Genomic DNA, 42,664 nt, shown 5'->3' with positions numbered 1-42,664 from the left:
CCACCACCACACGTCGAGCCCCCGCCCCGTACCACCTCTTCTCGCCCGGAAGGCCGCGCCTCTGCCCCCAATTTGCGCAGCCGCGCGGCACCGATCGCCGCGCCCGAGCCGATCGTTCTCTTCCCCCCGCCGCCGCCACCCGTGATCGCCGCTCCCAAACCATATGTCGCGAACGACAACATGTCCGGGTCGGCTGACATCCGCGGCCCGGGAACCGGTGCGGGCGGTGTGGGTGACGGCTTCGGAAGCGGCGGCGCCGGCGACGGTGACGGCGGTGGTTATGGCGAGGAGACAGGCCCTACCTTTCTGCGCGGCCGCATGAGCACCTCTGATCTGCCCGAAGCGCTATTCGCCACCGGGTTCGTCGGCACCGTTGGCGTACGTTACCTCGTCGCGACAAACGGTCGGGTGCCGGAATGCGTGGTCACCCGATCGAGCGGGAACCGCCAGGTCGATGCTGTCACTTGCCGTCTGATCCGCGAGCGCTTCCGCTTTCGCCCCTCGCGTGACGGCCGTGGACGCCCGGTGAGCGCCTGGATCGTCGAGAACCACAGCTGGGAGGTGGAGGCCGACACTAACGAAATCACGGAAACCACTCGGCGCCGGCGTACAAGGCTTTGGTGATCCTTGCGTTTCTGAAGAAGAAAGCGTGAACCGTGCGCAACCGGCCGCCCTACGCCTCAGGCCCTCACCACATCCCAAACCCTTGAAGTCCCGCCACGTGCTCCGCGATCCGCCGCCGCGTGGCCGGCGTCGTGCCCTCCGGCAGGCCATCGGAGGCAAACCAGCCCGCGACATAGTAGTGCCGAACCAACGCGATACGTCCCTCGGGATCGCACAACAGGGCGCGCACGCCAAACGTGCGCGGCCGCATGACCTTCGCGTACAGCCGCATGGCGCGCCCGGCAATCCGGTAGCGCCATGCGACCATTTCAGGCGGTGATCGAGACGCTCAGGAAGGCCGGAACCGGGCCGTTCCAGCCATCGTCGGGGCCGTCGTCGATCGGGTCGCGCCGCCGGCGACGATCGTCGTGGCCGCGGTCCTGATCCCGCTCACGCCAGCGCCGGGGTGCTCGCTCTTCCGCCTCAGGCTTAGCGCGCTGCGGCCGTTCCGGCTTGGGCGCGGATTCGACCTTCACCTCGCGGCGATCGATCTTTTGTCCGGTAAGCTTTTCGATGTTCTCGATATTCTCGGCATCGTCGGGCGCCACCAGGGTATAGGCGATGCCCGTCGCGCCGCCGCGGCCGGTGCGGCCGATGCGATGGACGTAATCGTCGGGGTGCCAGGGCGCATCGAAGTTAAAGACGTGGCTCACGCCCTTGATGTCGAGGCCGCGGGCAGCAACGTCGGAGGCGACGAGGATGTTGATGTCGCCCTTCTTGAACCGGTCAAGCTCGGCGATACGTGCCGATTGCTCCATGTCGCCATGGATTTCACCGGCAGCAAAGCCGTGCTTTTTCAAGCTTTTGTTGAGCTCACGCACCGCTGTCTTGCGGTTGCAAAAGATGATCGCTGTGCTCACCGCCTCCTCGCGCAGCAGGTGCCGCAGCACCTCGCGCTTCTCGAACGCAGGCCCCTTCACCGGCACCACCCATTGAGCGATGTTGATGTTGGTCGATGCGGGCCGTGCGACCTCAATCGTCTTGGGATTTTCGAGAAACTTATCCGCCAGTTTCTTGATCGGGGGCGGCATTGTGGCAGAGAACAGCAAAGTCTGGCGTTGCTTGGGCAGCTTTTGGCAGATTTCCTCAATGTCGGGGATAAACCCCATGTCGAGCATGCGATCTGCCTCGTCGATAACGAGCATGCTGCAGCCGTTGAGCAGGATCTTGCCACGTCCGAACAGGTCCATCAGCCGGCCCGGCGTGGCAATCAGCACGTCGACGCCTTTCTCCAGCGCCTTGACCTGATCGCCCATCTGCACGCCGCCGATCAGCAGCGCCATCGAGAGTTTGTGGTACTTGCCGTAGATCTCGAAATTTTCGGCAACCTGCGCCGCGAGTTCTCGCGTCGGCTCCAGGATCAGGCTGCGGGGCATCAGCGCGCGAGCACGGCCATGGGCCAGAATGTCGATCATCGGCAGCACGAACGACGCGGTCTTGCCCGTGCCGGTCTGCGCGACGCCGATGATGTCGCGCATCATCAGCACGCTTGGAATTGCCGAAGCTTGGATCGGCGTCGGTTCCGTATAGCCCGTGTCATCCACGGCGCGGAGGAGTTCTGCTGACAGGCCGAGGTCGGCGAAGTTCATGGCGTTCCTGAAAAGAAGGCGTGTCGATGGCGCCCTTTTATGGTCTGCGCGAGACGCGATCGGGCCCGAAATGTCAAGAAAAACGCACGCGGAACGCTGCCGAGAGCCTATTTCTTCTGCTCAAGGGTGCGGAACCGGCTAATCTCGCAACGCCCTCCGGACCGCGTCTGCAACATGTCCCGGCGCGCGCAGACCTTCCCGTCCTTCGCCCGCTTAAGGTAGAAGCCCCCGTAAAAGTTTAGGTTCGGACAATCATCGTCCAGCTTCGCGCGTAACCGTCGCCCGTCCGTTACGATCAGATCAACATCGCCGTCCGGCGAGACGGCCGCGCTGGCCAACGTTCGCGCATCGACACAGCGCGGCCCTTTCTTCTCCTTCCAGTCGATAGCCGATGGGCGATGGCCGCGCGCGAACACTGGCAGGCGCGGGATACGGATCACGATCCGCTCGCGATAGGAAAGTTGGGCATAATGCACGCTGACCGGCTCGCTTGCGGAAACCGCTAACGGGGCAGCAAGCAGGAGCGGCAAGATGGGGCGGCGGATGCTGGTCATGGGCGACAAGCCCCCGCGTGCCGCGAACAATTTGAACATCTGATGAATTGCGGCGATCATGTGGCCATGACCCCGCAGCAAATTCGTCTTCTCGAATCGCTTTCCCCTGTTCTGCCGGCACGTGCTGTCGTCACCGACCCCGCCATGATCGCGCCTTGGGAAATCGACTGGCGCAAGCGCTGGCAGGGCCATGCGCCGATCCTTCTCCAGCCCGGCAGCGTAACCGAGGTGCAGACGATCGTGGCAGCCGCCAATCGCGAGCGCGTGCCGCTGGTGCCGCAGGGCGGGAATACGTCAATGGTCGGTGGCGCGACGCCTCTCCCGGACGGCAGCGCGGTAATCCTGTCGCTGCGCCGGCTCAACCAGGTGCGATCACTTGACGCCGAAGCGGGGTTGGCGATCGCGGAAGCCGGCGTGATCCTTGCCGACTTTCATGCCGCGGCGGCGAAAGCCGAGCGCCGTTTCCCGCTGACGCTTGGGGCGCGCGGCTCCGCGACGATCGGCGGTCTCGTATCCACCAATGCCGGTGGCACGCAGGTGCTGCGCTGGGGCACGATGCGCGGGCTGGTCGCGGGCGTCGAGGCGGTGCTGGCCGATGGCAGCCTGTTTGAGGGTTTGTCGGCGCTGAAGAAGGACAATCGCGGCTACGACATCAACCAGTTGCTGGTCGGGGCGGAGGGCACGCTCGGCATCGTCACCGCCGCCACCTTGCGGCTCGCCCCTGCCATCGCGGCGCGCGCGGTCGCCTGGGTAGGAGTTGAGACCCCAGACGCTGCGCTGCGCTTGCTACGGCGGTTCGAGGCGGCAGGCGATGCTGTCGAGAGTTTCGAACTGTTACCTGCGGAATCGCTCGCCGCCGTGTTGACGCATGTATCCGGCACCCGCGCGCCGCTGCCGAGCGGGCATCCCTGGCACGTCCTGGTAGAGGCGGTAACGAGCGATCCGGACGCATCGAATCCGACGGCTTTTGTCGAACGCGTGCTCGCCGCCGCGCTCTCCGACGGCATCGCCACGGATGCGACCATCGCCGCCAGCGAAGCGCAGGCGGAGGCGTTCTGGCGTATCCGCGACTCGATCTCCGATGCTGAACGCGCCACAGGACCAGCGGCGCAGCACGACATCTCGGTCCCGATCGAGGCGATGCCACGCTTTCTGATCGACGCAGCCAAGGCGTGCGACGCGCGCTTCCCCGGCACGCGCGCCAGCGGCTTTGGCCATCTGGGAGATGGCAACGTCCACTTCCACGTTCGAGCGCCCGCCGGCGCCAATCGCGTGACCTGGCTGGCGGAGGAAGCGCCGAGCGTCACCCGCTTCGTCGACGATCTGGTGGTCGCAGCGGGGGGCTCGATCTCCGCCGAACATGGCATCGGTCAGATGAAGCTAGCTGAACTGGAGCGGCTGTCCTCCCCGTCGCGCATGGCGACGTTGCGCGCCATCAAGCAGGCGATGGATCCGGAAGGCATCCTCAATCCGGGCAAGCTTCTGGCGCTTGCGCCACAGGCGATGGGCGAATAGGGCGCGCGGGTTCGGGCGGCCGGCGCCGCTCCACATCCCTATCTGGAGAGATTTGATGGCCAGCGCGCCGCAGCAGCTTCCGCTTTTCTACAATGGCCTCGAGCCGCTCTCGAGCGATCTGCACGCCGATTACAAGATCCGCCCCGCGGAAACGGCGCCGTTTCTCGCAACGCAGCACGCGATCCCGGTAACGATCGACGAATTTGCGCTGATCCAGCGTTATATGCCGATCGTGTTTTCCGCCGGGGAGGATTCAATCCCGATCGCGCTGATGGGCCTGAACGAGGGCGTCAACGTGTTCGTCGACGCGGACGGCAAGCTGGTCGACAGCACCTTCTACGTGCCCGCCTATATCCGCCGCTACCCCTATTTGCTCGCCCGCCTTCGCCCGGATGCGCAGGAGCTGTCGCTGTGCTTCGATCCGACATCGGACACGATCGGCAAGTTCGAGGACGGCCAGGCGCTATTCGAAAACGGCGAGCCGAGCGAAGTGACCAAGAACATCCTCTCCTTCAACGAACAGTTCGAGCAGGCCGGCGCTCGCACCGGCCAGTTCATGAACGAACTGCGTGAGAGCGAGCTGCTGATGGACGGCGAAGTTTCGATCCAACAGGAAGGCTTTGATCAACCGTTCGTGTATCGCGGCTTCCAGATGATCAACGAGGAAAAGTTGCAGGATCTGCGCGGCGACCAGCTGCGGAAGATGACCAAAAGCGGCATGCTGCCGCTGCTGTACGCGCACCTCTTCTCGCTGTCGCTGATGCGCGAAGTGTTCGCGCGTCAGGTGCAGATGGGCAAGATGCCGCAGCCGAACATGGCAGGCTGAGAGCGACTGCGCTTCCCGGCGTCACCCGGGCTTGGCCTGAGGCGTCGCGGATCGAGTCCGTGCGAGCTAGAGCCTTGACGGGAAGCAGGGCCGCACCGGGCAAAGAGTTGAGCGCTTTCGGTCGTGCCTCTTGAAACCAATTGCTGGGTGATTATTTTAGTCAGGTACGGTTTCCGTGTCCCCCCTTTCGCGGAACCGTATGGCACGCCTTTGGGTGTGTCTCCTCCCTGAACCTAGGCCACCTCGGGCATCCGCCCGGGGTGGTTTTTTATTCAGCGGCCAGCACGGCGGGCATGTCGATCGCTTCATCTGTCAGCGCATCGATGATGCTTCTGACCAGCGCCACTACGTGATCGAAGCCAGGACCTGGCTGATCGAGGCGTGCGTCGAGATATAGAGAGCGATCGATTTCGAGCTGGACCGCATGGATCTGGCCCTTGGGATCTCCGTGACGTTCCAGAATGTGCCCGCCGGCGTAAGGCGCGTTCAGCGCCTGCTCCAACCCTGCAGTTGCGACGGCGGCCTCGATCCGGGCAACGAAGCGATTCGCCGCCGACCGGCCGAAACGATCGCCGATCACGATCCGGGCTCGCCCTCCGTTGATTGGCGGCATGGAATGAATGTCCAGAAGGACCGCGACGCCGAACCGCGCGCGCGCAGCCGCTAGCGTGGCAGACAGCGCCGCGTGATACGGCCGATGTGCCATGGCGATCCGCGCCGCTACCTCGTCTGCGCCCAAGCGCCGGCGCCATAGCTCGCCGGCACTCGACGTGCGCCGGGGCACAAGGCCAAGACCGCTGCGCACCTTGGCACTGAGATGCCCGGCCGGTGCGCCATCGTCGAGCCGGGGATCGCGATCGTGCTCGGCCCGATTAAGATCGATCCAGGCGCGCGCGGCGCGCTGCACGATCGTCGTCTCCACTCCGCGGGCGGCAAGCGCCACCTCATCGACGAAGCGGTCCTCCAGCGCCATCAAGGCGATGAAAGGTGCACGAAGTGCATCATGAAGGACGGGGGGATAGTCGCGTCCGGCATGCGGGACCGACAATATGACGGGGCTCGCTGGTGGCGCGTCGCCGGTCAGATCAAAGCACGACTCCATCGCGGACGCAGCCTATGGAGGAAGTCCGTCTGTCGCAATGCGAGACAGCAAAGCGCGGCGCCGTCTGGAAAATCTTAAGTGATCTCCGCATAATCTCGGCGCTGATCGCAGGGACCCACGAATGATCCGAATCTTGTTAGCCGAGGACGACGATGTGATGCGCGAGTATCTCGCGCGCGCGCTGGAAAAGTCTGGCTATGCGGTGACCGCCGTTGATCGCGGCACCGCGGCGCTGCCACTGATCGAAGCGGAGGAGTTCGACCTCCTGCTTACCGACATCGTCATGCCCGAGATGGACGGGATCGAACTGGCGCAGAAGGCGGGCGAAGTTCGTCCGGATCTGCGGGTGATGTTCATCACTGGCTTCGCCGCCGTGACGCTGAAGGCTGGCAAGGCGATGCCGCAGGCGCGCGTTCTGTCGAAGCCGTTCCACCTGCGCGATTTGGTGATGGAAGTGGATCGGATGTTCGAGGTGGGAGAATTTGCCGGCCTGAATTGATCAGGGGCTTGCGCACCGGGGAAGGCCCGGCTAATGGCGCCGCTCCCCGTGTGGGCGTGTAGCTCAGTGGTAGAGCACTGTGTTGACATCGCAGGGGTCGCAAGTTCAATCCTTGCCACGCCCACCACCTTTGAAAACCCCGCCTTCTCGGATGAGACGGCGGGGTTTTTCACGTCATGGGGCCTGCACGAGTCCCTGGCGGACTCCGGCCTCGAGCTGCGCGCGCAGGTTGGCTAGGGCGGTATCTGGAACACGCGGACGCTCCGCGGCGCGCTTGCCCTTTCGCAGGCGGGCGCGATCTTCTTCCGGCGGATCGACGCGGCGAACGCGGACGGCCGCTACCCCGGAGCGATGCACGCCGAGCTGTTCTGCCGCGCCGCGCGAGAGATCGATGATTCGGCCACGCGCGAACGGCCCGCGATCGTTGACACGCACCAGGATGGTGCGGCCCGTTTCCAGCGCGGTGACCTCGACATAGGTCGGCAGCGGCAAGGTAGTGTGCGCGGCAGTGACCCATTGCGGGCGGAAGCGTTCACCTAGCGCGACTTGGTTGCCGCTCTCAGAGCCGTACCAGCTGGCGTAGCCGAGCACGTCGAACATGGGATCGGCGGCGGGCGTATAGGTGGTGCCGCCCACGGTATAGGGCTTGCCGAGCCGGACGGGTGTGTCGCTGACGGGTCGGTACCGCGTCGTGCCGCAGCCCGCCAGCGCCAGCGATGCCGTGACGGCCAGAAGCGTTGGCCAGCGGCTTGTTCTTCCCCCGTACATGCCGCGCCTTCTAAGCGAGGGGCGGCGTGGGGGGCAATGAGGCGGGTGGAGATCAGGGGGGGGTCTTGTGCACGTGAAGTGCGCGTAATCTGCGCCATTTTGGCGCCGCAGAGTGCCGTGACGCGCGCGCATGGGGCGGAGTTTACGCGAGTTGCTGCATCAATGGTGCAACCGGCCCTTCACGAACGCAGCCGCACTCTTCTCCCTTGCTGGTGCTTGCTCACCACCTGGAAAGGGAGCGGAACATGTCGGACACGGCGGAGCCGGTGCCCAAGCAGCGGACCGACGTTTATCACCGCGAACGCGCGATCATGGAGCGCCGGGCGGCGACCAAGGCGCATGACGTGCGCGCACGGGCGGCGCATCTGGAACTCGCCTATCAGCACGATCTGGCGCAAGCGATCGCCTGGCATCGCGCCGACCTAACCTTTGATCCCGCCGCGACGCTTCGGGTCGGCACCGGCGCGGATCAGACGCCGAGCCAGGCGAGCGGCGGCGGCAGGTCCACGGACGCGAAATCCACCTGAAGCACGCGGTGATGCGCGTGCCGCTTGGCGGTCGCGGAGGCGTGGACGATTGCAGTGGCATAGACCCAGACATCACCTGCCGTGGCGAGACAGGAGCGGATGCCGCAGCGCCTCACGACTGTTTCGATCTCCTGCTCCGGTAGGCGGCCGAGCCGGTGCGAACCCGGTGCGACCCGCAAGGGAGCATTATCCGCCGGCACATCATCGAGATGGATACGAAGCGTCAGCATCGCCTCGATCAGCGCAAAGGGCGGCTCGACATGCTGGAGGCCTGCCTTGCGGCTCCACGGACCGTATCCGGGCATGTCGTCGCGCGCTCGGACGACGATCGTCCGGTCCTGATGCCAGCCCAGGCTCCAGTTGGTGGCGGGTGACTTGTCGAACAGGATGGCGCGTACCGGCCGGTAGGCGGTCGTGCCGTCGTGGTGGGCGAGCACGTTTCGGATCGCGTCGCTGGCGAGAATCGCGCGCAAGGCTGGGTTGCCGTGGAGGCGGATGCCGGCCCGTTCCTGCGGCAAGCTGCCGGCGAGCGACAGGAGGTCTGGAAGAATCGAAAGAGCGGCGCCCGAGTGGTGCGCCGCTCCTTCGGTTTCGAAGCGGGAGGCCAACGCGGGAGTGAAACCCGCGTTGCCGGACGCCGCTGTGGCGGCGCCAGCCGGCCGTGGTTGTGTGAGCTCGCTTCGCTTGAACACCGGCCTGGAGCTACGCTCCATGCCTCACAGCTTTTCGGTCAGCTCCGGCACCACCTTGAACAGGTCGCCTACCAGGCCGAGGTCGGCGACCTGGAAGATCGGGGCGTCCTCGTCCTTGTTGATGGCGATGATGGTCTTAGAATCCTTCATGCCGGCCAAGTGCTGAATCGCGCCGGAGATACCGACCGCGATATAGACTTCCGGGGCGACGATCTTGCCGGTCTGGCCCACCTGATAGTCGTTGGGCACGAAACCAGCGTCCACCGCCGCGCGGCTGGCACCGACGCCGGCACCGAGCTTGTCGGCGAGCGGCTCGATCAGCTTGGTAAAGTTCTCGCCATTCTGCAGCGCGCGGCCGCCCGAGACGATGATCTTCGCGCTGGCGAGTTCCGGACGTGCGCTCTTGGCGATTTCCGAACTCTCATAGGTCGACAGGCCCTTGTCGCCGGTGGAGGCGACCGCCTCGACCGCGCCCGAGCCGCCTTCCGCTGCCGCCTTCTCGAAGGCGGTGGTGCGAACCGTGAGCACCTTCTTGGCGTCCGACGTCTGCACCGTGGCGATGGCGTTGCCGGCGTAGATCGGGCGCGTGAACGTATCCTCGCCCTCGACCGACAGCACTTCGGAAATCTGCATCACGTCGAGCAGCGCAGCGACGCGCGGCGCGATGTTCTTGGCCGAGGTGGTGGCCGGCGCGACGAACGCGTCGTGATGGCCCATCAGTTCGACGATCAGCGGCGCGACATTCTCGGCCAGCGTATGCGCGAAGGCATCGTCGTCGGCGACATGGACTTTGCCGACGCCTGCGATCTTGGCGGCTTCCTGCGCCACTGCATCGACGCCCTTGCCGGCGACGAGCAGGTGAACTTCGCCCAGCTTCGACGCGGCGGTTACCGCAGCGAGCGTGGCGTCCTTGACGGCCGATCCGTCATGTTCGACCCAAACCAGAGTCTTCATCTTGAACCTCTCTCGGGGCCCGTGCCCCTTTCAGCCGATCATCCCGAACTTTCCGAAGTTTGCGCACAGAGCACAATCTTCGCCGTGTCCGGGGTGAGCGGGATTATGGTGCGTGCCGCTTACTTGGCGATGCCCATCGCCTTGAGCTTCATCACCAGCTCATCGACATCGGCGACCTTGACGCCCGCCTGACGCTTGCCCGGCTCGACGACCTTGAGCGTCTTGACGCGCGGCGCGACATCGACGCCGTAGTCGGCGGCGGTCTTGGTCGCGAGCGGCTTCGACTTTGCCTTCATGATGTTGGGCAGCGAGGCGTAGCGCGGCTCGTTCAAACGAAGATCGGTGGTGACGATCGCCGGCAGCTTGAACTTGTCCGTCTCCAGACCGCCGTCCACTTCGCGCGTGACGGTGACGCTGTCGCCCGACACCTCGACCTTGGACGCGAACGTGCCCTGGCCCCAGCCGAGCAGGCCGGCGAGCATCTGGCCGGTCTGGTTGTTGTCGTCGTCGATCGCCTGCTTGCCGAGGATCACGAGCTGCGGCTGTTCCTCGTCGGCAATCGCCTTGAGGATCTTGGCGACACCCAAAGGCTCGACGCGGTCTTCCGCGGTAACCAGGATCGCACGATCGGCGCCCATGGCGAGCGCGGTGCGCAGCGTTTCCTGCGCCTTCTGCTCGCCGATCGAGACCACGACGATCTCGGTTGCCACGCCCTTTTCCTTCAGGCGGATGGCTTCCTCGACCGCGATCTCGTCGAACGGGTTCATCGACATCTTGACGTTGGCCAGATCGACCCCCGTCCCGTCAGCCTTCACGCGGGGCTTCACGTTATAGTCAAGCACACGCTTGACCGGCACCAGCACCTTCATCTGCTGTCCTCTCTTATGTCGTCGTCACCCCGGCGAACGCCGGGGTCTCCCAATGGTGTCGCGCTCCATGTCGGGGAGATGCCGGCTTGCGCCGGCATGACGATGGAGCGCGATGAAACTTGTAGTTACGCCGCCTTCTTCACCTCGGCGACGATCTTCTGCGCAGCGTCACCCAGGTCGTTGGCCGGCACAATGGCGAGACCCGAATTGGCGAGGATTTCCTTGCCCTTCTCGACATTGGTGCCTTCGAGGCGAACCACAAGCGGCACCGACAGATTAACTTCCTTCGCCGCGGCGACGATGCCCTCGGCGATGATGTCGCACTTCATGATGCCGCCGAAGATGTTGACCAGAATGCCCTTCACGTTCGGATCGGCAAGGATGATCTTGAACGCCGCGGTCACCTTCTCCTTCGAGGCGCCGCCGCCGACGTCGAGGAAGTTGGCTGGGAACATGCCGTTCAGCTTGATGATGTCCATCGTCGCCATGGCGAGGCCGGCGCCGTTGACCATGCAGCCGATGTCGCCATCGAGCTTGATGTAAGCGAGGTCGTACTTGGAGGCTTCCAGCTCGGCGGGATCCTCTTCGGTCTCGTCGCGCAGCTCCATCAGATCCTTGTGGCGGAACATGGCGTTGCCGTCGAAGCCGACCTTGGCGTCGAGCACCATCAGCTTGCCGTCCTCGGTGACGGCAAGCGGGTTGATCTCGATCTGCTCGGCATCGGTGCCGAGGAACGCGTCGTACAGCTTCGACGCGGTCGAGGCGGCCTGCTTGGCAAGATCGCCGGTCAGGCCGAGCGCGGCAGCGACGGCGCGGCCGTGGTGCGGCTGGAAGCCGGTGGCGGGATCGATGTCGATCGAGTGGATCTTCTCGGGCGTGTCATGCGCAACCGTTTCGATGTCCATGCCGCCCTCGGTCGAAACGACCATCGAGATGCGGCTGGTCGCGCGGTTGACGAGCAGCGCAAGGTAGAATTCCTTGGCGATGTCGACGCCGTCGGTGACGTACAGGCGGTTGACCTGCTTGCCGGCCTCGCCGGTCTGGATCGTCACCAGCGTGTTGCCGAGCATCTCGGTCGCGGCGTGGCGAACCTCTTCCTCGGTCTTGGCGAGGCGGACGCCGCCCTTGGCTTCGGCCGGCAGTTCGACGAACTTGCCCTTGCCGCGGCCACCGGCGTGGATCTGCGCCTTCACAACATACAGCGGCCCAGGCAGCTTCTTCGACGCTTCCACCGCTTCCTCGACGCTGAGCGCCGCAAAGCCTGCGGGGACCGGGACGCCGAACTTCGCCAGCAGTTCCTTGGCCTGATATTCGTGAATGTTCATGCCTGGGCTCGCCTTACCATAACCGAAAACATGGAGCCTTAAGCACAGGGGGGCCGGGGAATCCAGCCTTGATCGGGTGGGCAGGTGTATTCAGCAGCGGGATCATGGAGCAAGTGGTTCGCAATAGCGTTAGTTGAAGTTTCTGGGGATTGCGGGGGGCGGCCGTCGGAGACAAGAACGGCAAGCTGTCCAGATCTAGCGATGGCGCCTGTACCTAATCTTCCGTCATGCTGAACCTGTTTCAGCATCCACCGCGCCACCAACGCCGGACCGGTGCGCGGAGAAGTGGACCCTGAAACAAGTTCAGGGTGACGGCGCTCTGAGGATCGACTCGCGCGCCCGGAATGATCGCCTTTGCGTTTCCGCACCCTAGCCCCGGTTGCCGCTTTGTTCTAATGGATCACTCGTGCCGCTTCCCTACCCCGCCCTGCACGCCAGCCACACCGGCATCTGGATCGCGCGCGATGGCGAGACTCGCGCGGTGTCGCGCGGCGAGGCGATCCGGGCGGCGGCGGACACGCCGATGATCCTGATGAACGCGCCGCTGATTGGGCAGCGGCTGGGCTATGCCGATTTGTCCGGGCTCGACTTGCTCGAGCTCTACGCCTTCCTCCGTCCGGCGCGCTTCATGGTGCCGACGCCCAAGGGGCTCGCCACCGTCACCGGGCTCGACCTACCGGCGGATGATGCCGCGATCGCGCCCTTCCTCCTTGCCGCTGCCGAAGGCCTGCTGGCGACGCCCGAGGGCGACTGGCCCGAGCGCGAGGGGGCGTGGACGGCAGCGCAATCGCTGTTCCGGCTACGCTGGGCGTGGGGGCCCGTGCTGGCCGACCGGCTGAAGAAGCCGGCGCAGAACGAACGCTGGCTGTTCTCCAAGCTGCCCGAGTGGGACGAAGCCGCCCCCCGGCCCGCTCCGCGCACGGTGTCTATCGATCCAGCCGAAACACAGGCCCAACTCGCGCACCTCGTCGGCGACGCGGCCGAGGCGCGGCCGGGGCAGCGCGCCTATGCCGCCGCTGCCGCGGACGCCTTCGCGCCGCGCGCGGGCCGGGAGATGCCGAATCTGGTGCTGGCGGAGGCAGGCACGGGCATTGGCAAGACACTGGGCTATCTCGCCCCGGCCAGCCTCTGGTCGCACGCGGCAGGCGGGCCGGTGTGGGTCTCGACCTACACCAAGGCGCTGCAACGCCAGCTTGGGCACGAGACGCGGCGTGTCTATCCCGATGAAGCGGTGCGGCGCGAGAAGGTGGTGACGCGCAAGGGGCGCGAAAATTACCTTTGCCTGCTCAACCTCGAGGATGCGCTGCAAGGCGGATTCGCCGGGCGTGCCGCGGTGCTGGCGCAGCTGGTAGCGCGCTGGGCGGCCTATACCGCCGACGGCGACATGGTCGGTGGCGACCTGCCGGGCTGGCTGCCGACCCTGTTCCGGCGCAACGGCTCGACCGCGCTGACCGACCGGCGCGGCGAGTGCGTCTATGCGGGGTGCCCGCATTACCGCAAATGCTTCATCGAGCGCGCGGCGCGGGCATCGGCGGAGGCGGACATCGTCATTGCCAATCATGCGCTGGTGATGGTGAATGCGGCGCGCGGGCGCGAGCTCAGCACGCGGCCGACGCGCTATGTGTTCGACGAGGGGCATCACCTGTTCGATGCCGCCGATTCGATGTTCGCCACCGCGCTGACCGGGCAGGAGACGATCGAGCTCAGGCGCTGGATCGTCGGGCCGGAGGCGGGCAGTCGCGGGCGGCGGCGGGGCCTGGCGGCACGCCTGTCGGACGTGGCGAGCTATGACGAGGGCGGTGCTCAGGCCATTGCAGACGCGGTGAAGGCCGCGCAGGGGCTGGCCGCCGATGGGTGGCTGCAGCGAGTCGCTGAAGGCGCGCCGTTCGGGCCGATCGAGACGTTGCTCGCCAATGTGCGCGGCCTCACCTACGCGCGCGCCGAGGGGGCGGAGGACGCCGGCTACGGGCTGGAGACCGAACTCGCCGAGCCTTCGCCCGAGCTGATCGAGGCCGCCGCGCCGGCCGCCGAGGCGCTCGATTCGCTGTATCGGCCGCTTGTGGCGCTGGGGAAGCGGCTGGAAGCGGTGCTGATCGATGGGCCCGACTGGCTCGACGGGGCGGCGCGCGCGCGGGTGGAAGGCGCGATCGCCTCGATCGGCTGGCGCGCCGAGACGGTGGCGGCGTGGCTGTCGCTCATCGCGCGGGTCGGGGGGCCGGCGAGCGCGGACTTCGTCGACTGGCTGGCGGTAGACCGCGTCGAGGGGCGCGAGTTCGACATCGGGCTGCATCGCCACTGGCTCGATCCGACGCAGCCGTTTGCGGAGATCGTGCTCAAGCCGGCGCATGGCGCGCTGGTCACCTCGGCCACGCTGACCGCGGGCGGCACATGGGAGACGGCGGAGGCGCGGGTCGGTGCGCCGCACCTCGCCCGGCCGGCAGTGCGCTTCCAGGCGGAAAGCCCGTTCGATTACGCCGCCCGCGCGGAAGTGCTGGTCGTCACCGATGTGAAGCGCGGCGACATTCCGGCGCTCAGCAATGCTTATGGCCGGCTGATCGAGGCGGCGGGCGGCGGCACGCTCGGGCTGTTCACCGCGATCCGGCGGCTGCGCGGGGTGCATGCGCGCATCGCCGACCGGCTGGCCCGCGCCGGGCTGCCGCTGATGGCGCAGCATGTCGATCCGATCGACACGGGGACGTTGGTCGATATATTTCGCGACGATCCGCATGCGTCGCTGCTCGGCACCGATGCGCTGCGCGACGGCGTGGACGTGCCGGGCCATTCGCTGCGGCTCGTCGTGATGGAGGGCGTGCCCTGGCCCAAGCCGACCGTGCTCCACGCCGCGCGGCGGCTAGCAGGCGGGGGCAGCGCCTATGATGACCGGATCGTCCGGGCGCGCATGGCGCAGGCGTTCGGGCGGCTGATCCGATCCGCCGACGATCGCGGCGTGTTCGTGCTGCTGTCCGCCGCCACGCCCTCGCGCTTGCTCGACGCCTTTCCCGCCGGCGTGCCGATCGCGCGCGTGCCGCTGGACGAAGCGATCGCGCGCGTTGCATCGCGGCTTTCCTCGCGCGCGGCATTGGGGCATGAGGCAGCGCCTGCCACCTAGGGGAGTTTTCGGCTTGAAGACGCTGACGCTGCTGCGCCATGCCAAATCGGGCTGGGACGATCCCGTCGCACGCGATTTCGATCGTCCGCTCAATGCCAAGGGTCGTAAGGCTGCGGAAGTGGTGGGCCGGCACCTGAAGGGTCTGGAGCTCGGCTTCGACCATATCGTCGCCTCGCCCGCACGCCGCGTGGTGGAAACGATCGCGGAGGTTGCGGCGGGCTATGGCGCCGCGATTGATCCGGCGTGGGACAAACGGCTGTACCTCGCCTCCGCCGTAACGCTGCTCGACGTCGCGCGCGAGACGCCCCGAGATGCCGATCGGCTGCTGATGATCGGACATAATCCGGGGCTGGAGGATTTTGTGCTCATGCTGATGGCCGGCGGCGATCCGACGCTAGTCGCGGCGGCCGAGGCAAAATATCCGACCGCGACGGTGGCGGAGCTGACCTTCGCCGTCGATCATTGGGCGGATGTGGCGGCGGCGGCGGGAACGCTGACCCGCTTTATCCGCCCGCGTGACCTTGATCCGGCGTTGGGGCCGGGGGAGGAATAAGGCGGGCCACGTTCCCTGCCGTCATCCCGGCGGAGGCGGGGTTCCATAAACGCTCCGGGTGCGGCTCGATCGGCCAGCCAGTATGGATTCCCGCCCTTCGCAGGAATGACGAGTGGTCGCTACCGGCCCTGCGCCCGCCACTTCTGGATGGTGCGCTGGATGATCTCATCCTCGTGTCCGACGTCGCGCCACAATTGCGAAAAGACCGGATCAGCCGAGGCCGGGCGCTTCACCTCTTCCAGCTTGTCGAACGACACGCGGATCGGGATGGCTACGCCTTCGCCGCAGATGATGCATTCCTGGTTGCGCAGCGCGGGGATCGAGTCGAGGAAGCCGCGCGCGCCCTCCGGCATCGCCGCGCGGACGAACGCCTGGTCGCGATCGTTGTTGAGGCGCATGGCGATGATCGTGCCGCATTGCGACAGCACGCCTTCCGCCAAATCCGACGGGCGCTGCGTGATCAGGCCGAGCGAAACGCCGTATTTGCGGCCCTCCTTGGCGATCCGCCCGAGGATGCGGCCGACCGACGATCCGTCATCTTCGCGCGGGATGTAGCGATGCGCTTCCTCGCAGACGAGCAGGATCGGCCGCTGCGGCTCGTTGCGCGACCAGATCGCGAAGTCGAACACCATGCGGCTCAGCACCGCGACAACCACCGACGTGATCTCGCTCGGCACACCCGACACGTCGATGATCGAGATCGGCCGCCCGTCGCCGGGCAGACGGAAGATGCGCTTGATGAAGTCGCTCATCGTGTCGGCGACGAGCATCCCGGAGAACATGAAGCTGTAGCGCGGATCGGCCTTGATCTCGTCGATCTTGGACTTGAGGCGCAGATAGGGCGCGGTGTTGGTTGCCTTGTCCATCTTGCCCATTTCGAGCTGGATGGCGGTGGTCAGGTCGCTGAGCAAATAGGGCACCGGCGCATCGACGGTGAGCTTGGGCATTTCGCTGCCCACCCGGCTCTTGGCGCGGGCGGTGAGCAGGCATTTGGCGAGAATATCGGCGTCCACCTGACGCTCGGCGCCATCGGTGGTGAGGAACACTTCGCAATGTTCCTCGAAGTTCATCAGCCAATAGGGCATCTGAAGGTTCGAGACATCATAGAGCGCGCCATTGCCGCGAAAGGCGGCGGAATATTCGCCGTGCGGGTCGATCATCACGATATGGCCCTGCGGCGCGAGCTCGCAGATACGGTGCAGGATCAGCGCGGCGGAGGTCGATTTGCCGGTGCCGGTGGAGCCCAGCAGCGCAAAATGCTTGCCGAGCATCGCATCGACATACAGCGCGGCGCGAATGTCGCTGGTGGGATAGACATTGCCGATCTGAACATGCGCGCGGCCCTCGGCGGCATAGACCTGCCGCAGATCGGCGGTGGAGATCGGATACACGTCCGCGCCCGGCGCCGGATAGCGCGTGACGCCGCGGCGGAACTGATAAAGCTTTCCGGTCAGTTTCTCCTCGTCACCCTCGCCGAGGAAATCGACGTAAGCGGTGATGCGGCCGGTTTCATAATCGTCGAGGCGCAGTGAACGGATGTTGGCGATCAGCCAGGAATGGCCAACGCGCACCTTGATCTGGCCGCCGACCTGCCCGCCCGAAGCGATTACCGGATCGAGGTGACCGCCAAGCGCAGCGATTGCGGCCGGATCAAACACGACCTGGCTCGATGAGCCGGCAATTTCCGTCACGAAGCCGATCGGTTCGAGATCGCCAGGCCTGCGTGCATCGGCAGCGGCAATCGCCGACGCGAACGCATGTTGCGTCGGCATTTCACTCATCGGAGTTTCCCGCGCCTTGTTCCATGCTCAAACCAGCTAAACCCAAGGGGTAAACAGAGCGTGAGCAATGATTTCAATTCGGTAGGAGGAGTTTCACACGCGCTGCGCGATGCGCCCCGCACCCCAGCCAAGGAGCACCGACAGCGCCACAACCAACAAGCCATAAGGCAGCGCATGGCGATCGGCGGCTTGCGCGACATAGCGCTCAAACCCCGCTTTCTGAACGGTGATGTCGCGCACCGCGGCCGCAAGCACCTTGCCATCGCGGATCAGAAAGGTTTCGGCGGTAAACTGGCCGACCGGCACGCGCGCCGGGATGCTGACGCGGGCGCGGTACAACACGCCTTCGGTGATCTCCACCGCGCCGGGCGCCTCATAATAAAGGCCAGCGCGGCTGCGCAGATCGACGAGGCCGCGCGCGAAACGATCCTGGACCGGGGGGGCGGCGGACGAAGCGGGCGAGAGCTGGAGACTGTCGAGCCCCAGTTCGTAGATCGCGCGGGTGCGATCGTCGACAATGCGGTCGATCGGCCGTGACGAGGCGATGGCGTAAAAGCTCGGCGCCGAACGATATCGCAGCGCCTCCGCATTGACCCACACGCCGGCGAGCTTTTCCTTTTCGCGCACCGTGATCGATTGAACCGGGCCCTTCACCACCACGACCAGATCGGTGCGATGCTCATCGTTCGGCAGCTTGCCGCCGGGATAAAGGATCGCGCCGAACAGCAGCAGTTCCGCGCCGGTGAAGGAATAAGCGATGCGGATCTCACGCTGCGACACATCGGGCACGAGAACCGGCTTGGCCTGCGCAAGCAGCAAGGGGCTGAGCAAGGCAAGCGCCAGCCGCTTCACGACAATTCCACCGAGTAGATTTCATCGGGGCGCCAGCCGAGGCCGATCGCGATCCGCCCCGCGACAAGCAGCACCATCAGCGCCAGGGCGAGACGCAGATATTCCGGCCGCGCCCTGGCGGCGAACCGCGCGCCGACTTGCGCGCCCACCACCGAACCGACCAGCAGCAGGCCGGCGAGCACGATATCCACCGCCTTGGTCGTCATCGCATGGACCATCGTGGCCGCGGCCGTGACAAACAGGATCTGGAACAGCGACGTGCCCACCACGACCTGGGTCGCCATGCCGAGCAGATAGATCATCGCCGGCACCAGAACAAAGCCGCCGCCGACGCCCAGCAGGATCGTCAGGATACCGGTACCAAAGCCGATCAGCAGCGGCGCAAGCGGCGAGATGTACAGCCCGGATCGGTAGAAGCGCATCCGGAAGGGCAAGGAGGCGACCAGCGGATGGTGCCGTCGGCGGCGCGGCGGCGCGGCGCGGCGACCGCGAGTGACGGCGATCGCCTCCAGCGATTCCTTCAGCATCAGCCCGCCAATCGAGACGAGCAGCACGACATAAGTGATGGCAATCGCGGTATCGATCTGCCCGGTCGCCTGAAGCAGGCGAAACAGCCAGGCGCCGAACAGAGACCCAAGGACACCGCCGGCGACCAGGACGCCGCCCATCTTTACGTCAACGCCGCCGCGCCGGAAATAGGCCGAGACGCCCGACACGCTGGCGCCGGTTACCTGGCTTGCCGCCGATGCCGCAGCGACGGTTGGCGGAATGCCGTACACGATCAGCAGCGGCGTGGTGAGAAATCCGCCGCCCACGCCGAACATCCCCGACAGGAGCCCGACCCCACCGCCAAGCGCGATGATCACGAGCGCGTTGACCGACAGGTTCGCGATCGGGAGGTAGAGATCCATGCTGCCAGCCGATATGCCGTTCGGGCGTGCGGCGGAAGCGCTTTGCGGTCAGAAATCGGTGCCGATCGACAGCGCGGGGCCGGACGCTGGTGTCGCCCGGCCGGCGAGCCGCTGACGCCATTCGAGCGACAGGCGGAACGATCTGCCGGCGATCGGCACGATCGCGGCGGCGGCCGGCCCGGCATCGAGCCGCGCGGCCCCGCGCTGCGCCGCGCCCCACGCGCCGAGGCCAAGTTCGAGCCGGGTGCGGCCGACCGTCAGGAGCGGATATGACAGGCGAAGCGCGCCATCAGCATAGCCTTCCACGCCATCGCGCACGATCGCCCCGCCCTGTCCGTAGCCGTCGAGCTGCCACCGCCCGATCAGCGGCGTGGGCCCAAACCCGCCGACCAGGCCAAGCGACGGGCCGCCGCGCGCACGATCGATGCCGATGCGCTGTTCGGCGATGACATGAACCGGCAGCGCGGTCGGCTTCCAGTCCAGGCCGATCGCGGCTTCGGTTTGCCGGCTGGCGAGCGCGGTGGAGATTCGGCCCGCGAGCGACAGTCGGCGCGCGGGATCGAGCGCATAGGTCAGCCGCGCACCGGCCTGACTGCCGCCAAGCTGCGGCGCGAACGGCACCGCGCCGCCGCGCCGCGCGATCAGCCAACCGCTGCCGGCGAAGCGCGACGGCGTTGGTGCCGGAGAGGGGAGCGGCACGCCGGGCGGCGGGCTGGCTTGGGGTCCCGGCGCGATGGCGGAGCGCGCCTGCACGGCGGAATCGACGAGTGACGCTTGTTTCCGCGAACCCGGCGCGGGTGGCAGCGAATATGCACGTGGGGAGACAAGCGACTGCGGTGAAGAACGGTTCGCCCGACTCCCGCCGCCGCCCCGGCCTGGGCTGGGATACAGTTTGGAAACCGCCATGCGCCGCACCCTGTCCACTGCGCCGGCTTTCACAACGAGGTTCCCGCCTTCGCCGGGGAGGCGGCCAGAGGTGGCCCCATGGGTTGTCGAAGGGATTGGCACATCGTCACGCTTCATGGCGGCAGGCCGCGAAGCGGCGCGATCAGCGCGGCGGATTGCCACAGGCATGGCAATGGCGTCGCGAGCAACCGGCAGCGTCCCCACCACCGCCGCCAGCATCGGCGCGACTGGGGTGTCAGCCTCGGCGGCAATGGCGTCATCGGCTGGCCAGAGCATCAGGATACGCGCGCCCACCCACAGCCCGATCAGGCCGACCATGAAGCGCAGCGGGCGGCCTGCGCCCTTCATGATGCTGCCAGTTCGTCGGGGAAGACGTGCGCCGTCTTGTCCCAGCGTGGTGGTGCGCCCGCGAGGATGCGCAGATATTGGCCGACCGCCCGGATGGCGGCGAGCATCGCGATGATATTGGCGACGATGGCGCGCGGCACCGACCACAGCCCCTCGCGCCAGCCATAGGTGCGTTGAGTCGCGACAAACCGACAGACCAGTCGCCACGCCAAGAGCCCGGCATTGACCGTCAGCACCAGCCGCAGCCCCGGGCCCACCGGCGGCGCGGCGATGCCGGTGGCGACATGGGCCACCGCCGCCAGCCCCCAGCCGAGGATCGCAAGGTAAGCGGCGGCAAGCGCCACCACCGCCAGCGGGCCGCGACGATCGCGCATCCGCATCCAGTGATCGGCCACCTGTGGCGCACGCGCCCAGCCGATCCGATCCCAACCCGCGAGCGCAATGCCCGTCATCCAGCGCCCCTTCTGGCGCACCGCCGCCTCCAGCGTGGCGGGGAAGAAGGCGCGCACCGCGATCAGCCGGCCGTTGGCATCCTCGACGCGCGCGAAACAGGCGCTGAAGCCGAGCGCGCCGGCACGCAGCCCAAGTTCATAATCCTCCGTCAGGCTGGTCTGGTCGAAGGGCGTGCCATGGCGTTCCTCCAGCGACGCCAGCAGCTCGGTGGAGATCGCACAGCCGACGCCCGACAGTGGCAGCCCAGCGCCCAGGGCCGCGCGCAAAACCATCTGGCGGCTGTGCGATTCGGCGAATTCATCGGCGTAATGACCGGAGATCAGCCGCGCGGCTGGGTCGATCAACGGCAGCACCGGGATCTGCACCAGCGGATAGCGGTCGATCAGCGCGTCGAAGACGACAAGCTCAAAGGGATGAACCACGTCCTCCGCGTCGTGCAGCACCACCGCGCGGGTCGCCACACCAGCCGCGGCATCATCGTCCCGCAGCGCGCGCCACATGGCGTTGAGATTGTCAGCCTTGGTCGTGGGGCCGGGCTTGTCGCCGATCACCGGCCGGACGCGCGAGTCGTGCTCGGCCACCGCCGCCACCGCGTCCAGCGTGGCGCCATCGTTCGGGTAGCAGCCGACATACAGGCGAAAGTTCGAATGCTCGAACCGCGCCAGCGCGGTGCGCAGCATCGCGCCGATCACCGGCGCCTCGTCCCACGCGGGCACGAACACCGCCAACCGGCCCGGCACTCGCGGATGCCGCAGATCACGCAGCGGCCGCCGCGTGGTGCCCTGGCGCAGCCGGTGCGACAACCACGTCAGATCGATCAACAAATCATCGATACCGCCGATCAGAAAACCGACGGCCGCAAACAACGTGAGCTCGCGCACCAATGCGTCGAGCCCCGCAAGCACGAGCTCCCCCATCGCCAACCAGCCCCCCATCCGATTCGCGATGGTTAACGTTCAGCATTGCGGCGGCGCACGCAAGAGCCAGTCATTTATTTCGAAGTGGCGCCAAATAGTGTGAGCCGGGCCGAACCAAAGCGCGACACGCGCGTTCCGCCGCTTAGTCCCACCCCCCTTTCGGGACTAGTGCCGGACCCAAGCCAGGCACCGGCCGCGTTCGCAGCATAGCTGCGGGCGCGGCCGTTCGGGGCAACGGATACGAAACGGGCCAGACGATCCCTCGTCTGGCCCGCTTTGTTCGCCGCGCTTTTCGCTTACCAGTAGAAGTTGCGAATGCGGTCGAGCACGATCCCGCGCCGATAATCAACCAGGATCACGTCGTTGTAATGGCGCACCCAGCGCGAGTTGGCGCGCACCGGCGGCAAGCGATAGCGCCACGGATCGTTGATCCAGTAACGCTGGCCGTAATAGACCGGGGCGATCCGCACGCCGGGCCGCCAATCGTTGTAGCGGAAGGGCGCCCGCCAGTTTCCGCGGGCATAAAGCGCCCGGTTCTGGTTGCGGTACGCGGACCAATCATTACGGCTCCAGCGACGATCACGATCGCGCAGATCTTCCCGATACTCGCGGCGCGCGTCTTGCAGATCACGGCGGGCATCACGCACGTCGCGCCGATCGCCCCAGCGCTGGGCATCGCGCAGATCGCGGCGCTGTTCACGGATTTCCTGCCGGTCGCGGCGCAATTCGCCAGGCGATTGCGCGCTGGCCATGCCGGGCATCACACTCGCCGCCATCAGCGCAGAAACGATCAAGATACGCATGATCTGAACCTCCATCCATGTAACCGGCCACCGAAGTGGCTGCCGGCCATGAAGGGAGATATGACGCGATTCCACTGAACGGCCGGCGAATGAATCAGTCATCCGCCAGCAAGGATCGTAACGTAGCCGTTACCGACCAGCCGGCCCGCCACCGCCCGACCCGCCAGCCGCACCAACGGTGCCGATGTTGCCAAACAGATCGGCAAAGAAGCCACGATCGCGGCCCAGAGTAGGCGTGGTGCGCTTGGCCGGGCTGATCGAAGCGGTCTGCTCCGCGCCAGCCTTGCGGATAGCGGACACGTTGCCATTCTGATCGAAGCTGATCTGAACCGTCAGCTGCTCGCGCACCTTGGGGGTGTTGAAGGCATAATTCCGGCTGTCGCGCGAAATATAATACCAGTCGCCCTGATCGAACTGCGCGGCAAAGCTGGGATGGCCCAGCGTCGCAAGCACCGACTGGCGATTGTCCACGCCCGGCTGAACCGAGTTCAGCAGGTCCGCATCGACGACATAGCCCTGGTGCGAACGAAGCGGGGCACAGCCGCTGGCGGCAATCGCGGCGACGGCAGCGAGCAGGAGGGGAAAACGCATGGTCACTCCGCAAAAAGCGTAAGCCGCATGGCGCGCCGTTGCGCCGCCGGCCAATCCCCTCAATATGCCTGGGCGACAAATGACACAAGCACGGGCAGGCACGACGATCTTGGCACTTCTTGAACGGTTCCGGCGGCGCGACCGCGAAGCGGCAGCCCCGCTCTACGCCGCGGTTGTGGCGAAAGCGCGCGAGCCCCATTGGTATATCGAGGGGGGCGCACCCGACACGCTGGACGGGCGATTCGACATGGTCGCGGCGGTGCTCGCCATGGTGATGCTCCGGATCGAGGCCGAACCGGCGGGCGACACGGGCGCCGCGACACTGTCGACCGACATCACCGAACGATTCGTCGACGACATGGACGCGCAGGTGCGACAGATCGGCTTTGGCGATATCGTCGTCGGCAAGCATGTCGGGCGGATGATGGGCATGCTGGGCGGCCGGCTTGGCGCCTATCGCACCGCAATTGCCGCCGGTGACCTGCGCGAGCCGCTGATCCGCAACCTGTGGCGGGGCGAAGCGCCGGCCGACGACGCAGCGACTTATGTCAGCGATGGGCTGCAGGCGTTTCACCGGTCCCTGGCAACGGTGCCGCTTGCCGCCTTGCGCGAGGGACGATTGGCATGACCCCGGAATTCTCACGCCCCGTGCGTATCGACACGATTGGAGAGGGCGAGCGCAACGAATCGGTCGAGGCCGGCGAGGCGGAACGCGCGGCGTTGGCAGGGCGGTTCGGCCTGCTTGCCGTCGAACGACTGGTGGGTAACTTCACCCTGCGCCGCGAGACCAGCGGGATTCGAGTCGTCGGCAAGGTAGCCGCCGAGGCGACGCAAAGCTGTTCGATCACCGGCGAGCCCCTCCCCGCGCGTATCGACGAGCAGACCGAGCTTCGTTTCGTCGACGATCTCGCGCCGGGCGAGGAAATGGAGCTCGACGACGACGCGATCGACGTGCTGCCGCTGGAAGGCGCCACGATCGACTTGGGCGAGATTGCGGCGGAAACGCTGGCGCTGGCGCTTGATCCTTTTCCACGCGGGCCGAATGCCGAAGCGGCGCTGAAGGAGGCGGGTGTGTTGTCCGAAGGCGAGGCCGGGCCGTTCGGCGCGCTGGCGGGGCTGAAGGACAAGCTCGCCAAGAAGTGATCGCTTGTTGTTCCTGCGAAAGAGGGCGTTGATGGGGGTGGGCCAATGTTCCGCACACTCCCAAGCCGGAGTTCGCGGGCCGGTGGGTGACGGGACAAGCCCGGCATGGCGGTTCGTGCGCGGTAAGTGTCTTCGCCGACGCAGCCGTCATCCCGGCCTAGAGCCGGGGTCCCCGCTCCCGCGCTACGTCGGAGAAAAAGGGAACCCCGGATCAGGCCCGAGGCAAAGGGGACCTACTCCGCGACCCGGACGACCAGCTTCCCGATCGCTCCACGACCAGCCATCTTGGCGATCGCATCGCCGCCTTTCTCGAACGGAAATACCTCGGTCACCCTGGGCGCGATCTTGCCCTCGCGCCAAAGGTCAAACAGCTGCTTGATGTTGGCGCGGTTCTTCACCGGCTCGCGCGCCGCATAGGCGCCCCAGAACACCCCGCGGATGTCACAGCTTTTCAGCAGGGTCAGGTTAAGCGCGATCTTGGGAATGCCGGCCGGGAAGCCGATTACGAGGTAACGCCCCTCCCAAGCCATCGATCGAAGCGCCGGTTCGGCATAATCCCCGCCGACGGCATCATAGACGAGGTCGAAGCCGTTCTTGCCTGCCTTTTCCTTGAACGTATCGGCCAGCGTCTTGCTATCGTCCTTGGAGAACGGCGCGCGGCCGTAGATGATGACGTCGTCGGCGCCAGCGTCGCGCACCGCCTGCGCCTTTTCCTCGCTCGACACCGCGCCGACCACGCGCGCGCCGAGTGCCTTGCCGAGCTCAACCGCGGCAAGGCCGACACCGCCGGCGGCGCCGAGCACCAGCAAGGTCTCGCCTTCCTTGATGTTGCCGCGATCGACAAGCGCGTGAATGGTTGTGCCATAGGTCAGCAGCATCGCCGCGCCTTCCTCGAACGAGCGCTCGTCGGGAATGGCGTAGATATTGTCAGCCTTGACCGCCAGCTTCTCGACCAGCGCGCCATTGCCGGTGTTGCCCATCACCCGGTCGCCCGGCTTCCACGCCGTCACGCCCTCGCCGACGCTTTCGACCACGCCCGACATCTCGCCGCCTGGCGCGAACGGCCTGGGCGGCTTGAACTGGTACTTGTCCTGGATGATGAGCACGTCGGGATAGTTGATCGCGCAGGCCTTCACGGCGACGATCACTTCACCGGGCTTGGCGACGGGATCCGGAAGCTCCCCGATCTCCAGCGTTTCAGGTCCGCCCGGCGCCCTCGACAACAGTCCTCGCATTGCTCTCTCCCGCGATCCACGGGCGATGCTCGTCCAGCATCGCCTCGTATTTCGAAATCGCGGTATCCCTTGCCAGCGTCAGCCCGACCTCGTCCAGCCCCTCCATCAGGCATTGCCGGCGGAACGGGTCGAGCGAGAAGGGGAAGCGATCCTGGAAGGGTGTGGTAACCGTCATCGTCTCGAGATCGACGGAGACCTCATCGGTCTTGGCAACCTCGACCAGCCGGTCGACCGCTTCCTGCGGCAGAACGACGGGTACGATTCCGTTCTTGAACGCATTGCCCGAGAAAATGTCCGAGAAGCTCGGCGCGATCACCGCCTTGATGCCCATGTCGCCGAGCGCCCAGGCGGCATGTTCGCGGCTCGATCCGCAGCCGAAATTGTCGCCCGCGATCAGGATCGGGCTGCCGGCATAATCGGGGTCGTCGAACACGTTGCCAGGCTGCGCGCGCACCGTTTCGAACGCGCCGCGGCCGAGGCCGGCGCGCGTGATCGTCTTGAGCCAATGCGCGGGGATGATGACGTCGGTGTCGACGTTCTTGGCGCCCCAGGGATAGGCCTTGCCCGAGACGGTGCGGACCGGCTCCATCAGCGCTGGCGAGCCTTCACCAGCGCGGCGGGCTTGGCGATGGCGGCATAAGCGGCAACGCCGCTCAACAGCGACCCCGCGATCAGCAGCACGAATACCTTCTTCATCACGCGTCCTTCTTACTCTTCTGCTGTTCCCCGGCGAAGGCCGGGGCGCAGCCGGGAAGGCGGATGTAACTGTCCGCAGCACCCATCACGATCGTTCCCCAACTGGGCCCCGGCCTTCGCCGGGGTGCAGCGAGGATGAAGTCACCCCATCAACTCGCGAACATCCGCCAAGTGCCCGGTCACCGCCGCCGCGGCCGCCATCGCAGGAGAAAGCAGGTGCGTACGTGCACCCGGCCCCTGCCGGCCGACGAAATTGCGGTTGGACGTAGAGGCGCAGCGTTCACCGGGCGGCACCTTGTCCGGGTTCATGGCCAGGCACATCGAACAACCCGGCTCGCGCCACTCGAACCCGGCGGTGACGAAGATGCGGTCGAGCCCCTCGGCCTCAGCCTGCCGCTTCACCAAACCCGATCCGGGCACGACCATCGCCCGCACGCCATCAGCGACATGGCGACCGTCCGCCACCGCGGCGGCGGCGCGTAAATCCTCGATCCGGCTGTTGGTGCACGATCCGATGAAGACGTGCTGGACGGGCACGTCCTGCAGCCGAGTTCCCGGCGTCAGCCCCATGTAATCGAGCGACTTCTGCGCCGCTTCCCGCTTCGAGGCGTCGGCGAAGCTGTCGGGCGCGGGGACGGTGCCGGTGATCGAGACAACGTCCTCAGGGCTGGTGCCCCAGGTGAGCGCAGGGGCGATCTCGGCGGCGTCGATGATGACGGTGCGGTCGTAGGTCGCGCCCGGATCGCTCGCGAGGCTGCGCCACCACGCGACCGCCTTGTCCCAATCCGCGCCCTTCGGCGCCATGGGCCGGCCCTTGATGTACGCGAAAGTAGTATCGTCCGGCGCGATCATGCCTGCGCGCGCGCCCGCCTCGATCGACATGTTGGCGACGGTCAGCCGCCCTTCGACGGACATTTCGCGGATCACGTTGCCGGTATATTCAATAACATAGCCGGTTCCGCCCGCCGCCCCGATGCGGCCGATGATCGCGAGGATTACGTCCTTCGGGCTGACGCCGAAGCCGAGCTTGCCCTCGACACGCACTTCCATCGTCTTGGACGGGCTGAGCAGCAACGTCTGCGTGGCAAGGACATGTTCGACCTCGCTGGTGCCGATGCCGAAGGCGAGCGCGCCTAGCGCGCCATGCGCCGACGTATGGCTGTCGCCGCAGACCACCGTCGTACCGGGAAGCGTGAAGCCCTGTTCCGGCCCGACCACGTGGACGATGCCCTGTTCGGCGGCAAGCGCGTCGATATAGGGCACGTCGAACTCGGAGACGTTGTGGCGCAGCGCGCTCAGCTGTGTCGCGCTTTCGGCATCGGCGATCGGCAGTTCGCGGCCTTCGGCATCGACCCGAGCGGTCGTCGGAAGGTTGTGATCCGGAACCGCGAGCGTCAGGTCGGGACGGCGCACACGGCGGCCGGCGGCGCGGAGCCCCTCGAAGGCCTGCGGGCTGGTGACTTCGTGGACGAGGTGACGATCGATATAGATCAGGCACGTGCCATCGTCGCGGCGTTCGACGACGTGCGCGGCCCAGACTTTCTCGTACAAGGTGAGGGGACGACTGGCCATGATGCGGCGCCCTTAACCGAGATCGCGCAACTAATGGAAGAGTAGATGCTTCCGACGGGAACAAAGATTGCGCGCGTGCAGCGGCGGGCGAATCAGAACACCCCGTGCTCGACCCCCAGCGCATCCGCCAAATCGTCCAGCGCCTGAGCCTCCCCCGTCACCTTGATCGCGTGGATGCCCAGCGCGGCGGCCGGCTTGCAGTTGATGCCGAGGTCATCGAGGTACACGCAATTCGCCGCCGGCTTGCCCAGCGTGTCCAGCATCATCTGATAGATGCGCGGATCGGGCTTGCGGATGCCGACCTTGCTCGATTCGATCACATGGTCAAACCGCGCCATGATCTCGGCAACCTTGGCGGCCTTTTCGGCCGTGCGCGACATGCCCGCACCTTCGCCCGCCGGCACGTTGTTGGTGATGCAGCCGATGTGATAGCCGCCGCGCTTCAACCAATCCAGCGCGTGAACCATGCGCGGGCGGATGTCGCCGGACAGCAGCGAAAGCACATCCTCGCCGCGTAGTTCGTGGCCGAGCACGCGCGCTTCCTCCGCGAACTTGGCGTCGAAGCCCGCCGCGTCGATCTCCGCTCGCTCGAACAAGGCCCAGGCATTGTCGTCCGGGTCGGTCGCGTTGATGCGGCGGATCAGGTCATGCGGCAACCCGCGCTCGCGCTCCAGCCGGTTGAACGCCTCAAAGGGAGATGAGGTGATCACCCCGCCGAAATCGAAAATCACGGTATCGCGCATGCAGTTTCCTTAACGGGGTGAGGGGGGAAGGCAAACGTGCGTCATGCCGGGCTCGTCCCGGCATCCACCCATCACCGCACTCCACAGACGTAGGATGTGCGGACCGGTGGATGCCGGGACGAGCCCGGCATGACGAGGAAAAAGCTCAATATTGCAGCTTCAGCCCCGGCCGGTTCCACCGCGTCTTCACCAGCCGGCCGGTGCCTGACAGCGTCAGATACGCATCGCGCATGTCCTCGCCGCCAAAGCAGATGTTGGTGGTGAACACATCGTCGGTTGACACAAACTCGACCAGCTCACCCTCGGGCGAGATCACGCTGATGCCGCTTTCGCCGATCGTCGCGACGCACACGTTGCCCGACGCCTCCACCGCAAGCGAATCGAAGAACTTCCACCCCGCCGGGCGATAGACGGGGATGCCGGGGCCGCCGACACCGGCGCTCGCATCCACCTTGCCTGGTGCGGTCACAGCGAACTTCATCAGCCGGCAGGTGTAGGTCTCGGCTGCATAGAGCCATTTGCCGTCGGGCGAGAGGCCGCAGCCATTGGGGTTGTTGGAGGGAAAGACGACTTCCTCCAAATGGCTGCCATCCGCCTTGGCGTAGAAGATGCCGACCACGTCGTGGATGCGCTTCTTGTGGTCCATCTTGCCATGATCGGTGAACCAGAAGCCGCCATGCGCGTCGAACACGATGTCGTTGGGCCCGCGCAGCACGCAGCCGAAATCGCCGGACTTGTAGAGCACCTCCACCGCGCCGGTCGCGGGATCGATCCGCTCGATCCGCCCGCCCGAATAATTGGATGCGATGCCGCCGGGCGCGAGCATGCCGTTATTCTCGTGCCAGTCGAACCCGCCGTTGTTGCAGCAATAGAGCATGCCGTCCGGCCCGAGCGCCAGGCCGTTGGGGCCGCCGCCGGGCTCCGCCACCGTTTCCTTGCTGCCATCCGGTTGCACGCGGGTAATACGGCCGGGCTCGATCTCGACCAGTACGATGCTGCCGTCAGGCATCATCACCGGGCCTTCGGGAAAACGCAGTCCGTCCGTCACCAGCTCGAAATCGGCCATGATCCTCTCCTCCTGTTTTGCGCGGAAGGATTGTCTAAGGCGATCGGCTTAGCAAGTCATATGCTCGCGCCGTGCCGCTTCGGACTGAACCGGAGTCCGGTTTGCCTTGCCGCCGAGTCGTTCTACACTCGCCCGCATGGAGACCATCACACGCACCGGCGGCCGCATTCTGGTCGATCAGCTCGTCGCGCAGGGCTGCGACCGGATCTTCACCGTGCCGGGGGAAAGCTTCCTCGCCGTGCTCGATGCGTTGGTCGATACCCCGCAGATCGAGGTTGTCACTTGCCGGCAGGAGGGTGGAGTCGCGTTCATGGCCTGTGCCGATGGCACGCTGACGCACCGCCCCGGCATCGCCTTCGTCACCCGCGGGCCGGGTGCCACGAATGCGTCGATCGGCGTCCATGTGGCTTGCCAAGATTCGCAGCCGATGATCCTGTTCATTGGTGACGTTGATCGCGGGACGCGCGATCGCGAGGCGTTTCAGGAGATCGACTTTGCCGCCATGTTCGCGCCGATCGCCAAATGGGCGGCGCGGATCGACGACGCGCGCCGAATCCCCGAATATGTCGCCCGCGCTTATGCGGTGGCGATGAACGGCCGCCCCGGTCCGGTGGTGCTCGCGCTGCCCGAGGACATGCTGCTCGACCAGGTGGAGGCGATCGATCGTCCACGCGTCGAACGGGTCGGCCAGGCGCCCGATCCCGACGCCATGGAGCAACTCGCCGACCTTCTCGCCACGGCCGAGCGGCCGGTGGCGATCATCGGCGGCGCCGGCTGGGACGCACCGGCCGGACAGGACATCGCCGCTTGGGCCGATCGCACTGGCGTGCCGCTGGCGGCCGCCTTCCGCCGTCAGGATGCCGTGCCCAACAGCTGCCCCGCTTATGCCGGCAACCTGGGCTATGGCCCCAACCCTGCGCTGGTCGCGCGGGTAAAGGCGGCGGACCTGTTGGTGGTGATCGGCGCGCGGCTCGGGGAGGCGACGACGGATGGCTACACGCTGATCACACCCGAACATCCCGGCCAGCGGCTCGTTCACGTCCATCCCGATGCCAATGAGCTTGGCATGACCTATCGCACCGATCTCGCGATCTGCGCCACCATGGCAGAGTTCGGCGAGGCGCTGGCACTGGTGGATGGCCCCGCGCACCCGCATGATCTGGAGGCGCATGACGCGTATCACGCCTGGTCGACGCCGCGGGAGCGGGAGGGGGTGGCGCTCGATCTCGGCCCCTGTGTCGCGGCGATGCGAGCGGCGCTGCCGGCGGACACAATCATCTGCAACGGTGCGGGGAATTTCTCCGGATGGTGGCATCGCTACTGGCCCTATGCGGGGCCGGGCACGCAGCTCGCCCCAACCGCCGGTGCGATGGGCTATGGGGTACCGGCGGCAGTTGCGGCGGCGTTGCGCCGGCCCGACAGGGTCGTGGTTGCGCTGGCCGGCGATGGCGATTTCCTGATGAACGGGCAGGAGCTGGCGACTGCGGTCCAGCACGGCGTGGACTTGCTGGTGATCGTGGTCGACAACGGCGCTTACGGCACGATCCGCATGCACCAGGAGCGCGAATTCCCCGGTCGTCAGTCGGCAACGCGGCTGATGAATCCGGATTTTATGCTGCTTGCCCGGGCCTATGGCGCCTGGGCGGAGACGGTGGAGCGTACCGAGGATTTCGCGCCAGCCTTGGCACGGGCGATGGCGGAGAAAGGCGTGCGGCTGCTGCACCTCAAAACCGATGTAGAGCAGATTACCGCTGGCACGACGCTGAGCGCCGTACGAGGCGGGCGATAAAGCGCGTCGCTAACGGCGCGTGCCACGCCCAACTTGTCCTAGCAGCCGCCGGCGCTCCGCACACCCGGAGCTTTCGCGTTCGCCGACGAGGGACTCGGCCCGAGGCCCGGCTGACTCAGCGTTGAGTGGCGGTCGAAGCAACTAAATGGCCCCGCCCCCAAAAAGGGAGGGACCAAGATCACCGCACCAACAGCATCCGCGCCTGGTTCGCCACCTGCGCCAGCATCGCCGCGCTGGGGCTCGCCGCCTGGCGGGCACGGGCAACCACCGCGACAAATCGCGCCACCTGCGCCTGATGCTCCGTCAACCACGCAGCGACGGCCGAATCGGGATCGCGCTGGGCCTCGCGATCGAGGAAGTCGAGCCGCATTTGCTCGAAGTCGCGCACCAGCCCCGCTACCAGCAGCCGCTCCCATGGATCCGACGGAGACAGTCGCGCCGCCGCCGCCTGTGCCCAATCGAGCCCCAGCGCCTCGCCGAGCCGCGTATAGGCGCGGGTCAGCGCGGTTTCATCGGTCTTCGACTTGGCACTGAGATCGACGAGGCCGATCGCCCCGTCCATCTCATGCAAGCGCACGACCCGCGCGGCCAACCCATCGGGCGCGCCCGCGGCAGCCAACGACTCCGCCATACGCGCGCTCTCGGCCCGCGCTTCCTGGAGCAGCAAGTCGCTGGTCTGCCCTTCCAGCTTGGCGACGCCCGCGCCGATCCGCCCCAGTACCTCGCCCGGGAGCGTGCCCGGCGCCACGACGCGGAGCAAATCCGCCACCTGCGAACGCACCGCGCGCGCCACGCCCTCGAACAGTGCCAGGCGACCGTCCTCGGACATGTTGGTGGTCTCGATATCGCGCCACAGGGTGCCGAGATCGAACAGCCGCTCGACGACGACGAACATTGCCGCGACATCGCCCAGTGCGGCACCTTCTTCCTCCGCCAGCTCGAACGGACTGAGCAGCCCGATGCGGTTGACGATGCGATTGGCGAGCTTGGTCGCGATGATTTCGCCGCGCAGCTGATGCTGCTGGATCGCCGTGCCGAATTGCTCCTGCATCGCCGCCGGGAAGGCTGCCTGGAGATCGGGATCGAGCAACGAATCGGCGCCCAGCCCGGCGGTCTCGATCGCGTCCTGCAACGCGAGCTTGGCGGTCGACAGCAGCACCGCGAGCTCGGGCCGGGTGAGCCCCCTGCCCTCCGCCGAACGGCGCAGCAGATCCTCGTTGCCCGCCAGTCCCTCGACCCGGCGGTCGAGCCGCCCGGCTGCCTCGAAGATCTCGATCGCGCGAACATAGCTCGGCACGCCGCGCGGCCCCGCCCGCTCGGCGATCGACAGCGCCAGTGTCTGGAGCCGGTTATCCTCTAGCACGAGATGCGCGACATCGTCGGTCATCGCACCGAGCAGCGCATTGCGATCGTCGAAGCCGAGCCGCCCTTCCGCCATCTCGCGGTTGAGCGCGATCTTGATGTTAACCTCATTGTCCGAACAATCGACGCCCGCCGAATTGTCGATGAAGTCGGTATTGATCCGCCCGCCCCGGCCCGCAAAGGCAATGCGCGCAGCCTGCGTGACCCCCAAATTGGCGCCCTCGCCGACCGCAGTGGCCCGCAAATCCTCCGCATCCACGCGCAGCCGATCGTTGGCGGGATCGCCGACCGCGGCGTTGTTCTCGCTCGCAGCCTTCACATAGGTGCCGATGCCCCCGAACCAGATCAGGTCCACCGGTGCCTTCAGGATCGCCGAGATCAGCGCCGCTGGCTCCAGTTCTGCCGCGGAAACACCCAGCGCGGCCTGCACCTCGGGCGTCAGCCGGATCGTCTTGGCACTACGCGGGAAGACGCCGCCGCCGGCCGAAATCAGGCTCTTGTCATAATCTTCCCAGCTCGACCGCGGCAGCGCGAACAGCCGCGCCCGCTCCGCCCAGCTCGCTGCGGGGTCGGGATTGGGATCGAGGAAGATGTGGCGGTGATCGAAGGCCGCGACGATCTTGAGCGTCTGCGACAGCAGCATGCCGTTGCCGAACACGTCGCCCGACATGTCGCCGCAGCCGACGACGCGGATCAAGTCACTCTGAACGTTCACCCCGCGCTCGGCGAAATGGCGCTGCACCGAGATCCAGGCGCCCTTGGCGGTGATGCCCATCGCCTTGTGATCATAGCCCTGGCTGCCGCCGCTCGCGAAGGCATCGCCTAGCCAGAAGCCACGTTCCAGCGCGATGGCATTGGCGACATCGCTGAACGTCGCAGTGCCCTTGTCGGCGGCGACGACGAAATAGGGATCCTCGCCATCATGGACCCGCACGCCTTCGGGATGCACCACCTTGCCGGCGACGATATTGTCGGTGATGGACAGAAGCGTGCGGATGAAGATGCGATAGCTTTCCGTCCCCTCGGCGAACCAGGCGTCGCGATCGGTGGCCGGATTGGGCAGTTGCTTGGCGTAGAAGCCGCCCTTCGCGCCGGTCGGCACGATGACGGCGTTCTTGACGCGCTGCGCCTTCATCAGCCCGAGGATCTCGGTGCGGAAATCGTCGCGCCGGTCGGACCAGCGCAGGCCGCCGCGCGCGACCGGGCCGGCGCGCAGGTGGATGCCCTCGACGCGGGGGCTGTACACCCACACTTCGCGCCACGGCAGCGGCGCGGGCAGGCCCGGAATCCGGCTGCTGTCGAGCTTGAACGCCAGCGCCTCGGCGGCGGCGGGCGCAAAGGCGTTGGTGCGCAGCGTCGCGTTGATGACGGCCTTGAACGCGCGCAGGATGCGATCGTCGTCGATCGCATTGACGGCGTCGAGCCCCGCGGCGATCTCTGCATCGATCGTGGCGACATCGCCCTTCGCCACCGGATCGTGCGCCAGCGTGAAGCGATCGATCAGCGCCTTGGCGAGCGCCGGCGCTCGGCCGAGCGCATCGGCGACGGTGGACAGACCATAGGTCAGCCCCGCCTGACGCAAGTATCGGAACCAGGCGCGGTACAGCAGCACCGCGGACGGGGTCAGCCCCGCGACCAGCATCAGCCGGTTGAACGAATCATTCTCCGCCGCGCCCTTCAGCACCGCGGTGATCGCATTCTCCAGCACGTCGCGATCGATGTTCGCCACGTCGCCCTGCGGCTGGACGATGAAATCATGGACGAAGCTGTCGCTATCGTCGCGCAGCCGCGTCGGCAGCTCGCCGATTACGCGATAGCCGAAATTCTCCAGCACCGGCACCGCTTCGGACAAAGCGAGCGCACCATGCGACTTGTAGATCTTCAGCCGGTGATCGCCGCCCGGCGCGGGCGGATAGATGTGCACCGCACGGTCGCTGGCGTCCGCCAGTTCAGACACGCGCAGAACGTCCTCCGCCGCTTCCTCGGGCGTCGATACATTGCGGTAGTTGAGTGGAAATGTCCCCGCCCAGCGGATCGCGAGCCGCGCCGCGCGCGCCGGCGCGATGCGGTCGGCCAGCGCCGCCTCCACGCCGCGGTCCCAGCCGCGCACCATCTTCTCGAGCCTGGCGTCCAGCGAGCCGACATCGGGCATCACCCCGGCCTGGCGCAGGTCGATGGTGTAGCGCAGCAGCGCGACGTGCCCGTCCTCCAGCGCGATCGACCAGTTGAGGATCGAGCCGTTCGCGGCCTCCGCCAACATGTCGCCGATCGCTACGCGGCGCGTGGTCGCCACATCGTCACGCGGCAGCCAGACAAAGGCGAACAGATGGCGCCCCAGCGCGGATCGCACCAGCACCAGCTTGGGTCGCGGCCGATCGGCGAGGCTCATCGCGGTGAGCGCCAGATCCTCCACGCCCTCCGCCGACATCGCCGTGACCAGATCATGCGGCAGCGTCGCCAGAGCATGCGTCAGCGCCTTGCCGGTATGGCCGATCGGGTCGAAGCCGAGCTTCACCTCCAAGTCCGCGAGCCTTTGGCGCAACACCGGCACGCTTCGCGGCGGCGCGTTGAGCGCGGCGGAGGTCCACAGGCCGGCGTGGATCGACAGGCCCGCGATCGTCGACCCGCGGCGGATCGGCACGACGACGAGGTCCAGCGGCACGCGGCGGTGGACGGGCGAGAGCAGGCTCGATTTCAGCAGCAGCGGCGCGGGCTTTCCGCTGTTGAAATAATCGACCGCCAGTCGCCGCGAGCGCTCTGCGAGCAGCGGCGGCTCATGTGCGTTGCGCGCGATGCCCAGTGGTTCGCCGTCGATCGTGCCGTCGGTCAGCCAGCGCTCGTGGCTCAGTAGCGTGAAATGCCGGTCGAGGAACCAGCGCAGCAGCGCGGCGCCATCGTGATCGCCGCCGGTATCTTCGATGCTGGCCGCGTCCGCGGCGAGCGTCGCCTGCATGCGCCGCCAGTCGGCCACCGCCACGCGCACGTCGGCGAGATCGGCGGTAAGATCGTCGATCAGGCCGCGCCGATCGCGCGCATCGGCGCGATCGGTTTCGATATAGATCATTGATTCGCGCGCACCCGCCTCGTCGACGCCCTCCAGCGCGCCCTCGGCATCGCGCCGGACCGGGACGATCGGGTGAATGATGCGGTTGATCGCGATGTCATGCGCGGCAATCGCACCGGCGATCGAATCGACCAGGAAGGGCATGTCGTCATTGACGATCGCCAGCCGCATGCGCCGCTGGCCGCCGTCACCCGGCAACGGCTCCAGCGCGATCGCCACGCTGCCGGGCGCGCGCGTCTGCGCCGTGGCGGCAAGGAAGGCAGCAGCCTCCAGCTGCTCCTCCGGGCCGAAGCCGTCCAATTCTCCAGGAAGGGCGCCCTTGGTGAGCCGATCGGCGAGCGCTTGCGTGAGCGCCTTCATCGAAGCTTTCGACATGCCACAGCCTATGCGCCTGCCGGGCGCGCGGCTCAACCCCGGTTACCGATGTTACCATCGCGGCGGCCTGAACTCGGCCCGGCTCCGACCTCAGTCGAGCGCTGAATCCACCCGTGCGACAAGGCCGTCATCATCGACGATCCCGCCAAGCACGTCGAACATGCCGTCGCCGCGCGCCTTTGCCAGCAGCACGACCAACTGGTCCGCCACCGCCGGCATGTCGAGCGCCAGCGTTGCAAGCGACGTACGGCCGACGTGCGCGGCGTCATCGCGCAGCGCACTCGGGCCGTCCGCCCAAACAGCCGGCGACGCCTCGACGCGGGGCGCGCTGCGCACCGCGGCCGCAAGCTCGGCATCGAGTTGGGCCTGCACCGTCGCTCCGACGATCTCCTTCCAGTTGATCACGCCGTAAACAAAGTCGATCGCCTCGCCGTTTGACGTGAATGGCATCAGGATGCCGCGATACAGCGTGTTATGCCCGCGGGTGCCGACGAACTCCGCCTCGAACCCGATGGGCGCACGATTGGCGATGATCTGAAGGTAATGATCCGTCAGCCGCGACAGCAGCGAGCGAGCCGGCACCTCACCGATGCGGGTAATCGCCCGATCGACCCCCGACTCCTCCCGAAGCGCCTCCCCCAGGAAGCTGATCGCCGGATCGTCCTCGCCATCCGTGAAGTCCAGCAAGACGCCGTGGCCGCTGAAGTCCATGCCGCCGGCCGGATCAAGGTCGGTGATCGCGGGATATTTTCCGCCTTTCAGCAGCGACACCCAATGATTGTACGCACGCACGTGCATGCGGCGCTCATCGCCGCCAATCACCTTGGTCGCCTCGCCGATCCCGCCCTCGGTCGGATCATCGCCCCGGTCGGCGCGCGCACGGTCGAAGCCGCGGATATCCATTCGATCAATCCTTTGGAGCTTGTGCCCATCAGCGCTTCTGCCGCAGCCATGGTAAAGAGCACGTAAAGCCCAGCCCGCTTGCATCGGCCAGAACAGGCTGCTAGGCGGCCCGCTCCAGCGCGCTCGCCAGGGCGCCGATGCCGCTTTAGCTCAGCTGGTAGAGCATCGCATTCGTAATGCGGGGGTCACAGGTTCGAGTCCTGTAAGCGGCACCACCACTTCCACAAGACAAGGCGTTGAATAGCTGCTGTAAAGGCCTTCAGCCGTGCGCTCGGTCGGGTGCTGCCTGGAGCGTTTACGCCCGTTGAACTGCATGCCCCCGCATCAGTCTCGCAATTGGCGTACCGCGCCCCCTCGCGGCGCTTCTAGGGAGCCACACGTTGGGCATGGTGGGTTTGAGCGCGCGCGGATGAGGGTGAAGCATCAATGTGGCTGAGCGGCAGCAACGCAGCTTTGCGCGGGCGGGCTCGCTGCGCCATTCAAACCGTTCGGGTTGCGATGCGATGTTACGGCCCACGAACCACAGCACGGCCCGTTTTTAGCCGTTGTTAACGCCGCGGCTGCATGTCGCTGGCGGGCCCAGCGCCTTGCTGGTCCGTCGTTTGCGCGATCTCTTCGGGCTGCGCCTCTTGCTGAGAGCCCTCGGCGGCGCATTCCGGCCTGAGCTGGGCTGCCTCAACCTTTTTCGTCTTCTTGACGGCGCTGCCTGCCTTCTTGCCTGCGTGAGCGCCGACCACGGCTGCGACCGCCGCGCCAACCGGGCCGAGCACGGAAGCGGCAGCGATTTGTGCCGCTGTTCCGCCTGCTGCAGCGCCGCCCTCCTTTGCCAGCGCTGACTCTTCCTTCACCTCGACCTTCTCACCGGGCGCGGGGCAAGGCGCTGCTTGCGGTTGCTGCTGCGCCTCAACCTGAGGCGGCACAGCAGCTTCGGCCCCCTCTGTTTGCACCTGGACTGGCGCTTGTACCTGGACTGGCGCCGCAGAGTTATCCGGGTCAGCGGACTGGGCCCACGCTTGAGACGCCCCAAAGGACAACAGCACCGAATAACGGATGAACCGAGTTGCTCGGTACATGTGGGCTCTCCTTTACTGCTACGCTCGCGCAAGAACGGGATCACGATCATGCAGTTCCGAGATCGAGTCGAAAACGGGCGATCAGCGCCGGCTCCGGATTGCCTGCGCACCCTATACCAGCGCCGCAAGCCGTCCTGGCCCCAGGTGGCGGCCGGTCGAGAGGGCCGATTGTCGCACCACGTTCGACGCCCCCCTTAGCTTGACCGGTCGATACCGTCAGTTCCGTGGAACGCCCGTCGGGCAGACTCGTTCATCCGCCACAACGAAGGGGCCGGGCATGACACGGGAGTGGCGCCGAAGGCGGCGGGCTGTTGCGGGCAAGCTGTGGACGATCACAGCAACCGGGATTTTCGGCAGCGCGCTGGGCGGAATTTTGATAGCCAAGTTCGCGGTCGGCCAAATCACGCCACTTCCCGGGACTGGCGAGCCACCGCTTACGTTGTTGGGAGCCCGCCAGCCGCTGAGTGGCCAGGTGGAGAGTGGAACCATCGATAATGCCCCACGATCAACATGGGGCGGACCACTTTACGAGAGCGGCCAAATGTCTTTCTCTCCGCAGCAGGCTTCGGCGGACAAGAACTGGACCGACGAACTCGAGAGGCTGGAAGCGCGCTGGAAGGCGGAGGATCGTGCATGGGAGATCGAGCGCGCGGCGGCGGTCCTGTTACCGTCAGAAGAAACGGTCATGGATGGCGCCGAACCTCTCGCGATTTCAGACGAAATATCCGGCAATTCGCTCGCTCCGACAAGCATCGAGGACCCGTCCCACCCCCACGAATGATGAACTTTCTCCACTCTCATTCGCTTTACTCCCGTTCTCTTCCTGAAAGAGGACCAGAATTTGGAGAGTAAGATGCGTATCACTTCCATGTTCGCGACGGTTGCCGCCGCTGGTCTTCTGAGCGCCACGGCTCATGCGCAAACAACGGCCGGCGGAGGCGCTAGTGTGTCGACTCCGCAGGGTTCAGTGGCTGGCGGCGCCTCTGCCGGCACGATGAGCCAGGGCCAGAAGAAGCGCCATGATCGCGCTCAGCAGCGCCAGCAGCGGGCCGAAGGAAGCTCCTCTTCGACCTACGGTGCAGGCTCGATCTACACCGACCGTAATCGTGCAACTGGTGGCGTGAGTGCGGGTGGCACGGCCACAGGCGCCGGCCCGACGTCGAGCTCGACTGCTGTGAATGCTTATGGTTCCACCGACCGCAACGGTTCCACGGGCGAAGTCTATGGCGACAGCGCGGCAGATGCCGGACAGACCCCGCCGAAGCATTGACGATGAGGGCGGGCCTTTCGGTCCGCCCCTACCAATCAGGAGTATCATACTGGCCCTCGCCGCGTTTGCTGTGCCAGCCTCCGAACAGCGCAAGCAAACCCGCTATCAAGCCGATGGTCGAACGTTCCCGCCTCGTACGTCCGAGCCCGGCCTCTCATGACGAGCATTTCCGAACGCTTGGTGACGGTGGTCACTTCACCTCACACGATCCTCTACGACAGAGTTTCTCTCGCCCCCGCCGCCGGAAGCAGCCGGCGTATCCTTTCAGGATGCGGGAACCGAGCTCGCCGGGCAGGCACCCGCGCACCGAGCCGGCTCCTTTTACGCGGCGATCGACGGCCGCTCTTCAGCATCAGCCTAGCGTACCCTGTGGAGGCCAGCAGGCTACTCATCCTCGCTGTTCATCATCCCTGGGGCACATCCGTCGGCCAGCACGCGCGTTGCGCACACCGCGCTTCAGGCCGGTACGTGGAACGCGGCGAAACGCCGTGGGTTGAACGGCCACGCAGCTGAAGAGGATTTCGTGATGACTGCCGACGCCAAAGCCGTTTACCAGAGCTCACTCTCCGCTACCCACGCGGCGGAGAAGCAAGGTTTGCAGATGATGGAGACGCAGCTTACGCATCTCCAGAACTTTCCCGAATACGCTGCGATCTTGGAAGCGCACTGCGCCACCACACGCGAGCAGATTGCCCGTATCGAGCGCGCCCTGGAGGAGACTGGCGGTAGCGCTTCCACGATCAAGGAAGCGGTAACACAGACCGTCGGCACCGTCGGCGCTGCGGTACACGCGGTGTTTCCGGACACGCACCTCAAGAACATGTTCACCGGATACGGCTACCAATTTTATCAGATCGCCGCCTACACCTCGCTTGCAACGCTGGCCGAAGCGGCAGGCTTCAAGGAGCACAAGTCATGGATCGATCGATCGCGTGAAGAGGAACAGCAAGCCGCTGATCGGGTCAAGCCGCTGATCGGGTCGGTTACACTTAAGTACCTGGAGATGGAGACTGCGTCCAAGTAGAGGGGTACGGCGCGCCTTTCACCTGCGAAGGCGCGCCCCAATTTCGAGGCCCCCGGCGCGCATGCCTGATCATGCACAGCTTCGTCGCGCCAAATCGAGCAGGATCTGACCGAGATTCCAACTGCATGCCCCTGCCCGCAAGCCCGGAGCAGAGAATGGCTTGAACCGACTCGCTGCAAAAGCGACGCCGAGTTCAACTTTTCGAGATAGTGTCGCCCGTGTCTAGTCGCACAAGAAGGCGTCCTGCCGTCATCTGACCACATTGACTCGACTGGCTATGTGTACCAGAATCTTCGGCAGGTTTCGTTGATCAGCAAGATCATGCGAGATCCTAGCGCCTACCGCAGCTGCGATCGTTCGGGCTAGACGGGCGTAAAGGGGGGACGGACATGTTTCGTAAGTTGATCATCAGCGTATCTGCTGTTCTCTTGTCCACAGTCTCTGTTGCTGCCGCCGATCCGTTTGATAATGCACGATACTATCTGCAGACGAAAGAGAACCAGGCGGCTCTACAGATCATCGATAGTGGCCAGTTCGATGTAAACATGCAGACGGATGAAGGATACAGCCTTCTCCACTATGCGGCCGGCGCCGGCAATCTTGAGATGGTGAAGGCACTGCTGGAGCGCGGGGCAGATCCTAACCTCAAGTCCGCCATCGGAATGACGCCCTATCAAATGGCAATCGGCACGATGGTCAAAGCCGAGATCCGCAAAGCAATGACGCGGGCGCCGGTGCCTCCCAGCACTGCGTCCACCGGCCCAGAGCCCCTCGCGTTTGCGTCTCCCGCGACGCCCGGGCGCTCCAACGGGATGTGCGCCATGGTTCGCGCTGAAAAGATCAACGACGGACGCTCACCAGCCCTGCGACCATTCCTGAAGGCCAAGGACGCCATCTGGTATAATCACCCGGATGAACTCACTGGATTGATCGAGGATTGTGTCGATGTGAACCAGCAAGATGAATACGGCTGGTCGCTTCTTCATCAGGCGGCCGACCGCGATCGGGTGGATCTGGCCAGGATCCTGCTGAGTCACGGTGCGCGTAAGGACTTGCGCAACAAGGACGGGCAGACTGCGCCACAGCTTGCCAAATCGCCAGAGATGAAGGCACTGCTTGGGTTCGCCGAAGTGCAGCGGCCAGCACCAGCTGAGCAGGGCAGCGCCGGTAACAAGGTGGAGTGTGAGCAGAAGTTCCGTGCGGACGCTGCTTTGAGCTCCGACGAGACGGGCAGATCGAGAGCTTATCGTCGATGGCAGCAGTGTCTGAAAACGGGCCTTTACTGGTAGAGAAGCGTGTGGATCGACGGCTGCTGCCTATTCGTTCGGCTGCTCAACTGACAAAATCGCGCTTGCTCTGCACCGTCGCCGCCGCGCTGTGCGGGCGCAGAGCTCAGCTATTCCTCCGACCAGGATGGCGGCAATGCTTGCGACTAGAACCACAACAAGGCCGACCGCCACCCAAGCGGCAGGCTGAGCTCCGTTCGCTGCACTTCCGCAACAGCGAAGTCTCACAACTGCAAAGGCGATGGCTGCAAGCGGAGCTGCAGCAGCCGCGAAGGCGAGGGCAGCTGCGACCCGTGCCGCCTTACCGACACGCAACGTTAGCTTTGTGCCCGGGCCATCATCTTCGCACCGCTCGTATCGAGCGGATACCGCGATGGCCTCGTCCTGTATCTGCTTGCGGTTGCGCTTCGGCACCGGCTCTCCTCCGGTCGAGCCACCTGCGGCCGACCGTCGGACATTCGCCCGCCCGATTGCCAGGTGCAAGCGTTGCAGTCAAGTAGAGGAGACCTGTCTGTCCGGTACGGGCTCATGCCGCCACTTCGGGGGGCGCCCGGCCGATCGGCCATCAAGACCAGCCGGCACGAGCGGCGTTCAAGGCGGATCTGCAGCTGGAGCGCTTAGCGCTCAGACTGCGTTTACCGTGCGAGTACCGCTGGCTTGTTTCTGTGGCGTTTGGAAAGGTCCGGCGGAAGGGGGGCAACATTACGATCATTGCGGGTCGTGGGTTGGTGCCCGCGGCGTGCCCCCTGGAGAGCAATTGCGAGAGCAGATCGACGTGCTGACATCCAGCCTGTCGCTGTGTCCGGGAAGCGCAAGCGATGTGAGGGAGTGACCTGCTCCCCGGAAATCATGCCATTGGTAAGTTAGCTGGTCAGATGGAGACGAGCGATGCGGCGAGGCCGTTTTACCGAGGATCAGATCATAGGCGTGCTGCGTGAGCACGAGGCTGGAGTGAA

General features: G+C 65.9%; 38 protein-coding genes and 2 tRNA genes. 16 read left to right on the top strand and 24 right to left on the bottom strand.

The annotated features are described in order from the left end of the window. Positions 1 to 624, top strand: a 624-nt coding sequence (locus SPHI_RS13805; protein WP_233130938.1) for an energy transducer TonB, incomplete at its 5' end; no start/stop codon positions are given. Positions 625 to 688: 64 nt separating this feature from the next. Here SPHI_RS13805 and SPHI_RS13800 read toward each other — a convergent pair. The 3 genes from SPHI_RS13800 to SPHI_RS13790 form a co-directional block, all read right to left on the bottom strand. Further along, positions 689 to 931 (bottom strand): hypothetical protein, encoded by a 243-nt coding sequence (locus SPHI_RS13800; protein ID WP_076745535.1) that lies wholly within the window; start codon positions 929 to 931, stop codon positions 689 to 691. A gap of 1 nt (position 932) precedes the next feature. Then, the gene (locus SPHI_RS13795) at positions 933 to 2,252 is read right to left on the bottom strand and encodes a DEAD/DEAH box helicase (protein WP_076745534.1); all 1,320 of its coding nucleotides are present in this window, start codon (positions 2,250 to 2,252) and stop codon (positions 933 to 935) included. Between the two features lie 107 nt (positions 2,253 to 2,359). Continuing rightward, positions 2,360 to 2,866: a hypothetical protein gene (locus SPHI_RS13790; protein ID WP_233130937.1), complete on the bottom strand. Its 507-nt coding sequence runs from the start codon at positions 2,864 to 2,866 to the stop codon at positions 2,360 to 2,362. A gap of 6 nt (positions 2,867 to 2,872) precedes the next feature. Here SPHI_RS13790 and SPHI_RS13785 point away from each other — a divergent pair, with 6 nt between their 5' ends. Both SPHI_RS13785 and SPHI_RS13780 read left to right on the top strand, forming a co-directional pair. Beyond that, positions 2,873 to 4,321, top strand: coding sequence for an FAD-binding oxidoreductase (locus tag SPHI_RS13785; protein ID WP_198927883.1), 1,449 nt, complete (start codon positions 2,873 to 2,875; stop codon positions 4,319 to 4,321). Between the two features lie 55 nt (positions 4,322 to 4,376). After that, a complete protein-coding gene (locus SPHI_RS13780; protein WP_076745532.1) occupies positions 4,377 to 5,147 on the top strand; it encodes a SapC family protein in 771 nt (256 codons plus the stop codon). A 268-nt stretch (positions 5,148 to 5,415) separates the two neighbouring features. Here the strand turns inward: SPHI_RS13780 and SPHI_RS13775 are convergent, their stop codons facing one another. Further along, positions 5,416 to 6,249, bottom strand: a complete 834-nt coding sequence (locus tag SPHI_RS13775) for an N-formylglutamate amidohydrolase (RefSeq protein ID WP_076745531.1) — start codon at positions 6,247 to 6,249, stop codon at positions 5,416 to 5,418. A gap of 121 nt (positions 6,250 to 6,370) precedes the next feature. Here SPHI_RS13775 and cpdR point away from each other — a divergent pair, with 121 nt between their 5' ends. Next, the gene (gene cpdR, locus SPHI_RS13770; protein ID WP_076745530.1) at positions 6,371 to 6,748 is read left to right on the top strand and encodes a cell cycle two-component system response regulator CpdR; all 378 of its coding nucleotides are present in this window, start codon (positions 6,371 to 6,373) and stop codon (positions 6,746 to 6,748) included. Between the two features lie 52 nt (positions 6,749 to 6,800). Continuing rightward, a tRNA-Val gene (locus SPHI_RS13765) sits at positions 6,801 to 6,875 on the top strand. Positions 6,876 to 6,922: 47 nt separating this feature from the next. On the opposite strand, the gene SPHI_RS13760 is transcribed toward SPHI_RS13765, so the two are convergent. Then, positions 6,923 to 7,516 carry a septal ring lytic transglycosylase RlpA family protein gene (locus tag SPHI_RS13760; protein ID WP_076745529.1) on the bottom strand — a complete coding sequence of 198 codons (594 nt, stop codon included), beginning with the start codon at positions 7,514 to 7,516 and terminating at the stop codon, positions 6,923 to 6,925. A gap of 245 nt (positions 7,517 to 7,761) precedes the next feature. On the opposite strand from SPHI_RS13760, the gene SPHI_RS13755 reads away from it, so the two are divergent. Then, a complete protein-coding gene (locus SPHI_RS13755; protein WP_076745528.1) occupies positions 7,762 to 8,043 on the top strand; it encodes a hypothetical protein in 282 nt (93 codons plus the stop codon). Here SPHI_RS13755 and SPHI_RS13750 read toward each other — a convergent pair. The 4 genes from SPHI_RS13750 to sucC form a co-directional block, all read right to left on the bottom strand. Beyond that, the gene (locus tag SPHI_RS13750; protein ID WP_076745541.1) at positions 7,986 to 8,651 is read right to left on the bottom strand and encodes a phytanoyl-CoA dioxygenase family protein; all 666 of its coding nucleotides are present in this window, start codon (positions 8,649 to 8,651) and stop codon (positions 7,986 to 7,988) included. The genes SPHI_RS13755 and SPHI_RS13750 overlap by 58 nt on opposite strands. 108 nt (positions 8,652 to 8,759) lie before the next feature. Then, positions 8,760 to 9,689 carry an electron transfer flavoprotein subunit alpha/FixB family protein gene (locus SPHI_RS13745; RefSeq protein WP_076745527.1) on the bottom strand — a complete coding sequence of 310 codons (930 nt, stop codon included), beginning with the start codon at positions 9,687 to 9,689 and terminating at the stop codon, positions 8,760 to 8,762. A 119-nt stretch (positions 9,690 to 9,808) separates the two neighbouring features. Further along, the gene (locus SPHI_RS13740; RefSeq protein WP_076745526.1) at positions 9,809 to 10,558 is read right to left on the bottom strand and encodes an electron transfer flavoprotein subunit beta/FixA family protein; all 750 of its coding nucleotides are present in this window, start codon (positions 10,556 to 10,558) and stop codon (positions 9,809 to 9,811) included. Positions 10,559 to 10,683: 125 nt separating this feature from the next. After that, positions 10,684 to 11,883 (bottom strand): ADP-forming succinate--CoA ligase subunit beta, encoded by a 1,200-nt coding sequence (sucC, locus tag SPHI_RS13735; RefSeq protein WP_076745525.1) that lies wholly within the window; start codon positions 11,881 to 11,883, stop codon positions 10,684 to 10,686. Positions 11,884 to 12,289: 406 nt separating this feature from the next. On the opposite strand from sucC, the gene SPHI_RS13730 reads away from it, so the two are divergent. Further along, positions 12,290 to 14,992: an ATP-dependent DNA helicase gene (locus tag SPHI_RS13730; protein WP_076745524.1), complete on the top strand. Its 2,703-nt coding sequence runs from the start codon at positions 12,290 to 12,292 to the stop codon at positions 14,990 to 14,992. Positions 14,993 to 15,005: 13 nt separating this feature from the next. Then, entirely contained in the window at positions 15,006 to 15,545 is a 540-nt protein-coding gene (locus SPHI_RS13725; RefSeq protein ID WP_076745523.1) for a SixA phosphatase family protein, read from the top strand. A gap of 119 nt (positions 15,546 to 15,664) precedes the next feature. On the opposite strand, the gene SPHI_RS13720 is transcribed toward SPHI_RS13725, so the two are convergent. The 7 genes from SPHI_RS13720 to SPHI_RS13690 form a co-directional block, all read right to left on the bottom strand. Next, positions 15,665 to 17,326: an ATP-binding protein gene (locus SPHI_RS13720; RefSeq protein ID WP_076745522.1), complete on the bottom strand. Its 1,662-nt coding sequence runs from the start codon at positions 17,324 to 17,326 to the stop codon at positions 15,665 to 15,667. 93 nt (positions 17,327 to 17,419) lie between these two features. Further along, positions 17,420 to 18,178, bottom strand: coding sequence for a TIGR02186 family protein (locus SPHI_RS13715; RefSeq protein WP_076745521.1), 759 nt, complete (start codon positions 18,176 to 18,178; stop codon positions 17,420 to 17,422). Then, complete coding sequence (locus tag SPHI_RS13710; protein ID WP_076745520.1) at positions 18,175 to 19,089, bottom strand: sulfite exporter TauE/SafE family protein; 915 nt, start codon at positions 19,087 to 19,089, stop codon at positions 18,175 to 18,177. Before SPHI_RS13710 ends, SPHI_RS13715 begins: the two co-directional genes overlap by 4 nt. 48 nt (positions 19,090 to 19,137) lie before the next feature. After that, positions 19,138 to 20,343, bottom strand: a complete 1,206-nt coding sequence (locus SPHI_RS14750; RefSeq protein ID WP_083720006.1) for a hypothetical protein — start codon at positions 20,341 to 20,343, stop codon at positions 19,138 to 19,140. Next, positions 20,340 to 21,731 (bottom strand): glycosyl transferase family protein, encoded by a 1,392-nt coding sequence (locus SPHI_RS13700; RefSeq protein ID WP_076745519.1) that lies wholly within the window; start codon positions 21,729 to 21,731, stop codon positions 20,340 to 20,342. Before SPHI_RS13700 ends, SPHI_RS14750 begins: the two co-directional genes overlap by 4 nt. A 278-nt stretch (positions 21,732 to 22,009) precedes the next feature. Continuing rightward, entirely contained in the window at positions 22,010 to 22,516 is a 507-nt protein-coding gene (locus tag SPHI_RS13695; protein ID WP_076745539.1) for an RcnB family protein, read from the bottom strand. Positions 22,517 to 22,645: 129 nt separating this feature from the next. Further along, positions 22,646 to 23,107, bottom strand: coding sequence for an outer membrane protein assembly factor BamE (locus SPHI_RS13690; protein ID WP_076745518.1), 462 nt, complete (start codon positions 23,105 to 23,107; stop codon positions 22,646 to 22,648). 109 nt (positions 23,108 to 23,216) lie between these two features. On the opposite strand from SPHI_RS13690, the gene SPHI_RS13685 reads away from it, so the two are divergent. Both SPHI_RS13685 and SPHI_RS13680 read left to right on the top strand, forming a co-directional pair. After that, a complete protein-coding gene (locus tag SPHI_RS13685) occupies positions 23,217 to 23,735 on the top strand; it encodes a ubiquinol-cytochrome C chaperone family protein (protein WP_233130936.1) in 519 nt (172 codons plus the stop codon). Beyond that, positions 23,732 to 24,250 (top strand): YceD family protein, encoded by a 519-nt coding sequence (locus tag SPHI_RS13680; RefSeq protein ID WP_076745516.1) that lies wholly within the window; start codon positions 23,732 to 23,734, stop codon positions 24,248 to 24,250. The genes SPHI_RS13685 and SPHI_RS13680 overlap by 4 nt, the downstream gene beginning before the upstream one ends. A gap of 233 nt (positions 24,251 to 24,483) precedes the next feature. Here SPHI_RS13680 and SPHI_RS13675 read toward each other — a convergent pair whose 3' ends face one another. The 5 genes from SPHI_RS13675 to SPHI_RS13655 form a co-directional block, all read right to left on the bottom strand. Beyond that, the gene (locus SPHI_RS13675) at positions 24,484 to 25,485 is read right to left on the bottom strand and encodes an NADPH:quinone oxidoreductase family protein (RefSeq protein ID WP_096348775.1); all 1,002 of its coding nucleotides are present in this window, start codon (positions 25,483 to 25,485) and stop codon (positions 24,484 to 24,486) included. Beyond that, positions 25,448 to 26,074 (bottom strand): 3-isopropylmalate dehydratase small subunit, encoded by a 627-nt coding sequence (gene leuD / locus SPHI_RS13670; protein ID WP_076745515.1) that lies wholly within the window; start codon positions 26,072 to 26,074, stop codon positions 25,448 to 25,450. Before leuD ends, SPHI_RS13675 begins: the two co-directional genes overlap by 38 nt. Positions 26,075 to 26,322: 248 nt before the next feature. After that, positions 26,323 to 27,753, bottom strand: a complete 1,431-nt coding sequence (gene leuC / locus SPHI_RS13665) for a 3-isopropylmalate dehydratase large subunit (RefSeq protein ID WP_076745514.1) — start codon at positions 27,751 to 27,753, stop codon at positions 26,323 to 26,325. A 92-nt stretch (positions 27,754 to 27,845) separates the two neighbouring features. After that, a complete protein-coding gene (locus SPHI_RS13660) occupies positions 27,846 to 28,496 on the bottom strand; it encodes an HAD-IA family hydrolase (RefSeq protein ID WP_076745513.1) in 651 nt (216 codons plus the stop codon). Between the two features lie 145 nt (positions 28,497 to 28,641). Beyond that, the gene (locus SPHI_RS13655; RefSeq protein ID WP_076745512.1) at positions 28,642 to 29,562 is read right to left on the bottom strand and encodes an SMP-30/gluconolactonase/LRE family protein; all 921 of its coding nucleotides are present in this window, start codon (positions 29,560 to 29,562) and stop codon (positions 28,642 to 28,644) included. 136 nt (positions 29,563 to 29,698) lie between these two features. On the opposite strand from SPHI_RS13655, the gene SPHI_RS13650 reads away from it, so the two are divergent. Beyond that, positions 29,699 to 31,351, top strand: a complete 1,653-nt coding sequence (locus tag SPHI_RS13650) for a thiamine pyrophosphate-binding protein (protein ID WP_076745511.1) — start codon at positions 29,699 to 29,701, stop codon at positions 31,349 to 31,351. A 178-nt stretch (positions 31,352 to 31,529) separates the two neighbouring features. Here the strand turns inward: SPHI_RS13650 and SPHI_RS13645 are convergent, their stop codons facing one another. Both SPHI_RS13645 and SPHI_RS13640 read right to left on the bottom strand, forming a co-directional pair. Then, positions 31,530 to 36,152, bottom strand: a complete 4,623-nt coding sequence (locus SPHI_RS13645) for an NAD-glutamate dehydrogenase (RefSeq protein ID WP_076745510.1) — start codon at positions 36,150 to 36,152, stop codon at positions 31,530 to 31,532. A gap of 90 nt (positions 36,153 to 36,242) precedes the next feature. After that, positions 36,243 to 37,055 carry a PAS domain-containing protein gene (locus tag SPHI_RS13640; RefSeq protein WP_076745509.1) on the bottom strand — a complete coding sequence of 271 codons (813 nt, stop codon included), beginning with the start codon at positions 37,053 to 37,055 and terminating at the stop codon, positions 36,243 to 36,245. A gap of 139 nt (positions 37,056 to 37,194) precedes the next feature. Here SPHI_RS13640 and SPHI_RS13635 point away from each other — a divergent pair. Further along, positions 37,195 to 37,270 (top strand) — tRNA-Thr (locus SPHI_RS13635). Positions 37,271 to 37,603: 333 nt separating this feature from the next. Here the strand turns inward: SPHI_RS13635 and SPHI_RS13630 are convergent. Further along, the gene (locus SPHI_RS13630; RefSeq protein ID WP_076745508.1) at positions 37,604 to 38,128 is read right to left on the bottom strand and encodes a hypothetical protein; all 525 of its coding nucleotides are present in this window, start codon (positions 38,126 to 38,128) and stop codon (positions 37,604 to 37,606) included. A gap of 277 nt (positions 38,129 to 38,405) precedes the next feature. Here SPHI_RS13630 and SPHI_RS14910 point away from each other — a divergent pair, with 277 nt between their 5' ends. The 4 genes from SPHI_RS14910 (at position 38,406) to SPHI_RS13610 (ending at position 41,711) form a co-directional block, all read left to right on the top strand. Then, the gene (locus SPHI_RS14910) at positions 38,406 to 38,909 is read left to right on the top strand and encodes a hypothetical protein (RefSeq protein ID WP_144036208.1); all 504 of its coding nucleotides are present in this window, start codon (positions 38,406 to 38,408) and stop codon (positions 38,907 to 38,909) included. A gap of 72 nt (positions 38,910 to 38,981) precedes the next feature. Beyond that, positions 38,982 to 39,398: a hypothetical protein gene (locus tag SPHI_RS13620; protein WP_076745506.1), complete on the top strand. Its 417-nt coding sequence runs from the start codon at positions 38,982 to 38,984 to the stop codon at positions 39,396 to 39,398. Between the two features lie 526 nt (positions 39,399 to 39,924). Then, complete coding sequence (locus tag SPHI_RS13615; protein WP_076745537.1) at positions 39,925 to 40,422, top strand: DUF892 family protein; 498 nt, start codon at positions 39,925 to 39,927, stop codon at positions 40,420 to 40,422. 389 nt (positions 40,423 to 40,811) lie between these two features. Then, entirely contained in the window at positions 40,812 to 41,711 is a 900-nt protein-coding gene (locus tag SPHI_RS13610) for an ankyrin repeat domain-containing protein (RefSeq protein WP_076745505.1), read from the top strand. The last annotated feature ends 953 nt before the right edge of the window (positions 41,712 to 42,664 follow it).

It is taken from the genome of Sphingomonas jeddahensis (assembly GCF_001981525.1).
GTDB lineage: Bacteria > Pseudomonadota > Alphaproteobacteria > Sphingomonadales > Sphingomonadaceae > Sphingomonas > Sphingomonas jeddahensis.
The sequence above is the reverse complement of the archived record's forward strand: the minus strand, read 5'-3'. Positions and strand labels throughout refer to the sequence as shown.

What these genes read in the sequence shown, in the direction of transcription:
- SPHI_RS13795 (WP_076745534.1), bottom strand. Translation starts at nt 2,252, where the DNA reads ATGAACTTCGCCGACCTCGGCCTGTCAGCAGAACTCCTCCGCGCCGTG.
- sucC (WP_076745525.1), bottom strand. Translation starts at nt 11,883, where the DNA reads ATGAACATTCACGAATATCAGGCCAAGGAACTGCTGGCGAAGTTCGGC.
- SPHI_RS13700 (WP_076745519.1), bottom strand. Translation starts at nt 21,731, where the DNA reads ATGGGGGGCTGGTTGGCGATGGGGGAGCTCGTGCTTGCGGGGCTCGAC.
- cpdR (WP_076745530.1), top strand. Translation starts at nt 6,371, where the DNA reads ATGATCCGAATCTTGTTAGCCGAGGACGACGATGTGATGCGCGAGTAT.
- SPHI_RS13620 (WP_076745506.1), top strand. Translation starts at nt 38,982, where the DNA reads ATGCGTATCACTTCCATGTTCGCGACGGTTGCCGCCGCTGGTCTTCTG.
- SPHI_RS13630 (WP_076745508.1), bottom strand. Translation starts at nt 38,128, where the DNA reads ATGTACCGAGCAACTCGGTTCATCCGTTATTCGGTGCTGTTGTCCTTT.
- SPHI_RS13655 (WP_076745512.1), bottom strand. Translation starts at nt 29,562, where the DNA reads ATGGCCGATTTCGAGCTGGTGACGGACGGACTGCGTTTTCCCGAAGGC.
- SPHI_RS14910 (WP_144036208.1), top strand. Translation starts at nt 38,406, where the DNA reads ATGACACGGGAGTGGCGCCGAAGGCGGCGGGCTGTTGCGGGCAAGCTG.
- SPHI_RS13695 (WP_076745539.1), bottom strand. Translation starts at nt 22,516, where the DNA reads ATGCGTATCTTGATCGTTTCTGCGCTGATGGCGGCGAGTGTGATGCCC.
- SPHI_RS13720 (WP_076745522.1), bottom strand. Translation starts at nt 17,326, where the DNA reads ATGAGTGAAATGCCGACGCAACATGCGTTCGCGTCGGCGATTGCCGCT.
- SPHI_RS13645 (WP_076745510.1), bottom strand. Translation starts at nt 36,152, where the DNA reads ATGTCGAAAGCTTCGATGAAGGCGCTCACGCAAGCGCTCGCCGATCGG.
- SPHI_RS13775 (WP_076745531.1), bottom strand. Translation starts at nt 6,249, where the DNA reads ATGGAGTCGTGCTTTGATCTGACCGGCGACGCGCCACCAGCGAGCCCC.
- SPHI_RS13710 (WP_076745520.1), bottom strand. Translation starts at nt 19,089, where the DNA reads ATGGATCTCTACCTCCCGATCGCGAACCTGTCGGTCAACGCGCTCGTG.
- SPHI_RS13745 (WP_076745527.1), bottom strand. Translation starts at nt 9,689, where the DNA reads ATGAAGACTCTGGTTTGGGTCGAACATGACGGATCGGCCGTCAAGGAC.
- SPHI_RS13755 (WP_076745528.1), top strand. Translation starts at nt 7,762, where the DNA reads ATGTCGGACACGGCGGAGCCGGTGCCCAAGCAGCGGACCGACGTTTAT.
- SPHI_RS13785 (WP_198927883.1), top strand. Translation starts at nt 2,873, where the DNA reads ATGACCCCGCAGCAAATTCGTCTTCTCGAATCGCTTTCCCCTGTTCTG.
- SPHI_RS13760 (WP_076745529.1), bottom strand. Translation starts at nt 7,516, where the DNA reads ATGTACGGGGGAAGAACAAGCCGCTGGCCAACGCTTCTGGCCGTCACG.
- SPHI_RS13780 (WP_076745532.1), top strand. Translation starts at nt 4,377, where the DNA reads ATGGCCAGCGCGCCGCAGCAGCTTCCGCTTTTCTACAATGGCCTCGAG.
- SPHI_RS13790 (WP_233130937.1), bottom strand. Translation starts at nt 2,866, where the DNA reads ATGATCGCCGCAATTCATCAGATGTTCAAATTGTTCGCGGCACGCGGG.
- SPHI_RS13675 (WP_096348775.1), bottom strand. Translation starts at nt 25,485, where the DNA reads ATGCGAGGACTGTTGTCGAGGGCGCCGGGCGGACCTGAAACGCTGGAG.
- SPHI_RS13650 (WP_076745511.1), top strand. Translation starts at nt 29,699, where the DNA reads ATGGAGACCATCACACGCACCGGCGGCCGCATTCTGGTCGATCAGCTC.
- SPHI_RS14750 (WP_083720006.1), bottom strand. Translation starts at nt 20,343, where the DNA reads ATGAAGGGCGCAGGCCGCCCGCTGCGCTTCATGGTCGGCCTGATCGGG.
- leuD (WP_076745515.1), bottom strand. Translation starts at nt 26,074, where the DNA reads ATGGAGCCGGTCCGCACCGTCTCGGGCAAGGCCTATCCCTGGGGCGCC.
- SPHI_RS13615 (WP_076745537.1), top strand. Translation starts at nt 39,925, where the DNA reads ATGACTGCCGACGCCAAAGCCGTTTACCAGAGCTCACTCTCCGCTACC.
- SPHI_RS13660 (WP_076745513.1), bottom strand. Translation starts at nt 28,496, where the DNA reads ATGCGCGATACCGTGATTTTCGATTTCGGCGGGGTGATCACCTCATCT.
- SPHI_RS13800 (WP_076745535.1), bottom strand. Translation starts at nt 931, where the DNA reads ATGGTCGCATGGCGCTACCGGATTGCCGGGCGCGCCATGCGGCTGTAC.
- leuC (WP_076745514.1), bottom strand. Translation starts at nt 27,753, where the DNA reads ATGGCCAGTCGTCCCCTCACCTTGTACGAGAAAGTCTGGGCCGCGCAC.
- SPHI_RS13690 (WP_076745518.1), bottom strand. Translation starts at nt 23,107, where the DNA reads ATGCGTTTTCCCCTCCTGCTCGCTGCCGTCGCCGCGATTGCCGCCAGC.
- SPHI_RS13640 (WP_076745509.1), bottom strand. Translation starts at nt 37,055, where the DNA reads ATGGATATCCGCGGCTTCGACCGTGCGCGCGCCGACCGGGGCGATGAT.
- SPHI_RS13740 (WP_076745526.1), bottom strand. Translation starts at nt 10,558, where the DNA reads ATGAAGGTGCTGGTGCCGGTCAAGCGTGTGCTTGACTATAACGTGAAG.
- SPHI_RS13680 (WP_076745516.1), top strand. Translation starts at nt 23,732, where the DNA reads ATGACCCCGGAATTCTCACGCCCCGTGCGTATCGACACGATTGGAGAG.
- SPHI_RS13610 (WP_076745505.1), top strand. Translation starts at nt 40,812, where the DNA reads ATGTTTCGTAAGTTGATCATCAGCGTATCTGCTGTTCTCTTGTCCACA.